The 57,671-nt window shown below is 72.3% G+C and carries 39 protein-coding genes (1 of these 39 only partly in view); 31 read left to right on the top strand and 8 right to left on the bottom strand.

Features of this window, described 5'->3' with window-relative positions; all coding sequences use genetic code 11:
* The first annotated feature begins 84 nt into the window (after positions 1 to 84).
* A complete protein-coding gene (locus tag OTB16_RS29100) occupies positions 85 to 1,968 on the top strand; it encodes an IucA/IucC family protein (protein WP_267723858.1) in 1,884 nt (627 codons plus the stop codon).
* A 52-nt stretch (positions 1,969 to 2,020) separates the two neighbouring features.
* A complete protein-coding gene (locus OTB16_RS29095; protein WP_267723856.1) occupies positions 2,021 to 3,991 on the top strand; it encodes an ATP-dependent DNA helicase in 1,971 nt (656 codons plus the stop codon).
* Positions 3,992 to 4,077: 86 nt separating this feature from the next.
* Here OTB16_RS29095 and lexA read toward each other — a convergent pair whose 3' ends face one another.
* Entirely contained in the window at positions 4,078 to 4,869 is a 792-nt protein-coding gene (lexA, locus tag OTB16_RS29090) for a transcriptional repressor LexA (protein ID WP_267723854.1), read from the bottom strand.
* A 468-nt stretch (positions 4,870 to 5,337) separates the two neighbouring features.
* Here lexA and nrdR point away from each other — a divergent pair, with 468 nt between their 5' ends.
* The 9 genes from nrdR (at position 5,338) to OTB16_RS29045 (ending at position 16,103) form a co-directional block, all read left to right on the top strand.
* Complete coding sequence (gene nrdR, locus OTB16_RS29085; RefSeq protein WP_267723852.1) at positions 5,338 to 5,850, top strand: transcriptional regulator NrdR; 513 nt, start codon at positions 5,338 to 5,340, stop codon at positions 5,848 to 5,850.
* A gap of 144 nt (positions 5,851 to 5,994) precedes the next feature.
* Positions 5,995 to 8,883 carry a vitamin B12-dependent ribonucleotide reductase gene (locus tag OTB16_RS29080; protein WP_267723850.1) on the top strand — a complete coding sequence of 963 codons (2,889 nt, stop codon included), beginning with the start codon at positions 5,995 to 5,997 and terminating at the stop codon, positions 8,881 to 8,883.
* A 217-nt stretch (positions 8,884 to 9,100) separates the two neighbouring features.
* On the top strand, positions 9,101 to 9,937 hold the full coding sequence (locus tag OTB16_RS29075) for an arylamine N-acetyltransferase family protein (RefSeq protein WP_267723849.1): 837 nt from the start codon (positions 9,101 to 9,103) through the stop codon (positions 9,935 to 9,937).
* Positions 9,938 to 9,969: 32 nt separating this feature from the next.
* Positions 9,970 to 10,575: a YdbC family protein gene (locus OTB16_RS29070; protein ID WP_267723847.1), complete on the top strand. Its 606-nt coding sequence runs from the start codon at positions 9,970 to 9,972 to the stop codon at positions 10,573 to 10,575.
* A gap of 72 nt (positions 10,576 to 10,647) precedes the next feature.
* The gene (locus OTB16_RS29065) at positions 10,648 to 11,307 is read left to right on the top strand and encodes a histidine phosphatase family protein (RefSeq protein ID WP_267723845.1); all 660 of its coding nucleotides are present in this window, start codon (positions 10,648 to 10,650) and stop codon (positions 11,305 to 11,307) included.
* 11 nt (positions 11,308 to 11,318) lie between these two features.
* On the top strand, positions 11,319 to 12,233 hold the full coding sequence (locus tag OTB16_RS29060; protein ID WP_267723843.1) for an ADP-ribosylglycohydrolase family protein: 915 nt from the start codon (positions 11,319 to 11,321) through the stop codon (positions 12,231 to 12,233).
* A 202-nt stretch (positions 12,234 to 12,435) separates the two neighbouring features.
* Positions 12,436 to 14,301, top strand: coding sequence for a DUF4153 domain-containing protein (locus tag OTB16_RS29055; protein ID WP_267723841.1), 1,866 nt, complete (start codon positions 12,436 to 12,438; stop codon positions 14,299 to 14,301).
* 384 nt (positions 14,302 to 14,685) lie between these two features.
* On the top strand, positions 14,686 to 15,396 hold the full coding sequence (locus OTB16_RS29050) for a ribonuclease HII (RefSeq protein WP_267723839.1): 711 nt from the start codon (positions 14,686 to 14,688) through the stop codon (positions 15,394 to 15,396).
* A gap of 8 nt (positions 15,397 to 15,404) precedes the next feature.
* Entirely contained in the window at positions 15,405 to 16,103 is a 699-nt protein-coding gene (locus tag OTB16_RS29045) for a hypothetical protein (RefSeq protein WP_267723837.1), read from the top strand.
* A 170-nt stretch (positions 16,104 to 16,273) separates the two neighbouring features.
* Here the strand turns inward: OTB16_RS29045 and OTB16_RS29040 are convergent, their stop codons facing one another.
* Positions 16,274 to 16,903, bottom strand: coding sequence for a hypothetical protein (locus OTB16_RS29040; protein WP_267723836.1), 630 nt, complete (start codon positions 16,901 to 16,903; stop codon positions 16,274 to 16,276).
* 372 nt (positions 16,904 to 17,275) lie between these two features.
* On the opposite strand from OTB16_RS29040, the gene OTB16_RS29035 reads away from it, so the two are divergent.
* The 8 genes from OTB16_RS29035 to OTB16_RS29000 all read left to right on the top strand — a co-directional run bounded on the left by OTB16_RS29035 (position 17,276) and on the right by OTB16_RS29000 (position 30,343).
* Entirely contained in the window at positions 17,276 to 19,435 is a 2,160-nt protein-coding gene (locus OTB16_RS29035) for a RecQ family ATP-dependent DNA helicase (protein ID WP_267723835.1), read from the top strand.
* 274 nt (positions 19,436 to 19,709) lie between these two features.
* The gene (locus OTB16_RS29030; RefSeq protein WP_267723833.1) at positions 19,710 to 20,975 is read left to right on the top strand and encodes a DUF4192 domain-containing protein; all 1,266 of its coding nucleotides are present in this window, start codon (positions 19,710 to 19,712) and stop codon (positions 20,973 to 20,975) included.
* 209 nt (positions 20,976 to 21,184) lie between these two features.
* Positions 21,185 to 23,170: a glycogen debranching N-terminal domain-containing protein gene (locus tag OTB16_RS29025; protein ID WP_267723831.1), complete on the top strand. Its 1,986-nt coding sequence runs from the start codon at positions 21,185 to 21,187 to the stop codon at positions 23,168 to 23,170.
* Positions 23,171 to 23,533: 363 nt separating this feature from the next.
* Complete coding sequence (locus OTB16_RS29020) at positions 23,534 to 24,280, top strand: NUDIX hydrolase (protein ID WP_267723829.1); 747 nt, start codon at positions 23,534 to 23,536, stop codon at positions 24,278 to 24,280.
* A gap of 131 nt (positions 24,281 to 24,411) precedes the next feature.
* Positions 24,412 to 26,196: an ATP-binding cassette domain-containing protein gene (locus tag OTB16_RS29015; protein ID WP_267723827.1), complete on the top strand. Its 1,785-nt coding sequence runs from the start codon at positions 24,412 to 24,414 to the stop codon at positions 26,194 to 26,196.
* A 191-nt stretch (positions 26,197 to 26,387) separates the two neighbouring features.
* Positions 26,388 to 27,275, top strand: a complete 888-nt coding sequence (locus OTB16_RS29010) for a FadR/GntR family transcriptional regulator (protein WP_267723826.1) — start codon at positions 26,388 to 26,390, stop codon at positions 27,273 to 27,275.
* Positions 27,276 to 27,738: 463 nt separating this feature from the next.
* Positions 27,739 to 29,310, top strand: coding sequence for an RNA polymerase sigma factor (locus OTB16_RS29005; RefSeq protein ID WP_267723824.1), 1,572 nt, complete (start codon positions 27,739 to 27,741; stop codon positions 29,308 to 29,310).
* A gap of 97 nt (positions 29,311 to 29,407) precedes the next feature.
* Positions 29,408 to 30,343 (top strand): serine protease, encoded by a 936-nt coding sequence (locus OTB16_RS29000; RefSeq protein WP_267723822.1) that lies wholly within the window; start codon positions 29,408 to 29,410, stop codon positions 30,341 to 30,343.
* Positions 30,344 to 30,555: 212 nt separating this feature from the next.
* On the opposite strand, the gene OTB16_RS28995 is transcribed toward OTB16_RS29000, so the two are convergent.
* A complete protein-coding gene (locus OTB16_RS28995; protein ID WP_267723820.1) occupies positions 30,556 to 30,792 on the bottom strand; it encodes a DUF7455 domain-containing protein in 237 nt (78 codons plus the stop codon).
* A 447-nt stretch (positions 30,793 to 31,239) separates the two neighbouring features.
* Between OTB16_RS28995 and OTB16_RS28990 the strand changes: the two genes are divergently transcribed.
* The 3 genes from OTB16_RS28990 to OTB16_RS28980 all read left to right on the top strand — a co-directional run bounded on the left by OTB16_RS28990 (position 31,240) and on the right by OTB16_RS28980 (position 35,603).
* Complete coding sequence (locus tag OTB16_RS28990; protein ID WP_267723819.1) at positions 31,240 to 33,360, top strand: DNA gyrase/topoisomerase IV subunit B; 2,121 nt, start codon at positions 31,240 to 31,242, stop codon at positions 33,358 to 33,360.
* A gap of 168 nt (positions 33,361 to 33,528) precedes the next feature.
* Positions 33,529 to 34,014 carry a DUF485 domain-containing protein gene (locus OTB16_RS28985; RefSeq protein WP_267723817.1) on the top strand — a complete coding sequence of 162 codons (486 nt, stop codon included), beginning with the start codon at positions 33,529 to 33,531 and terminating at the stop codon, positions 34,012 to 34,014.
* Positions 34,011 to 35,603, top strand: coding sequence for a solute symporter family protein (locus OTB16_RS28980; protein WP_267723815.1), 1,593 nt, complete (start codon positions 34,011 to 34,013; stop codon positions 35,601 to 35,603). The genes OTB16_RS28985 and OTB16_RS28980 overlap by 4 nt, the downstream gene beginning before the upstream one ends.
* A 106-nt stretch (positions 35,604 to 35,709) precedes the next feature.
* Here OTB16_RS28980 and OTB16_RS28975 read toward each other — a convergent pair whose 3' ends face one another.
* Entirely contained in the window at positions 35,710 to 36,417 is a 708-nt protein-coding gene (locus tag OTB16_RS28975) for a response regulator (protein ID WP_267723813.1), read from the bottom strand.
* Positions 36,414 to 38,027, bottom strand: coding sequence for a sensor histidine kinase (locus OTB16_RS28970; protein ID WP_267723812.1), 1,614 nt, complete (start codon positions 38,025 to 38,027; stop codon positions 36,414 to 36,416). Before OTB16_RS28970 ends, OTB16_RS28975 begins: the two co-directional genes overlap by 4 nt.
* 216 nt (positions 38,028 to 38,243) lie before the next feature.
* On the opposite strand from OTB16_RS28970, the gene OTB16_RS28965 reads away from it, so the two are divergent.
* The 6 genes from OTB16_RS28965 to OTB16_RS28940 all read left to right on the top strand — a co-directional run bounded on the left by OTB16_RS28965 (position 38,244) and on the right by OTB16_RS28940 (position 48,898).
* A complete protein-coding gene (locus tag OTB16_RS28965) occupies positions 38,244 to 42,530 on the top strand; it encodes a galactose-binding domain-containing protein (RefSeq protein ID WP_267723810.1) in 4,287 nt (1,428 codons plus the stop codon).
* Positions 42,531 to 42,709: 179 nt separating this feature from the next.
* Complete coding sequence (locus OTB16_RS28960) at positions 42,710 to 43,720, top strand: LacI family DNA-binding transcriptional regulator (RefSeq protein ID WP_267723808.1); 1,011 nt, start codon at positions 42,710 to 42,712, stop codon at positions 43,718 to 43,720.
* Between the two features lie 204 nt (positions 43,721 to 43,924).
* Positions 43,925 to 45,322 carry an ABC transporter substrate-binding protein gene (locus OTB16_RS28955; protein WP_267723807.1) on the top strand — a complete coding sequence of 466 codons (1,398 nt, stop codon included), beginning with the start codon at positions 43,925 to 43,927 and terminating at the stop codon, positions 45,320 to 45,322.
* Between the two features lie 98 nt (positions 45,323 to 45,420).
* On the top strand, positions 45,421 to 46,329 hold the full coding sequence (locus OTB16_RS28950; protein ID WP_267723805.1) for a carbohydrate ABC transporter permease: 909 nt from the start codon (positions 45,421 to 45,423) through the stop codon (positions 46,327 to 46,329).
* A gap of 27 nt (positions 46,330 to 46,356) precedes the next feature.
* On the top strand, positions 46,357 to 47,232 hold the full coding sequence (locus OTB16_RS28945; RefSeq protein ID WP_267723803.1) for a carbohydrate ABC transporter permease: 876 nt from the start codon (positions 46,357 to 46,359) through the stop codon (positions 47,230 to 47,232).
* Positions 47,233 to 47,290: 58 nt separating this feature from the next.
* On the top strand, positions 47,291 to 48,898 hold the full coding sequence (locus OTB16_RS28940; RefSeq protein ID WP_267723801.1) for a glycoside hydrolase family 13 protein: 1,608 nt from the start codon (positions 47,291 to 47,293) through the stop codon (positions 48,896 to 48,898).
* A 191-nt stretch (positions 48,899 to 49,089) separates the two neighbouring features.
* Here OTB16_RS28940 and OTB16_RS28935 read toward each other — a convergent pair whose 3' ends face one another.
* Positions 49,090 to 50,316 carry a citrate synthase gene (locus OTB16_RS28935; protein WP_267723800.1) on the bottom strand — a complete coding sequence of 409 codons (1,227 nt, stop codon included), beginning with the start codon at positions 50,314 to 50,316 and terminating at the stop codon, positions 49,090 to 49,092.
* 70 nt (positions 50,317 to 50,386) lie between these two features.
* On the opposite strand from OTB16_RS28935, the gene OTB16_RS28930 reads away from it, so the two are divergent.
* Together OTB16_RS28930 and OTB16_RS28925 are read left to right on the top strand one after the other, a co-directional pair.
* Positions 50,387 to 51,538, top strand: a complete 1,152-nt coding sequence (locus tag OTB16_RS28930; protein WP_267723798.1) for a citrate synthase — start codon at positions 50,387 to 50,389, stop codon at positions 51,536 to 51,538.
* A gap of 14 nt (positions 51,539 to 51,552) precedes the next feature.
* On the top strand, positions 51,553 to 52,707 hold the full coding sequence (locus tag OTB16_RS28925) for a CobW family GTP-binding protein (protein ID WP_267723796.1): 1,155 nt from the start codon (positions 51,553 to 51,555) through the stop codon (positions 52,705 to 52,707).
* Positions 52,708 to 52,836: 129 nt separating this feature from the next.
* On the opposite strand, the gene OTB16_RS28920 is transcribed toward OTB16_RS28925, so the two are convergent.
* The gene (locus tag OTB16_RS28920; RefSeq protein WP_267723794.1) at positions 52,837 to 54,918 is read right to left on the bottom strand and encodes a restriction endonuclease; all 2,082 of its coding nucleotides are present in this window, start codon (positions 54,916 to 54,918) and stop codon (positions 52,837 to 52,839) included.
* 101 nt (positions 54,919 to 55,019) lie between these two features.
* Entirely contained in the window at positions 55,020 to 57,476 is a 2,457-nt protein-coding gene (locus OTB16_RS28915) for a DNA gyrase/topoisomerase IV subunit A (protein ID WP_267723792.1), read from the bottom strand.
* 191 nt (positions 57,477 to 57,667) lie between these two features.
* Here OTB16_RS28915 and OTB16_RS28910 point away from each other — a divergent pair, with 191 nt between their 5' ends.
* Positions 57,668 to 57,671: the 5' portion of a M16 family metallopeptidase gene (locus tag OTB16_RS28910; RefSeq protein ID WP_267723790.1), read on the top strand. Its footprint extends 1,355 nt past the window's final position; the window shows 4 of its 1,359 coding nt (coding positions 1–4); it begins with the start codon at positions 57,668 to 57,670; the stop codon falls past the right edge of the window.

The following is a 57,671-nucleotide window of genomic DNA, read 5'->3' as shown; positions in this document are numbered from 1 at the left end:
CCGGTGGCCCTCACCGCTCGCTCACACCTCTCCCTTCGAAAACTCTGCGCGACGCAGCAAAGTTCCCGATCTTCGAGGAGTCCCGTGCCGAATTTCCCCGCAGCCCCCGACTCCGCGGAATCCTCCGTGCCGCCGTCTCCCCAGGACCCCCGCACACCTCCTGAGCTCACCCGCGCGACCTGGGACGCCGCCGCCCGGCGGCTGCTGGCCAAGATGCTCGCCGAGTTCGCCTACGAGGACATCGTCACCCCGGTCCCCGCCCCGGTCCCGAGTCCCGTCGCGGTCCCGGTCCCCGCCGCCGGCGCTGCTTGGACCCTGACCCTCGACGACGGCAGCACCCTCGCCTTCCGGGCCCGCCGTCGCGCGTACGGCAGCTGGCAGGTCGACCCGGACACCATCAGCCTCGCCCCGCCCCCGCCCTCCGAGCAGCCCCCGACCGCCTTCGGGGACCCGTACGCCTTCCTGATCCGCGCCCGGGTCCTCCTCCGCCTCGACGGGCCCACCCTCGGCCACCTCGTCCGCGAGCTCAGCGCCACCCTCTCCGCCGACGCGCGGATCGCGCACACCGCCCTTGACGCCGGAGCCCTCGCCGACCTCGACTACGCCGCCCTCGAAGGCCACCAGACCGGTCATCCCTGGCTCGTCCTCAACAAGGGCCGGATCGGCCTCTCCGCCTCCGACACCACCGCCTGGGCCCCCGAGGCGCGCACCCGGCAGCGCCTGCCCTGGCTCGCCGCCCACACCTCCCTCGCCGCCTACCGGGGCACCGCCGGACTCGAAGAACCCGCCCGCCTCTACGCGGCCGAACTGGATCCCGCCACCCGCGCCGCCTTCGACCAGACCCTGCGCGACCGCGGCCTCGATCCCCTCCAGTACCTCTACCTCCCCCTCCACCCCTGGCAGTGGGACGAGGTCGTCCTCCCCCTCTTCGCCCCCGCCCTCGCCTCCGGGGCCCTCGTCCCACTGCCCGCCGACCCGGACGTCCGCCTGCCCCAGCAGTCGATCCGCACCTTCCTCAACCTCACCCGCCCCGACCGTCACAGCGTCAAGCTCCCGCTGTCCGTCTTCAACACCATGGTCTGGCGGGGCCTGCCCACCGAGCTGGCCCTCGCCGCCCCCGCCGTCACCGCCTGGATCCACTCGCTGCGCGACGCCGACCCCTTCCTCCGCGACGAGTGCCGGGTGATCCTGCTCGGCGAGGTCGCCTCGGTCACCGTCCGCCACCCGGTGTACGAGCAGCTCCCCGAGGCCCCCTACCAGTACAAGGAGCTCCTCGGAGCGATCTGGCGCCAGCCCCTGACCGGCCTCCTCGCGCCGGGCCAGCGCGCCCGCACGCTCGCCTCGCTCCTCCACACCGACCCGCGCGGCCGGTCCTTCACCGCCGAACTCGTAGCCCGGTCCGGGCTGGCCCCGGACGTCTGGCTCCAGCGGCTCTTCGACGCCCTGCTGCCCCCGCTGCTCCACTTCCTGTACCGCTACGGCACCGTCTTCTCCCCGCACGGCGAGAACGCCATCGTGGTCTTCGACGAGCACGACGTCCCCGTCCGCCTCGCGGTCAAGGACTTCGTGGACGACGTCAACATCACCGCCGAACCGCTCCCCGAGCTGGACTCGCTGCCCGACGGGGTCCGGGCGGTCCTGCTCACCGAGCCCGCTGACTTCCTGCCCCAGTTCATCCACTCCGGGCTCTTCATCGGCGTCTTCCGCTACCTCGCTACGCTCTGCGACGACCAGCTGGACGTTCCGGAACACGCGTTCTGGTCCCTCGTACGGGCGGAGATCCTGCGCTACCAGTCCCGGTTCCCCGACCTCAAGGACCGCTACGAGCTCTTTGACCTGCTCGGCGAGCGCATCGGCCGCCTCTGCCTCAATCGGAACCGGCTCTACGAGGACGGCTACCGCGACCGCTCCGAGCGCCCGCACGCCGTGGTCCACGGCTCCGTGCCCAATCCCCTGCACGAGCCGTGAATCCTCATCGGTGCGGCCGCTGTCGGCGGCGCCCCTTAGGGTTGTCAGTGCTATGACGAAGCCCTTCCTCCCCGACCTGCTGCACGCCGCCGTCTCCGCCGTCGGCGGCACGGAGCGCCCCGGCCAGGTGGCCATGGCCGAAGCCGTCGCCGCGGCGATCGACGACAGCTCGCACCGGCTCATCCAGGCCGGCACCGGCACCGGAAAGTCCCTCGGCTACCTGGTACCGGCCCTCGCCCACGGCGAGCGCGTGGTCGTGGCCACCGCCACCCTCGCCCTCCAGCGCCAGCTCGTCGAGCGCGACCTGCCCCGGACGGTGGAGGCGCTGCATCCGCAGCTGCGCCGCCGCCCGCAGTTCGCCATGCTCAAGGGCCGCTCCAACTACCTGTGCCTGCACCGTCTGCACGAGGGGGCGCCGCAGGACGAGGAGGAGGGCCTTTTCGACCAGTTCGAGGCGGCCACCCCCACCAGCAAGCTCGGCAAGGACCTGCTGCGCCTGCGCGACTGGGCGGATGAGACGGAGACCGGCGACCGCGACGACCTGACCCCGGGCGTCTCGGACAAGGCCTGGGCGCAGATCTCCGTGTCCTCCCGCGAATGCCTGAGCGCGACGAAGTGCGCGTACGGCGCCGAGTGCTTCGCCGAGGCCGCCCGAGAGCGGGCCAAACTGGCGGACGTGGTCGTCACCAACCACGCCCTGCTCGCCATCGACGCCATCGAGGGCGCCCCGGTGCTGCCGCAGCACGAGGTGCTGATCGTGGACGAGGCCCACGAGCTGGTCTCCCGGGTCACCGGCGTCGCCACCGGCGAGCTGACCCCGGGCCAGGTCAACCGGGCCGTGAAGCGCGCGGCCAAGCTGGTCGACGAGAAGACCGCGGACTCCTTCCAGACGGCTTCCGAGTCCTTCGAGCGGGTCATGGAGCTGGCGCTCCCGGGCCGGCTGGAGGAGGTCCCCGAGGACCTCGGCTACGCGCTGATGGCATTGCGTGACGCCGCCCGCAGCGTGATCTCCGCGATCGGATCCACCCGCGACAAGTCCGTCCACGACGAGGACGCGGTGCGCAAGCAAGCCCTGGCCGCGGTCGAGAGCGTCCACAGCGTGGCGGAGCGGATCAGCAACGGTTCCGAGTACGACGTCGTCTGGTACGAGCGGCACGACCGGTTCGGCGCCTCCCTCCGCGTCGCGCCGCTCTCGGTGTCCGGCCTGCTGCGCGAGAAGCTGTTCGAGGACCGCTCCGTGGTCCTGACCTCGGCGACCCTCAAGCTCGGCGGCGATTTCAACGGGGTCGCGGCCTCGCTGGGGCTGTCTCCCGAGGGGGTCGAGGGCGAGGACGTGCCGCTGTGGAAGGGCCTGGACGTCGGCTCGCCCTTCGACTACCCGAAGCAGGGCATCCTCTACGTCGCCAAGCACCTGGCCACACCGGGCCGCGAGGGGACCCGGGGAGACATGATCGACGAGCTGGCGGAGCTGATCGAGGCGGCCGGCGGCCGTACGCTCGGGCTCTTCTCCTCCATGCGCGGAGCCAAGGCGGCGGCCGAGGAGCTGCGCGGCCGCATCGACAACCCGATCCTGCTCCAGGGCGAGGAGACCCTCGGCGAGTTGATCAAGGCGTTCGCGGCCGACGCGAAGACCTGCCTGTTCGGGACCCTGTCGCTCTGGCAGGGAGTGGACGTGCCCGGCCCCAGCTGCCAGCTCGTGATCATGGACCGGATCCCGTTCCCGCGCCCCGACGACCCGCTGATGAGCGCCCGGCAGAAGTCGGTCGAGGAACACGGCGGGAACGGCTTCATGGCCGTCGCCGCCACGCACGCGGCCCTGCTGATGGCCCAGGGCGCGGGCCGGCTCGTACGGGCCACCGGCGACCGGGGCGTCGTCGCGGTGCTGGACCCCCGGCTGGCGACGGCCCGGTACGGAAGCTTCCTCCGGGCGACCCTGCCGGACTTCTGGTACACCACGGACCGCAACCAGGTCCGCCGGTCCCTCGCGGCCATCGACGCGTCCGCCCAAGCGGACGGAAAGTAGCCCTCCGGACGCAGAGCGGCCCTCCGGACGCAAAGCAGCCCTGGGACCGGCGCAGTGAGTCCCAGGGCTGGATGGAGGCGGCGGAATCAGATCCGACGCAGTACGGCGACCACCTTGCCGAGGACGGTCGCCTCGTCGCCGGGAATCGGCTGGTACGCGGCATTGTGCGGCAGGAGCCACACGTGTCCGTCCTCGCGCTTGAAACGCTTGACCGTGGCCTCGCCGTCCAGCATGGCGGCCACGATGTCACCGTTCTCCGCGACCGGCTGGCGACGGATCGTGACCCAGTCGCCGTCACAGATGGCGGCCTCGATCATCGAGTCGCCGACGACCTTGAGGAGGAAGAGCTCGCCGTCGCCGACCAGCTGGCGGGGGAGCGGGAAGACGTCCTCCACCGACTCCTCTGCGAGGATCGGGCCGCCGGCCGCGATCCTGCCGACCAGGGGTACGTACGAAGCGGCGGGCTTGCCGGTGGTGTCGGTGGGCTGCGAGCTCGGCTGGTCCGAGCCGCGCACCTCGTAGGCCCTGGGGCGGTGCGGGTCGCGGCGGAGGAAGCCCTTGCGCTCCAGGGCCATCAGCTGGTGGGCGACCGACGAGGTGCTGGAGAGGCCGACCGCCTGGCCGATCTCACGCATCGACGGCGGGTAGCCGCGGCGCTGCACCGAGTCACGGATGACTTCGATGACCCTCCGCTGCCGGTCCGTGAGTCCGGAGCTGTCGGCGCGGATGCCTGGAGGTCGACCTGGCAGCGAGCGTGCGGGGCGTACGGGCTCCGCCTCCGGGTTCAGGTTTGCGTCATTCATGGCATGCACCGGCTCAAGTCGGCTCTGGGAGCGGTTCTGGGCAGTGATGGTGGCACTGTCTGCGGTGGTGGTCACGTCGGCCCCTCTCGAAATGTTCTCCCTAGCTGGACAACGGTAGTTGCTTTCGAAAGGTTGCGCCAAACACACGTTCGAGTGAAAAAACGCAGATTGCCCGGCGTGGCTATATGTAGAGGTGTATAGGCGATCGGTTTGCCGAACGTGGGTTCGGCCTGACGTCCGCCGCCTACGGTACCCTTCCGGGTCGGCTCGCCCTCGGTCGGGCCGGGCCCAGTGTGGCAGCGGAAAGCCGCGTGTCCGCCCTTCGGGCGTTGCGACACGCGGAGCCGTGAAAATCCACCACAACCCAAGATCTAGTGGTTGGATGAGCGCTGCCGCCCAGAGGTTGTGGTCCCCGGTCTCCCGCGGGTCCCGACATCGCATATGCTGGTGGCTGCTTCACGGGCCCCCGGAAGAGCCCCGTCTCTGCCGTTGAGGGGCCCCGTGGGGTGATTCCGCCGTGCCGAGAAGGAGGGTGAGGGAACCATGCACTGCCCCTTCTGCAGGCACCCCGACAGCCGCGTCGTCGACAGTCGCACCACGGACGACGGCACGTCGATCCGCCGACGCCGTCAGTGCCCCGACTGCTCCCGTCGTTTCACGACGGTGGAGACGGCCTCACTGATGGTGATCAAGCGCAGCGGGGTGACCGAGCCCTTCAGTCGTACCAAGGTCATCTCCGGCGTGCGCAAAGCGTGCCAGGGGCGGCCGGTCACCGAGGACGCCCTCGCCAAGCTCGGCCAGCGGGTCGAGGAGGCGCTGCGCGCCACCGGGAGCGCCGAGCTGACCACCCACGACGTGGGTCTGGCCATACTCGGCCCGTTGCAGGAACTCGACCTGGTCGCCTACCTCCGGTTCGCGTCCGTCTACAAGGCGTTCGACACGCTCGAAGACTTCGAGACCGCCATCGCGGAACTCCGCGTGCACCGGCCTCACCCCGGCGAGTGCGAGCCCGGTGGGACCGCCCCGGTCCCCGTGCCCGCCCCCGCCGCCGACTGACCGGACGGCCCGCGCCGGGGAGCCTTTCGCCCCGAGGTGCGGCCGGTCGGCCCGGCGAAGACACGTAGATACAAGACACAGCACCGTGCCGCGGAATAACGCGCGCACTTTAGGGCGTTTTTGCCCTCATATGGGAGGCCTGGCATGACAGAGACGGCGAGCAGCTCGGCACGTGGTTCCCGCGCCAAGGGAACCAAGGCTGCCAAGGGCGGCCTGCGGATCGAGCGCATCCACACCACCCCCGGCGTACACCCGTACGACGAGGTGAGCTGGGAGCGCCGTGACGTCGTCATGACCAACTGGCGCGACGGCTCGATCAACTTCGAGCAGCGTGGCGTCGAGTTCCCCGACTTCTGGTCGGTGAACGCGGTCAACATCGTCACCAGCAAGTACTTCCGCGGCGCGGTCGGCTCCGCGCAGCGCGAGACCGGGCTGAAGCAGCTCATCGACCGGATCGTGAAGACGTACACGAAGGCCGGCGAGGACTTCGACTACTTCTCCTCGCCCGCCGACGTGGAGATCTTCGAGCACGAGCTCACCTACGCCCTCCTGCACCAGATCTTCAGCTTCAACTCGCCGGTCTGGTTCAACGTCGGCACCCCCCAGCCGCAGCAGGTCTCCGCCTGCTTCATCCTGGCCGTCGACGACTCCATGGAGTCGATCCTCGACTGGTACAAGGAAGAGGGCATGATCTTCAAGGGCGGCTCCGGCGCCGGCCTGAACCTCTCCCGCATCCGCTCCTCCAAGGAGCTCCTCTCCTCCGGCGGCAACGCCTCCGGCCCGGTTTCCTTCATGCGCGGCGCCGACGCGTCCGCGGGAACGATCAAGTCGGGCGGCGCCACCCGCCGCGCGGCCAAGATGGTCGTCCTGGACGTGGACCACCCGGACGTCGAGGACTTCATCGCCACCAAGGTGAAGGAAGAGGAGAAGATCCGCGCCCTGCGCGACGCGGGCTTCGACATGGACCTGGGCGGCGACGACATCACGTCCGTCCAGTACCAGAACGCCAACAACTCCGTCCGCGTGAACGACGAGTTCATGACGGCCGTCGAGAACGGCACCGAATTCGGCCTGCGGGCCCGCATGACCGGCGAGATCATCGAGAAGGTCGACGCCAAGGCGCTCTTCCGCCAGCTCGCCGAGGCCGCGTGGGCCTGCGCCGACCCGGGCATCCAGTACGACGGCGTGATCAACAACTGGCACACCTGCCCCGAGTCCGGCCGCATCACCGCGTCCAACCCGTGCAGCGAGTACATGCACCTGGACAACACGTCCTGCAACCTCGCCTCGCTCAACCTGATGAAGTTCCTCAACGACGACGGCAAGGGCAACCAGTCCTTCGACGCCGAGCGCTTCGCCAAGGTCGTCGAGCTCGTCATCACCGCGATGGACATCTCCATCTGCTTCGCGGACTTCCCGACGCAGAAGATCGGCGAGAACACCCGCGCCTTCCGCCAGCTGGGCATCGGCTACGCCAACCTCGGCGCCCTGCTGATGGCCACCGGCCACGCGTACGACTCGGACGGCGGCCGCACCCTCGCCGCCTCGATCACCTCGCTGATGACCGGCACCGCGTACCGGCGCTCCGCCGAGCTGGCCGCCATCGTCGGCCCGTACGACGGCTACGCCCGCAACGCCGAGTCGCACAAGCGCGTCATGAAGCAGCACGCCGACGCCAACGCCGTCGCGCCGCGCACCGAGGACCTGGACAACACCATCTGGGCCGCGGCCACCGAGGCCTGGCAGGACGTCGTGCGCCTCGGAGAGAAGAACGGCTTCCGCAACGCGCAGGCATCCGTGCTCGCGCCGACCGGCACCATCGGCCTCGCGATGTCCTGCGACACCACCGGCGTCGAGCCGGACCTGGCCCTGGTCAAGTTCAAGAAGCTCGTCGGCGGCGGCTCGATGCAGATCGTGAACGGCACCGTTCCGCAGGCCCTGCGCCGCATGGGCTACCAGGAGGAGCAGATCGAGGCGATCGTCTCCCACATCGCCGAGCACGGCGTGGTCGTCGACGCCCCGCACCTGAAGCCCGAGCACTACTCGGTGTTCGACTGCGCCATGGGCGAGCGTTCCATCTCCGCGATGGGCCACGTCCGCATGATGGCCGCGATCCAGCCCTGGATCTCCGGCGCGATCTCGAAGACGGTCAACATGCCGGAGACGGCGACCGTCGAGGAGATCGAGGAGATCTACTTCGAGGCGTGGAAGCTGGGCGTCAAGGCGCTCGCGATCTACCGCGACAACTGCAAGGTCGGCCAGCCCCTCTCCGCCAAGAAGAAGGAAGCGGAGAAGACCGAGGTCACCGAGAAGGCCGAGGAGACCATCCGCGCGGCGGTCGAGAAGGTCATCGAGTACCGCCCGGTCCGCAAGCGCCTCCCGAAGGGCCGCCCGGGGATCACCACCTCCTTCACGGTCGGCGGCGCCGAGGGCTACATGACGGCGAACTCCTACCCGGACGACGGTCTGGGCGAGGTGTTCCTGAAGATGTCCAAGCAGGGCTCGACCCTCGCGGGCATGATGGATGCCTTCTCGATCGCCGTCTCGGTCGGTCTGCAGTACGGCGTCCCGCTGGAGACGTACGTCTCGAAGTTCACGAACATGCGCTTCGAGCCGGCCGGTATGACGGACGACCCCGACGTGCGGATGGCGCAGTCGATCGTCGACTACATCTTCCGCCGCGTGGCGCTCGACTTCCTGCCCTTCGAGACCCGCTCGGCGCTGGGCATCCACTCCGCCGAGGAGCGTCAGCGGCACCTGGAGACCGGCTCGTACGAGGCCTTCGAGGAGCAGCTGGACACCGAGGCCCTGGCCCAGTCCGCTCCGCTGGCCGCGGTGCCCTCGGTTCCGAAGCCGGTCGCGGTCGCGCCGATCCCGGCACCGAAGACGGCGCACAGCAACGCAGAACTGGTCGAGATGCAGCTCGGCGTCTCCGCCGACGCCCCGCTCTGCTTCTCCTGCGGTACGAAGATGCAGCGTGCCGGCTCCTGCTACATCTGCGAGGGCTGCGGCTCCACCAGCGGCTGCAGCTGATCCCGGGCGCGCTCGCGTCGGACGTATGTCCGGCGTAGCCCGTACGCGCAGCTGACCAGCGGCTCACGAAGGGGACCGGCCGCAGGCCGGTCCCCTTCGTCGTGCGCTGGGGGTGATCGCGGCGTTGGCCAGGTGGCGTCCCTGCCCCGATCATGGCGGGGGGCCGCGCGGCGTGCGCGCCCCGGAATGTTCGCGGTGGTGGGAGGGGGGGGGAACCATGTGGCACGGTGAAGAGCTGGACCTGGACGCGTACCTGGCACGGATCGGGTACGAAGCCGGGCCGGGAGGCGGGGAACTCCGGGCGGACCTCCCGACGTTGTACGCAGTGCACCGGGCCCACACCGCCACCATCACCTTCGAGAACCTGGACGTCGCGCTCGGCCGCCCCGTCGGGCTGGACGTCAAGGCGCTCGAGGCCAAGCTCGTGCACGCCCGCCGCGGCGGCTACTGCTACGAGCAGAACTCGCTGCTGGCCGCCGCCCTCGAGCGGATCGGCTTCGCGGTATCCGGGCGCGGTGCCCGCACCCGCACCCGCGGTGACTCCCTGCTCGCGGTGACGCACGCCGTCCTCGTCGCCACCGTCGACGGGGAACCGTGGCTGTGCGACGCGGGGTTCGGCTACCTGAGCCCCACCGAGCCCGTCCCGCTGGCGAGGACCGGCGCCGTGGTGCGCCAGGGGGCATGGAGCTTCCGTGTGCGCGAGGAGACGGGAGGCGTCCTCGTCCTGTGCGCGCTGCGCGCGGGGGCCTGGCGCGACCTGTACGCGTTCTCCCCGCAGCCCTACCACCCCGTCGACTACGTCGTGCTGAGCCACTACAGCTCGTCCCACCCCGCGTCCTCCTTCGTCGGGCGGGTCGTCGTCCAGCAGCCGGGCGGGCACGTGCGGCGGGCGCTGGTCGGGCGCCGGCTCACGTCCCTGTACCCCGACGGGCGGACCGAGGAGCGGAGCGTCGGCCCGGACGAGCTAGCCGCCGTGCTCGACCGGGAGTTCGGCCTTCGGCTGCCCGAACGGGAGACCGCGGAACTGGTGGCGATCCACGGCGCCGGGGACTGACCCGGGCCGTGCCGGGACCGTACGATGGCGCCGTGCTGGTCAAGTGGATTCGCTGCACGGTGACGGACCGACGCGGGTTCGAGCGCGGGCAGCGCAAATGGGCGGGGCTGCCGGGAGAACCGGGTTTCCGGGGACAGGGCGGCGGCTGGAGCCGGGGCCGGCAGGGGGTCGCGCACGTCTTCACGTTCTGGGAGAGCCGTTCCTTCTACGACTCCTTCATGGCACGGGCGCACGACCGGCTGGCGGCGGCCCAGAACGGCACCTACACCGACCTGCGGGCGACGCTCTTCGACCACCGCTTCGACGTGAAGACCGGCTTCGAGCCGCGGTTCACCGACGCCGACGTCGTGCGGGTCGCCCACACCCGGGTCCGGGAGGGCCGGGTCGATCACTTCGCGCTCATGCAGGAGAAGGTGTGGAATCCGGCCATGGCGGGCTCGCCGGGAATGGTCCGAGGCCTGTTCGGCGAGGCCCCGGGCCGCGAGTTCCTCGTGCTGTCGATGTGGCACGCGGCCGGCGAACACGGCAAGTACCGGCAGGAGCGGGTCGAGCGGCTCTCCCTGCGCGCCCAGATCCAGGCCGACGTGGAGGCCCTGACCGGGGACGTCGTCGACCTCGAACCCTCCTGGACGGTATGACCGTAGGACAATCGCCGCCCTGTTCGGCGTGCCCGACGGCTCGGCCCGCCAGTGGCCGAATAGGGTCGTGGGATGGTTCGACCACGGCGCATCGTCCTTGTCCGGCACGGGGAATCGGAAGGGAACGCCGACGACTCGGTGTACGAGAGGGAGCCCGATCACTCCCTGCGACTGACCCGGAACGGGCGGGAGCAGGCGGCGGAGGCGGGCGAACGCCTGCGGGAGCTGTTCGGCGACGAGACGATCAGCGCGTACGTCTCCCCCTACCGCCGGACCCTGCAGACCTTCCGGGAACTGGGGCTGGACCCGGCGCGCGTGCGGATGCGCGAGGAGCCGAGGCTGCGCGAGCAGGACTGGGGCAACTGGCAGGACCGGGACGACGTACGGCTGCAGAAGGCGTACCGGGACGCGTACGGACACTTCTTCTACCGTTTCGCACAGGGCGAGTCGGGGGCCGACGTCTACGACCGGGTCGGCTCCTTCCTGGAGAGCCTCTACCGCAGCTTCGAGGCGCCCGACCACCCGCAGAACGTACTGCTGGTGACGCACGGGCTGACGATGCGGCTGTTCTGCATGCGCTGGTTCCACTGGTCGGTGGCCGAGTTCGAGGCCCTGTCCAATCCGGGGAACGGCGAATTCAGGATGCTCCTGCCCGGTCCGGACGGCCGGTATCGGATGGACCGCCCGTTTGAGCGCTGGACCACACCCGAGCCTTATGACCTCGACGGCTAGAGTGACCCGCGATGACCTCTGACTCCTCTTCCGAAAGGCGCTACGCACGCGCCGTGGCCAGCCTCCGAGGGCTGGCCCTGGGTGACGCCCTGGGCTCCCAGTACTTCGTCCCCGTGAACTATCCGCTGCTCAAGCGGCGCGAACTGCCGGCCGACGAGACCTGGCAGTGGACCGACGACACCGAGATGGCCTGCTCGGTGGTGGCGGTGCTGGCCGAGCACGGCCGCATCGACCAGGACGCCCTCGCCTCCTCCTTCGCCCGCCACCACGACTTCGACCGCGGGTACGGACCCGCCGTCAACCGCATGCTGCGACTGGTCCGGGAGGGCCAGGACTGGCGCACGCTGGCCGCCGAGCTGTTCAACGGGCAGGGCTCGTGGGGCAACGGCGCCGCCATGCGGATCGCCCCGCTGGGCGCCTGGTACGCCGACGACCCGGAGCAGGCCACGCATCAGGCGGAGATCTCCGCCTACACCACCCACCAGCACCGCGAGGCCGTCTGCGGGGCCATGGCCGTGGCCGCGGCGGCGGCGCTCGCGGCGGCTCCGGGCGGCCCGCCGAAACCCGCCGACCTGCTGGACGGGGTGATCGCGCTGGTGCCGCGCAGCGCCGTCGGCGCCGGGGTGCGGCGGGCGCGGGACATGCTGGACTACGGCGACGCGACCACGGTCGCCGCGGTACTGGGCTGCGGGCGGCGCACGAGCGCGCACGACACCGTGCCGTTCGCCCTGTGGTCGGCGGCGCGGGCCCTCGACGACTACGAGCGGGCGTTCTGGACCACCGCCCAAGTGGGCGGGGACGTCGACACGACCTGCGCGATCGTCGGCGGGGTGCTGGGCGCGCGCGGGGAAGCGGTGCTTCCGGCGGCGTGGCTCGCGCGGACCGAGGCACTGCCCGCCTGGCTGCCGGAGTCGGCGGGGCGCTGAGGGACCGGCCCGGCCGGATCCGACCGGATCCAGCCGGGTCCGGCCGGTCGTTTCCTGCGCCGGCTCAAGCCGTTCTCATTGTCACGGTCCTGCCACAGGGCCCTGCCGGATCTGGCTGAAATCGCACGCCACGGGCCTACTCTGTCCGCTTCGCCGTACCCGTGGGAAACATCCGGGGCGGCCGGTAGGGGAGGGGAACCCGATGTCAGACCAGACCGACGGGGCGGACAGGGCCGGGCCAGGGGCCGGGGCGGCCGATGCGGCCGGGCGTGGTGCGGCGGGAGGCGCCGCAGAGGCGTCGGCCGCCGGGCCGAGTGCCGGTCCGGGTGCCGCCGGCGGTGCCAGTGCCGCTGCCGGGTCGGGCGCGGGCCCGGGTGCCGCGGCCACCGGCGGCGCGGGTGCCGCGGTCGGTGCCGGTTCCGACGCGGGGGCGCCGGCGGCCGCTGCCGGGACCGCGACCGCCGGAGTGGGCGGGGCCGTTCCGCCCCAGCCGACCCCGGGTGACGCCGCCGCCTGGCACGCCTGGCAGGAGCACCTCTTCCAGCAGCGGGCCGCCGCCGCGCGGGCCAAGGCCGCCGCGCCCGCAGACTGGACCGTACGGGTGAGGCCCGCCGAAGCCGCCCCCGTCGGTACCGCCACCCTCGCCGCGGCCCTGGTCGCGGGCCTCGCCTCCGCCCTGCTGCTGGGCAACGGCCTCGGGCTCGGCCTGCTGCTCGCGGTGGTGCCCGCCGCCGTCGCCGCGTACGCCGCCGCCCGCACGGCCCGGCGTACCGCCCGCCCCTGGAGCGTGGCCTGGGCGGTCGGCTGCCTCGGGCTCCTCGCGATACCCGCCCTGCGCGACTCCGCGTGGCCGTCCACGCTCGCGATCCTCGCCGCCGTACTGCTCGGCGCGCTGGCCCTGCACGGCAGCCGTACCTGGCCCGGCATCCTGCTCAGCCCGATCGGCTTCCTCGAGGCCGCCGTGTCCGGCGTCGGCTGGGCCTGGGCCGGGCTGCGCTCACGTAGCGGAGTCAGCCGGGACCGCTGGCTGCCGGTGGCCAAGGCGACCGCCGTAGCCGCGGCCCTGCTGCTCGTCTTCGGCGCCCTGTTCGCCTCCGCCGACGCGGCCTTCGCCGATCTGCTGGGCGACCTGACGCCCGACGTGTCCGTCGGCGACGGGCCCGTGCGCGTCGTGCTCTTCCTCGCCGGAACCGTCCTCGCGCTCGCCGCGGCCCGGGTCGCCGCGGCGCCGATGCGCTGGGACCGGCTCAAGGCGGCTCCCGGCAAGCCGCGGTCCCGTGTCGAATGGGCGCTTCCGCTCATCGTGCTCGACCTGCTCTTCGCGGGCTTCAACGCGGTGCAGCTGACCGTCCTCTTCGGTGGGTACGACAGGGTCCTGCGGAGCACCGGCCTCACGTACGCCGAGTACGCCCGCCAGGGCTTCTGGCAGCTGCTCTGCGCAACGTTGCTGACCCTCGCCGTGATCGCGCTCGCGCTGCGCTGGGCCCCGCGAGGCGGCGCGGGCGACCGGCGTTTCGTCCGCGTGGTGCTCGGGTCGCTGTGCGCCCTGACCCTGGTCGTGGTCGCCGCCGCGCTGCGTCGGATGGACCTCTACGTGGACGCGTACGGGCTGACCCGGCTGCGGGTGTCGGTGGCGGCCGTGGAGCTGTGGCTCGGGCTGGTGATCGTACTGATCATGGCTGCCGGGGTGGTCGGCGCGCGCTGGCTGCCGCGCGCCGTGGCGGGGAGCGCCGCGGTCGCCGTCCTCGCCTTCGCACTGACGTCCCCGGACGGCATGGTCGCCGAGCGGAACGCGGCCCGCTTCCAGCAGGACGGCAAGATCGACCTGGCCTACTTCCAGTCCCTGTCGGCGGACGCGGTGCCCGCCCTCGACGGCCTGCCGGAGCCCCAGCGGTCCTGCGCGCTGCGCGGGATCGCCGACGGGCTGGCCGAGGCCGGCGACGTCCCCTGGTACGCGACGAGCCTGGGCGAGTACCGGGCGCGCCAGATCCTGCGCGAGCGCCCGGTCACCGCCTCGTACGAGGTCTGCTCGCGCCTCGGCGCCTTCGGCAGCCGCGTCGCGTACTGACGCCCGTACGTCCGCGAGGGCGCGGGACGTCACGCATTCGCGCGTCGTCGGACGAACGCCGCGAGAGGTGCTTCACGAATGCGACCCGGCCGCGCCGAACGCCTTCACCACGTCATCCGGTCCGGGCCCACACCGGCCCGGGCGGAGACTGGTCGGGGAGGTCGTAGAGTCCGGAATCGCTGGGGATTTCGTGAGACCGGACGCGGTGCGTCCGTTCGTCGTGGGCGTGGTTCGGGCAGCGATGATCCACCGAGGGGGGTGTGCGGGAGCGAAGGGCGCGAGCCGGATCCCGAAGGGATGGCGGGCCGTCGGCCCCGCGGAGCCGGGGCCTCCGCGGGGCCGGGGTGTGCAGGCGGCCCGGGGCGGCGTAACCTTGCTGGCGCCATGCCGTACGAAGCACCCACCCACACCGTCGAACGCTCCCTCCGTGCAACCACCGGCGCCAAGGTCATCGCCGGGGTCGACGAAGTCGGACGAGGGGCCTGGGCCGGTCCCGTCACCGTGTGTGCGGCGGTCACCGGTCTGCGCCGGCCGCCCGCCGGACTCACCGATTCCAAACTGCTCACCCCCAAACGACGCGAGGCGCTGCTCGATGTCCTGGAGGGCTGGGTCACGGCGCACGCCCTCGGCCACGCCTCCCCGGAGGAGATCGACGAGCTCGGCATGACCGCCGCCCTGCGGCTCGCCGCGGAGCGGGCCCTGGAGGCCCTGCCCGTGCGGCCCGACGCGGTGATCCTGGACGGCAAGCACGACTACCTCGGCCCGCCCTGGCGGGTCCGGACGGTGATCAAGGGTGACCAGTCCTGCGTCGCCGTCGCCGCCGCCTCGGTCATCGCCAAGGTCCGGCGCGACCGCATGATGGCCGGGCTCGGTCAACAGGACGCCGGGATCGAGGGTTTCGCTTTTGCCGCCAACGCCGGATATCCCTCGCCGGTGCACCGCGCGGCGCTGGAGGAGCAGGGTCCGACCCCCTACCACCGGCTCTCGTGGTCGTACCTCGACGCGCTGCCCCGGTGGCGCCACCTCAAGAAGGTGCGCCGCAGCGAGGAAGCGGTGGAGCTGGAAAACGGAGGCCAACTCGGCTTCGATTTCTGATCGCACCCATGTGCCACCGACCGGTACGTTTCGTACCGGTGTCTGACAGACATCAACTCCCGCCTCTCACCCCCGCCATCGAGGAGCCTCAGATTCACGAGAGTGCCCAGGGTCCCCGCGTCACGCCGGCCGCGAGCCGCACCGCGCAGACCCCCCGTCCCGTACCTGGTCCGCGTCCCGCTGCCGTACCGCGGCCCGGACGCCCCGGTCCCGTCCGGCCCGCACCGCCCGCGCAGCGTGCGCCGCAGGCCACCCCCGGACCCGTTTCCGCAGCCGCCCCCGCTCCGGCTCCCGCCGCGCCGTCCGTCTCGGCGGCGGTGCCGCAGGTCCAGCTGATCCCGGCCTCGGCCGAGGGCGCGCTGGACGCGGCCGAAGAGGCCGTCGACCTGCTGCTCGACACCGGGCGCGCGCCCGGTGACATCCTGGTGCTCACCACCGGCGACCCGCACCCGTGGGCCGCCCACGAGCTGTCCTTCGGCGAGGCCGCGTACTGGGCCCTCCACGCCGCCGGCGACGACGTCTTCTACGCGGACGCGGCGCAGGTCCGGCGGGCCGGCGGCCGGCCGGTCGTGGTCGTCGCCGCCAACGGCGGACCGGGCGACGCGCTCGCGGCCGCACTGCCGGTCGCGCGGGCCGGTGCCGGCGCGCTGCTGATCGTGTGCGGCGAGACGGAGCTGGTCAACTCGGTTCTGGGTGCGGGCGTCTGACGCACCGCAGTCGGATCGGGAACGGGCGGCGGGCGGGGCGGGCCACGGGGCCGGCCCCGCTGACGTCCGGGGCCTGACCGCCGTACGCCCGGTTCCGCCGTGCCCGGTTCCGGGTGCGTACGCCCGTCCGCGTACGTACCCGCGCACCGGGCCCGGCGGTGGTGCGGGGGTCAGCGCGCGGCGGTCCGGCGCAGCACGTCGCTCGCGCCGCCCCCGGTGTGCAGGGCGAGCGGGGCGAACTCGGCCCCCGTGTCGCCGAGCCGCTGGGGCTTCGAGTCGGAACTCGGCCGCCGTCCGCCCCGGCCCTCGCCCAGGACCTGCCAGCCGCCGCGCGTCAGGGTGATGTACGCGCCACAGCGCAGCCCGTGCAGGGTGCAGGCGTCCCGCAGCCCCCACATCCAGGCGCCGTCCTCCTCGGTCCAGCGCTCGTCACCCTCACGGCAGTAGAGCAGCACCGCCGTCCGGACCGGGGTCCGGCGCCGCAGGTCGTGCGGGAGGACCCGGCGCAACCGCGACAACAGGGCGTTGCGGTACTCCCAGCCGTCGGCGGAGGGCGACCGCTGTACGAACGAGGCGCTCGCGACGAGCCGCTCCTCCGGGCCGAGAACGGCGATCACCGCAGTCGACGGCACGGGGCCGTGCCGGGACTGCAGCCCGCTGACGATCTCCCGCGGATTGCGCAGCAGGGGAATGCCCGCCGCCGTCCACTCCGCGGGTTCCAGTCGCCGGCCGTGCCGGCTGGCGCCGCCGCTGAGCATGGCCAGGGACGTGCTCGAGGGCTGGGCGAATCCGAAGGTCACGGTCCTCCCTTCGGGTACACGCCCGCGAGCGGGCACGGCTGGAGTGTGGGCGCGCCGCGGCCGGGCCCGGGAGGGTGCAGGGAAGCCGAGCGGGAACACTCCAATTCTCGCGTGGGCCCCGAGCATGCGGCAACGAGCAATTGCCGCAGCCGACCGGAATTCGCCGGTATGCCGTTCATATCCTTGCCCCGCCGCGCCGAAGATGACGCATTCGGGCCCGGCGGGAGCGCCCGTACCAGCGGGAACCCCGGCGCCCCGCCCCGCCCCACCCCGCCTCCGCCCGGTCGGCGGAGGGTCGGGGGGTGGCTCGTGAGCCCCGGGTCACGCTGGGTGAGTTGCGCGATTGTCCGTGCCATCGGGTTGCATGGGGGCATGGACAACCTGGAGCTCCGTTCTGAAGCCGACGCCATCCTCGCTGAGCTCGTCGGTGACCCCGGGGGTTCGGCGCGGCTGCGGGAGGACCAGTGGCAGGCGGTGGCGGCCCTGGTGGAGGACCGCCGACGGGCGCTGGTGGTGCAGCGCACCGGCTGGGGCAAGTCGGCGGTGTACTTCGTCGCCACCGCGCTGCTGCGCAGGCGCGGCTCCGGCCCGACGGTGATCATCTCGCCGCTGCTGGCACTGATGCGCAACCAGGTCGATTCGGCGGCCCGGGCGGGAATCCAGGCGCGCACCATCAACTCCGCCAACCCGGAGGAGTGGGAAACGATCTACGGGGAGGTCGAGCGCGGCGAGACGGACGTCCTCCTCGTCAGTCCGGAACGCCTCAATTCCGTCGATTTCCGCGAGCAGGTGCTGCCCAAGCTCGCGGCCACGACCGGCCTGCTGGTGGTCGACGAGGCGCACTGCATCTCGGACTGGGGCCACGACTTCCGCCCCGACTACCGCCGGCTGCGGGCGATGCTGGCCGAGCTCGCCCCGGGCGTGCCGGTGCTGGCCACGACCGCCACGGCCAACGCGCGCGTCACCGCGGACGTCGCCGAGCAGCTGGGCACCGGCGCCGGCGAGGCCCTCGTCCTGCGCGGCCCCCTGGAACGGGAGAGCCTGCGGCTCGGCGTGGTCCGGTTGCCGGACGCCGCGCACCGCCTGGCCTGGCTCGCCGAGCACCTCGATGAGCTGCAGGGCTCCGGGATCATCTACACGCTGACCGTCGCCGCCGCCGAGGAGGCCACCGCCTTCCTGCGGCAGCGCGGATTCAACGTGGCCTCCTACACGGGACGCACCGAGAACGCCGACCGGCTGCAGGCCGAGACCGACCTTCAGGAGAACCGGGTCAAGGCGCTGGTCGCCACGTCCGCGCTCGGCATGGGCTTCGACAAGCCCGACCTGGGCTTCGTGATCCACCTCGGCTCGCCGTCCTCGCCGATCGCCTACTACCAGCAGGTCGGCCGCGCCGGCCGCGGCGTCGAGCACGCCGACGTGCTGCTGCTGCCGGGCCAGGAGGACGAGGCCATCTGGCGCTACTTCGCCGATACCGCCTTCCCGCCCGAGGCCCAGGTCCGCCAGACCCTGTCAGCCCTCGCCGACGCGGGCCGGCCGCTGTCCGTACCGGCGCTGGAAGCCGCCGTGGAACTTCGCCGCACCCGCCTGGAGACCATGCTGAAGGTCCTCGACGTGGACGGGGCCGTCAAGCGCGTCAAGGGTGGCTGGGCCTCCACCGGGGCCCCGTGGACCTACGACTCCGAGCGGTACGCCTGGGTCGCCCGCCAGCGGGCCGCCGAGCAGCAGGCCATGCGCGACTACGTCGGTACGACCGGGTGCCGGATGGAGTTCCTGCGCCGGCAGCTGGACGACGAGGGGGCCACCGCGTGCGGCCGCTGCGACAACTGCGCAGGGGTCTGGGCCGATTCCTCCGTCTCGTCCGAGACGCTGACGGGGGCGGCGCAGGAACTGGACCGTCCGGGAACGGAGGTCGAGCCGCGCCGCATGTGGCCGACGGGCATGTCCGCGCTGGGCATCGACCTCAAGGGGCGCATCCCCGCCAAGGAGCAGTGCTCGACCGGGCGCGCGCTCGGCCGGCTCTCGGACATCGGCTGGGGCAACCGGCTGCGCCCGCTGCTCGCGGAGAACGCGCCCGACGGGCCGGTGCCCGACGACGTCCTGCACGCGGCGGTGGCGGTCATCGCCGACTGGGCGCGGTCCCCGGGCGGCTGGGCGCCGAACGTCCCGGACGCCTCCGCCCGGCCGGTGGGCATCGTCGCCGTACCGTCCCTGACCCGCCCGCAGCTGGTCGGTTCCCTCGCCCAGGGCATCGCGACCGTCGGACGGCTCCCGTTCCTGGGCGCCCTGACGTACACCGGGCCGGACGGCACGCACGTGGCGCGCCGCAGCAACTCCGCCCAGCGCCTCAGGGCGCTGTCCGGGGCCTTCGCCGTCTCCGAGGAGCTGGCCGCGGCCCTGGCCGCGTCGCCGGGTCCCGTCCTGCTCGTGGACGACTACACCGACTCGGGCTGGACCCTCGCCGTGGCTGCCCGCCTGCTGCGCCGGGCGGGCAGCGAACAGGTCCTCCCGCTGGTCCTCGCCGCTGCGGGCTGAGCGTCGTTCCCTCCCGGGGGCGTGCCCCGGGAGGGAACGACCCCGGGCTTCAGTCCTGGCCTCAGCCCCGGCCTCGGGGCGGCGCCGACGGAGGCCTGAGGGCGGTTTCACCTTTCGCGTAGCTCGTGATCCGGCGTGGTTCTGGAGGCGCTGCTCCGATGTAACCCGATGTGCCCGGCGGGGCGCCGGCGACGGCCTCGACCTGTGGATGTTGAAGGAAAAACAGTTATCCACAGGGGTTTTCGGATCGGATCGCACCCGGGACCTTCGGGACATGACGAACAATCACGAATCGCGCGTCCCGTCCGACCGCCACTCCTCCACTCCGGCCGAGTCCGGCACCGACCCCCGGATCACCCTGCGCAGTCCGGCCGAACTGGCCGACGCCCTGCCCTACATGCTGGGTTTCCATCCGACCGACTCCCTCGTGATGGTCGCCGTCCACGGCGAGGGCGGCCGCTTCGGCGGCCGGCTCCGCGTCGGCATTCCCACCGCCCCGGCGGAGTGGGAGGAGACCGCCCGGCAGGCCGCAGACTGCCTGATCCGCGGCAGCGAGCGGCGCGGCGGCAAGCCCGACGGCATTGTCGTCTTCCTCTGCCAGGAGCCGCGCGACGACGAGAGCGGCCAGCGGGTCATGACCCGGCTGCGACCGCTCGCCCAGCGCGTCCGCCTGGCCTGCGGAGCGCTGGACGTGCCGGTCCTGGAGGCCCTGTGCCTCTCCTCCGGGCGCCTCTGGTCCTACGTCTGCCCGGACGCCCGCTGCTGCCCCGCCGAGGGCAGCAGGCTCGCAGCGGTCGGCACCTCGGTGATGGCGGCCGCGGCCACCTTCGCCGGACTCCAGGTCAGGGGCTCACTCGGTGAGATCGAGAGCCGGCTGGCGCCACTGCGCGGAGCCGTGGCGGAGGAAATGGAGGGAGCCCTGGACCGGGCGGCCGCGGCCCTGGTGCCGAAGATCCTCGACGGGGCGACCCGGGCGGAGGTGGGCGCCGAGACCATCGCGCTGGCCAGGGCCGTCATCCGGCGCATCACCCTCACCCCGCCGGTCGAAGGGCCCCGCGGCGCCGACGACCGGGACGACGGGCTGCTGGGCCACGACGAGGCGGCCGCGCTGATCCTCGGCCTCCAGGACCGCGAGGTCCGGGACGTCGCGGCGGAGTGGATGGAGGACGAGGAGGCCGCCCCCGCCCTGCGGCTGTGGCGGGCGCTGGCACGGCGCTGCGTCGGGGCCTACGGCGAGCACGCGGCCGCCCCGCTCACCCTCGCCGGCTGGGTCTCCTGGTCCACCGGGGACGAGCCGACCGCCCGGATCGCCCTGGGCATGGCGCTGCGGGCGGACGCCGAGTACCGCTTCGCCCAACTGCTCCACCACGCCTGCAACGAAGGCATCGACCCGGAGGGCCTGAGGCAGTGCCTACGTGAGGAACGCCGCCGCCGGGAGCCCCGGCGCGGTCGCCCGCAGGCCGGCACCCGTCCTCCCGGCCGCCGCGACCGCACCACCGCCCGCCGCGCGTCCCGCCGTACCGCCGGGAGCGGGCAGTGAGTCCGCGACCCGGCCGGCGGGACAACCCCGTGCGCCGCCTGCGCAAGGCTCTCGGCGCACCCCTGCGACGTCGCTCCCGCCCCCGGCACGCGAGGCCGTCGCCCGGGCCCGTGACCCGCGCGGGGGTGAGGGCGTTCAGCTGGGGGGTGGTGGGGGCCCGGCCACGCCGCCGCCCAGCTGAACCGACCGGAGCGCAGACAAGGCGACACATGTCCCACCCCGCACCTCCCCGCCCGCCCGGTGTGCCCGCCGCCCGCAGGTCCGAGCTGCCGCCCGTGCACGACACCGTCATCTGCGTCGCCGCGCCCTGCCTGGTCATCTCGCCCGGACACGGCCAGCTGACCGGGCGGGGGATCGAGGGGATCTACCGCTCCGGCCGCCGGCTGCTCTCCCGCTGCGTCCTGCGCGTCGGAGGCCGGGAGCCCGTCGCCGTCCAGGGCCGCAGCCTCGGCGCCGACCGTGCCTCCTTCACCGCGACGGTGCGCACGGGGTCCGAGCCCGGCCCCGATCCCGACATCGGCGTGGAACGGGTGCGCCACGCGGACGGCACCGAGCGGATCACGCTGCGCAGCTACACAGGCCGCCCTGTACGTATCCCGGTGGAGGTGCTGCTCGCCACCGACCTGGCCGACCTGGCCGCGCTGGCCGCCGGCCGGGCGGGGCCCGAGATCCCCGCCGCGGTGCACGTCGCGGGCCTGCGCTGGAGCAGCGGCGAGACCCAGGCCGTCACCGCCGCCGAACCAGCTCCGGACGACGCGCTCGCCTCGACGGGACTGCTGCGCTGGCAGCTCGAACTGGGCCCGGGCGAGTCCCGCACCATCGAGCTGCGGACCACTCAGGACCGGGTGACGCGGGCGAGCGCCGGGCGGGTGGCGAACCCGCTGTCCGACGCCCGGGCCGAGGGGGACGAACCCAGGGCCGAGGCATGGTTCCGAACCAGCGTCGAGGACCTTGGCGCGCTGCTGCTGAGGGACCCGGAGGCGCCGGGTGACGCCTTCGCGGCGGCGGGTGTTCCGTGGCGGCTGGGGCTGGCCCCGGCGGAGTCGCTGTGGGCCGCGAGGATGGCGCTGCCGCTCGGCAGCGGACTCGCCGCCTCCACCCTGCGCATCCTGGCCCGTGCCCAGGCCGGCGGGTCCGGGCCCGGCGCCGGGAAGATCCCGGGGCCGCTGCGCGGGGCCGGCCACCAGCTCCCGCCCGGATGCACCGGCACGGAGGCCACGCTGGCCTTCCCCGCGGTGCTCGCCGAGGCCCGGCTGTGGGGGATGCCCGAGGGGGAGGTCGACCGGCTGCTCCCCGCGGCGGAGCGCTGCCTCGGCTGGCTGCGCGGAGCACTCGGGGAGGACGGCTTCCTGGCCGACCCCGACCCGGGACCGCGGCGCTGCGAGACCCAGGCCCACGCCCACCGGGCCGCCCTGCTCGGCGCCGACCTCCTCGCCGGGTGCGGGCGGCCCGGCGCCGCGGAGTGGCGGGAGTGGGCAGCCGAACTCCGGGAGAGGTTCCGCCTCCGCTTCTGGATCGACGGCCCGGGCGGCGGCCGGCCCGCGGCGGCCCTCCACCCCGACGGCCGGCAACTGCCCCGGCTGACCGGGGCCGCCGCCCACCTGCTCGACACCGGACTGCTCGGCGGGGGCCGGTTCGCCCCCGGACTCCTGGACCGGGCCCGCACCGAACAGCTGGCCCGGCTGCTCGCAGCTCCCGGCATGGACTCCGGATGGGGGCTGCGGAGCATGTCGGTCAGGGAACCGGGGCACAACCCGTTCGGCCACCGCTCGGGTGCCGTACGGGTCCACGAAAGCGCCGTCGCGGTGGCGGGCCTGGCCCAGGCCGGCTTCGAGAAGGAGGCCGCGGGTCTGCTCCGGGGCCTGCTCGACGCGGCGGAGAGCTTCGGGTACCGGCTGCCGGAGATGTTCGCGGCCGAGCAGAGAACCCTCGGCAGCGCCCCGCTCCCGCATCCGGCCGCCTGCCGCCCGGCAGCGGTGGCCGCGGCGGCCGGGATCCACGTACTGACCGCCTTGGCGGGCGTCCGTCCCGACGCCCCCGCGGCGACGGTCGCCCTCGCTCCGCTGCCCGGCGCCCCCCTCGGAGCCCTGCGGCTCTCCGGCCTCCGGGTAGCGGGGCAACCCTTCGCCGTCCGGGTCAGCCGGCTCGGACTCGGCATGGTGGAGGAGGCGGCCGATGTGCTCCAACTGGGCTGATAGCAGGCGTTGTTCGACTCCCCTCCGTACCGTGGTGGTGCGTGGCGCGCAGGCTCGACGTGTCGCCGGGACCGCCGGATCGCGTCCGGACCGCGGGCGCCCCTCCGGCGTGCGAGCGGACGCCCCGGACGCCGTCGGCCCCGTCCTCCGGGCGGACGGCGGGGCGTCGGCCGCGCGTGCCGGTCGGGGCCCCGCCGGGCGAGGTGATCCGGCCGGCCGGCCGGGGGTTCGCGGGCCCGGTGCCGGCACAGGCGGCCGTTCGGAAACCCCGCTGGGCCGCCGGCCGGACGGTGCTCTCCGGACGGGGGTCCTCAAGGTCACCAAAGCGCTGTTTATCGTCAGGCAGACGACTATGATCGCGGCATGTCGCCCTACGACCCGTCGGCCTTTCCGCCCTTTGCCGTCACCGTCGACCTGGTCGTGCTCACCGTGCGGCGCCACGCGCTCTGCGCGCTGGTCGTCCGGCGGGGCGAGCAGCCGTTCCAGGGCCGCTGGGCGCTGCCCGGAGGCTTCGTACGGGCAGACGAGGACCTGGCGGGCGCCGCGGCCCGTGAGCTCTCCGAGGAGACCGGGCTGTGCGCGCACGACCCCGCCGTTCCGGGCGTGGACAACGGGGCGCACCTCGAACAGCTGGCCACCTACGGCGACCCGAAGCGCGATCCGCGGATGCGTGTCGTCAGCGTGGCGCACCTGGTGCTGGCTCCTGACCTGCCGGCCCCCCGGGCCGGGGGCGACGCCAACGGCGCGCGCTGGGCCCCCGTCGACGAGCTCCTGGCCGCCGGCGACCAGGCCACCGCGGGACTCGCCTTCGACCACGCCCGGATCCTCGGCGACGGAGTGGAGCGGGCCCGCTCGAAGATCGAATACTCCTCCCTGGCCACTGCCTTCTGCCCGCCCGAGTTCACGGTGGGCGAGCTGCGCCGCGTCTACGAGGCGGTCTGGGGCGTGGCCCTCGATCCGCGGAACTTCCACCGCAAGGTCACCGGGACCCCAGGATTCCTGGTGCCGGCCGGAGGGACCACGACCCGTCAGGGTGGCCGCCCGGCACAGTTGTTCAGGGCGGGCGGGGCCACCCTGCTCAATCCGCCGATGCTGCGCCCGGAGGTGTGACGCCCCGCCGCCCCTGACGGCGATATCGGCAGTCCATCGGACCGGTTGCGCAGAAAATCGGACATATCGCGTTATCTTGCTTGCGGTACCCACGTTGCCGCAGAGCGGTCTCACCCCCCGCGAGAGAAGCGATGCTCCAGGCCATCGGACTGACCAGCACATCCCGCCCCACCGCCCCGCCCGCCGTGGACGACCTCACCTTCGAGGCCCGCCCCGGGACCGTGACCGCCCTGCTCGGTGAGCCGGGCTCGGGCAAGACCACAGCGCTGCGGCTCATGCTCGAACTCGAACCGGGCCGCGGGGTCACCTACTTCCGCGGCCGCCCCCTGCACCGGATCGCACACCCCGGTCGCGAGGTCGGCGTCCTGTTGGGCGACGTCCCCGGCAACCCCTCCAGGACCGTCCGCAACCAGCTGCGGATGCTGTGCGCCGCAGCCGGGGTGCCGACCTCCCGGGCCGACACCATGCTGGAGGTCGTCGGCATCGCCGGGCTGCGGGACCAGCGGCTCGGGTCGCTCTCCCTCGGCATGGAGCGCCGTGTCGCGCTGGCCTCGGCGCTGCTCGCGGACCCCTGCACCCTGCTCCTGGACGAGCCCGCCGCCGGACTCTCCCCCCGCGAACGCGGCTGGCTCCATGCCCTGCTGCGTGGACACGCCTCCCTCGGCGGAGCGGTGCTCTTCACCACCGACGACGCCAAGGAGGCCGCCCGCAGCGCCGACCGGGTGGTCAGCATCGAGGCCGGCCGTCTCGTCGCCGACCAGGACGCCGCCGAGTTCGCCCGGACCAGGCTCCGCCCCCGGGTGGCCGTCCGGACCCCGCACGCCGCCCGGCTCGCGGACGTACTGGGCCGCGAGGCCCGGGCCGCCCAGCGCGCGGTGGAGGTCGTAGAGGAGAGCGGCAGCCGCCTGTCGGTGTACGGGAGCAACTGCGCCGAGGTGGGCGAGGCGGCGTTCCGGCACGGTGTGCTGGTCCACCAGCTCGCGGACGAGACCGGCGACGCGGGCGCGGCCGTCTCCCCGCTCCCGCATGCCCGCGCCGAAGCCGGGGCCGGGGGCCGGCCGCCGGTTCCGCCGGCCGCCGAGCCGGAACGGAGCCGCTCCCGGCAGTCCCGCCCCCGGCGGCCGGACTCGGCTGTGCGCCGTGTCGGCGGGCCACTGCGGCCGCTGCGCTACGAGCTGCTCCGGGTCTTCGGCACGGCCACCCCCGTCCTCACCGCCGCCCTCGTCATCACCGCCTCCGTCCTCACCACCCTCGTGCTGGCCAGGGCCGGCCACACCCCCCAGAACCGGCTGCTCGCCGCCTGGCCGGAGCTGCTGCCGCTGCCGCCCGCCGCCCTCGGGGCGGGACTGCTCGGCGCACTGGCCTTCGGTGAGGAGTACCGCTACCCCGCGCTCGCCGCCGACCGCGGCACCGTGCCCCGGAGGATGGGGCTGCTCACCACCAAGCTCGGCGTCAGCGCGGCCTTGGCCCTGCTGCTCGGCGCCGCGGCCGTGACGGCCGACGCCGCCGCGCTGGCCCTGGTGTTCGACAGCGGCCCGCTGCGCACGCCCGCGGAGTGGTTCTCCCCGGCGGTGAGTTGGGCCGGGCTGCTCATCGGCTGCGCCTGGGCCGGAGTCCTGGCCTCCGGCGTCTTCCGGTCCGCCACCGCCGGGCTGGCCGCGGTCCTCGCCGTTCCGGTGATGGTGGTTCCGCTGGTGCGCCGGATCCTGGAGGGCCCGTCCGCGTACCCGGCGACCGGACTGGCGGCGCGGCTGCGCGGACTGACCTGGGGGCAGTGGCCCCCGGAGGTGGACCGCGTGCTCCTCGGAGCCCTCCGGTTGATGGCCCAACCTGTGGGAACCGCACTGGTGTTGTCGCTGACGGTCCTGCTGTGCGCCTACGGGTTCACCGGGTTGCGCAGCCGGGTCCGCTGGTGATCGTTTCCGATCCGGAGGGGGCTCCACCCGGACCGTCGCGACCCCTACCGGATGAAGCGGACCACAACTCCCCGCAATAGGCCCGGTTCTTTACGATAAGTCGTCAATTGCGTAGGTGGCACCGATCACCCTTTCGTGTGCTTTTCACCAAAGACCTCAAGGGTGATGGAGGCACGACCGACAAAGGATTCGTGAGTACCCTTGCGCACACCATGATGACCGCCGCCCGCCATGCCGACTCCGGCCTCGCCGGCCCGGGCGATCTCGACCGCTACCCCTACGCGGAGACCCCCGGGTCCGACCGTGTCGGAGCGCCACACTGGGACGGCGCCGATGTCGAGCTGAGCCGCGTGGGCCGCCGCGCGGCGGGCAGCCGCGGCCGCGGACTGCACGGCCAACTCGTCCAGCAGCTCGGCCAGATGATCGTCTCCGGCGACCTCGGCGCGGACCGTCCGCTGGTCCCGGAGGAGATCGGCCAGCGTTTCGAGGTCTCCCGGACGGTCGTCCGCGAATCCCTGCGGGTCCTGGAGGCCAAGGGCCTCGTCAGCGCCCGCCCCAACGTCGGCACCCGGGTCCGCCCGGTCGCCGACTGGAACCTGCTCGACCCCGACATCATCGAGTGGCGCGCCTTCGGACCCCAGCGCGACGAGCAGCGCCGCGAGCTGGGCGAGCTCCGCTGGACCATCGAACCGCTCGCCGCCCGCCTCGCCGCCGGCCACGGCCGCCCGGACATCCAGCAGCGGCTCGCCGACATGGTCGAGATCATGGGCCACGCCCTCGGTCAGGGCGATTCCATCACCTTCGCGCGCGCGGACAACGAGTTCCACGCGCTGCTCATCCAGGTCGCCGCGAACCGCATGCTGGAGCACCTCTCCGGCATCGTCTCCTCCGCCCTCCAGGTGTCCGGCAGTCCCATCACCGCCTGTGACCGTCCGAGCGAGACCTGCGTGGCTCACCACGCGCGGATGGTCGAGGCCCTCGCCGCCGGTGACGCGCTCGGCGCGGAGAACGCCATGCGCCAGCTCCTGACGGTGCATCCGGAGGTCGAGCGCGTGGTGCCCGCCCCGCGCGAGCACTGACGGGCGGACGCGCGGGGGCGCGGGGGTGTACGACATGTCGCCGGGCCCGGTCGGGTCCGGCGACACGGGCGTCCGGCCCCGTTCGGCCGATGCCGTCGCGGCCGTGTCCGACCCCGGCTGCCCCACCAGGTCCGCGCCGGCCCCGCCGGGCGCTCGCGTGTGAGGCCGTGCGGCGACCGGGTCGTGGCCGTGCCGGAACCGGGGCGTATGGCCGTATGACCGCGATGAGCGCATACGGGGTGTGACTCGGGCCACGAAGATTGGGCGTAACGCTCCGCGAGGTCACGCGATGACCTAAGAGGTGATGGCCGACGGAGGGAATGCAGCAGCCCTTGGGGTGCTGCGAAGCTCCCCGGCCCCTGCCCGCGCCGCCGGCCCATCCCCAGTCGGTGGTCGTCGGCTCCGGTCCAGCACCACCAGGCCCGGGGTCGGAAGCCGTTTCCATCGTTCCGAGAGGTTGTTCGTGTCGGCCAGCACATCCCGTACGCTCCCGTCGGAGATCGCCGATTCCGAGTCTGTGATGGCGCTCATCGAGCGGGGCAAGGCCGAGGGGCAGATCGCCGGCGATGACGTGCGTCGGGCCTTCGAGGCTGACCAGATTCCTGCGACCCAGTGGAAGAATGTTCTGCGCAGCCTCAACCAGATCCTCGAGGAAGAGGGTGTGACGCTGATGGTCAGTGCCGCGGAGTCGCCCAAGCGCACCACCCGCAAGAGCGTCGCAGCGAAGACTCCGGCCAAGCGGACGGCGACCAGGACCGTCGCGGCGAAGACGACGGCGGCGCAGTCCACCGCGACGGCCGCAGCACCGGCGGCCGCCACGACGGACCCGGACACCGCGGACGCGGTGGCGGAGGAGACCGGAACCGAGCCCGCCGCCAAGAAGACGGCGGCGAAGAAGGCCACGGCCAAGAAGGCCGCACCCGCCAGGAAGACCGCTGCCAAGAAGACGGCGGCGAAGAAGACCGCGTCCAAGAAGGACTCCGACGACGGCGAGGAGTCCTCGGAAGAGAATCCCGAGGCCGCCAAGGGCGAGTCCGACGAAGAGGAGGAGGGCGGGGAGAACAAGGGCTTCGTCATCTCCGACGACGAGGACGACGCCCCCGCCCAGCAGGTCGTGGTCGCCGGCGCGACGGCCGACCCGGTCAAGGACTACCTCAAGCAGATCGGCAAGGTGCCGCTCCTCAACGCCGAGCAGGAGGTGGAGCTCGCCAAGCGGATCGAGGCGGGCCTGTTCGGCGAGGACAAGCTGGCGAACTCCGACAAGCTGGCCCCCAAGCTCAAGCGCGAGCTGGAGATCATCGCCGAGGACGGCCGCCGCGCGAAGAACCACCTGCTGGAGGCCAACCTCCGCCTCGTGGTCTCCCTCGCCAAGCGCTACACCGGCCGCGGCATGCTCTTCCTGGACCTGATCCAGGAGGGAAACCTGGGTCTGATCCGCGCCGTGGAGAAGTTCGACTACACCAAGGGCTACAAGTTCTCCACGTACGCCACGTGGTGGATCCGGCAGGCGATCACCCGGGCCATGGCCGACCAGGCCCGCACCATCCGTATCCCGGTGCACATGGTCGAGGTCATCAACAAGCTCGCCCGCGTGCAGCGCCAGATGCTCCAGGACCTGGGCCGCGAGCCCACCCCGGAGGAGCTGGCCAAGGAACTCGACATGACCCCCGAGAAGGTCATCGAGGTCCAGAAGTACGGCCGCGAGCCCATCTCCCTGCACACGCCGCTCGGCGAGGACGGCGACAGCGAGTTCGGCGACCTGATCGAGGACTCCGAGGCGGTCGTCCCGGCCGACGCCGTGAGCTTCACGCTCCTGCAGGAGCAGCTGCACTCCGTGCTGGACACCCTGAGCGAGCGCGAGGCCGGTGTGGTCTCCATGCGCTTCGGCCTCACCGACGGCCAGCCCAAAACCCTCGACGAGATCGGCAAGGTCTACGGGGTCACGCGCGAGCGGATCCGCCAGATCGAGTCCAAGACGATGTCGAAGCTGCGCCACCCCTCCCGTTCCCAGGTGCTGCGCGACTACCTGGACTGAGCGGCGGGGACCGGTCGCCGGTGGCCGCGCGGGTGCGCACGGCCACCGGGCATCCCACTCTGGGTGGAGTCATGCACACTCGGAGTCAGGAGGCCTCATGCGTCGTCCCTTTGCCCGCGCTCTGGCGGGCGCGCTGACCTTGGCGGCGGGCGCGGCCGCGGCGCCGCTGGCCCAGGCACCGCGGGCGGCCGCCGACAGCGTGGTGATCGGCGGAAAGCCGGTGAAGGTCGCCGACAGCCCCTGGGTCGTGGCCCTCGCCAGCCGTGACCGGTTCGGGGGTACGCGGGGCGGGCAGTTCTGCGGGGGCGTCATCGTGGCCCCGGCGAAGGTGCTGACGGCGGCCCACTGCCTGGGCCGCGAGGTGCTGGGCGGCCCCGTCGAGTCCGTCGCGGACCTCCGGGTCGTCGCCGGGCGCACCGAGCTTCGGGCGGCCGACGGCCGCGAGATCGCGGTGCGCGGCGCCAAGGTGAACCCCGCCTACGATCCCGCCAGCAACGCCGGGGACCTCGCCGTACTGGACCTCGCCGAGGCGGTGCCGGCCCACTACGTGCTCCCGATGGCCGGAACGGGGCACCCCGCCTACGAGCCCGGCACCGAGGCGGCCGTGTACGGGTGGGGCGACACCAGCGGCTTCGGTGACTACGCGTACGGGCTCCGGGCGGCGCGGGTGACCGTACTGGCGGACGAGGTCTGCGGGCGGGCCTACCCGGGGGACGCCGACGGGCAGTACCGGGCGGAGTCCATGGTGTGCGCGGGGGACGGGCAGGGCGGCAAGGACGCCTGCCAGGGGGACAGCGGAGGCCCGCTGGTGGCCGGTGGGCGGCTCATCGGGCTGGTGTCGTGGGGGCGGGGCTGCGGGCGCGCAGACAGCCCGGGGGTGTACACGCGGATCGCGCCGCTGACCGACTTCGTGACGGGCTCGGAGAGCGGCTCGCGGCGGGCCGGTGACCGAGAGGGCGCGCGGGAGGCCGGGAGGCCCTCCGAGGGGGCTGTGGGGGTCGCACGGGGGCACGCCGCAGCGGGGGGCGAGTAGGCGGACGCCGGGGGCACCGGTCGGGCCTCCGTCCAAGACGCCCGGCGTCGCCGGCGGAGCCGGGGGACACACCGACGAGGGGCGCGCCGTCAGGCACGCCCCTCGTCCGATTCGGGGCATGAGGACGGGCGCCATCCCCGGGTCACAGGGGTGACGCCCGTCGACCGGCCTGGCCGGTCCTGGCTCGTCGGATGCGAGGTGTAGGCCTTGTGTCAGCGGTCCTCGGGTTCGGCGGCAGCCGCTGCCGGAGCGGACGTGAGCCGCTCGGTCTCATCCTGTATTTCCGCGGCGATCTTCTTGAGTTCCGGCTCGAACTTGCGACCGTGGTGGGCGCAGAAGAGCAGTTCACCGCCGCTCAGCAGGACGACGCGCAGATATGCCTGGGCGCCGCAACGGTCGCATCGGTCAGCGGCCGTCAGCGGGGTCGCGGGTGTCAGAACAGTAGTCACGTCGCCTCTTCTCTAGCTCGACGAGCTGTCGTACCAGGGTCAACATCCAACCAGGCCGAAAACGTTCCCGCTCGCGGCTTTTCCTCGAAACTTCCTTCCGAAGCTGGCCGGCTGTTGCCGGTTGGCGGCGAAGGAGCCGTATTGCGTTGCTTTACGGTTTCGCGTTGTCAGTCGTTGGCTTCTTGCAGTTCCATCCTCCCCGGCGTGAGTGCCAGGTTGTTCATGAGGACGTGCCCGAACACTAAATGGTTCATGCCTGGAAGGGAACGTGATGTTTGCTTCACCCTCACGGGGGATCGAACATCCGTGCGGATCTGCACTAGGCTGAGCGGCTCGCGAGGGTGGCGTTACATCGGCTCTACCAGGCCTCGGTACCCTTCGACCGGCAAGCAAGCCACCCCTGTGCCCGGCCGGGCCAGAAAAGAAATTCAGCGAGGAGCGAACTGCGTGACCGCCGACATGTCCGTGCCTTCCAGCGCGCTGCTGTCCGGAGCAGACCGGGACGGTTCCAACTACACCGCGCGGCACCTGCTCGTCCTCGAAGGGCTGGAGGCCGTCCGCAAGCGCCCCGGCATGTATATCGGGTCCACCGACAGCCGGGGCCTCATGCACTGCCTGTGGGAGATCATCGACAATTCCGTTGACGAGGCCCTGGGCGGCTACTGCGACCACATCGAGGTCATCCTCCACGAGGACGCCTCCGTGGAGGTCCGGGACAACGGCCGCGGCATCCCCGTGGACGTCGAGCCCAAGACGGGCCTGTCCGGCATCGAGGTCGTCATGACCAAGCTGCACGCCGGCGGCAAGTTCGGAGGCGGCTCGTACGCGGCCTCCGGCGGCCTGCACGGCGTCGGCGCCTCCGTGGTCAACGCCCTCTCCGCCCGCCTGGACGTCGAGGTCGACCGCAACAGCGCGACGCACGCCATCAGCTTCCGCCGCGGCGTCCCCGGGATGTTCACCGAGCAGGGCCCCGACAGCCCCTTCGACCCCGCCAACGGCCTGCGCAAGGCCAAGCGGGTCCCCAAGGGCCGCACCGGAACCCGGGTCCGCTACTGGGCCGACCGGCAGATCTTCCTCAAGGACGCCCGGCTCAACCTGGAGACGCTCTACCAGCGCGCCCGCCAGACCGCCTTCCTCGTCCCGGGCCTGACCCTGGTCGTGCGCGACGAGCGGGGCCTCGAGGGCTCCGGCAAGACGGAGGAGACCTTCCGCTTCGACGGGGGGATCAGCGAGTTCTGCGAGTACCTCGCCCAGGACAAGGCCGTCTGTGACGTGCTGCGCCTCACCGGCACCGGCTCCTTCAAGGAGACCGTGCCGGTCCTGGACGACCGCGGCCACATGACCCCCGCCGAGGTCACCCGCGAACTCGGGGTGGACATCGCTCTGCGCTGGGGCACGGGGTACGAGACCAACGTCAAGTCCTTCGTGAACATCATCGCCACCCCCAAGGGCGGCACCCACATGTCCGGCTTCGAGCGCTCGGTCGCCAAGACCGTGAACGAGGTGCTGCGCTCCGCGAAGCTGCTGCGCGTGGCCGAGGACGACGTGGTCAAGGACGACGCGATGGAGGGCATGACGGCCGTCGTCACCGTCCGCCTCGCCGAGCCGCAGTTCGAGGGCCAGACCAAGGAGGTGCTCGGCACCTCCGCGGCCGCCCGGATCGTCGCCGCCGTGGTGGCCAAGGAGCTCAAGGCCTTCCTGACCTCCACCAAGCGTGACGACAAGCAGCAGGCGCGCTCCGTGATGGAGAAGATCGTCGCGGCCGCCCGCACCCGGATCGCGGCCCGCCAGCACAAGGAGGCCCAGCGCCGCAAGACCGCGCTGGAGTCCTCGTCGCTCCCCGCCAAGCTGGCCGACTGCCGCAGCGACGACGTGGAGCGCAGCGAGCTCTTCATCGTCGAGGGCGACTCCGCCCTGGGCACCGCCAAACTGGCGCGGAACTCCGAGTTCCAGGCGCTCCTGCCCATCCGCGGCAAGATCCTCAACGTCCAGAAGTCGTCGGTCTCGGACATGCTCAAGAACACCGAGTGCGGGGCGATCATCCAGGTCATAGGAGCCGGCTCGGGCCGGACCTTCGACATCGACGCCGCCCGCTACGGGAAGATCGTCCTGCTCGTCGACGCCGATGTCGACGGCGCGCACATCCGCTGCCTGCTGCTCACGCTCTTCCAGCGCTACATGCGGCCGATGGTCCAGGCGGGCCGGGTCTTCGCGGCCGTGCCGCCGCTGCACCGGATCGAGCTGGTCCAGCCGAAGAAGGGCCAGGACAAGTACGTCTACACGTACTCGGACAACGAGCTGCGCCAGACCCTGCTCGAGTACCAGCGCAAGAACATCCGGTACAAGGACTCGATCCAGCGCTACAAGGGCCTCGGCGAGATGGACGCGGACCAGCTGGCGGAGACCACCATGGACCCCCGCTTCCGCACCCTGCGCCGGATCAACATCGGCGACCTGGACGGGGCCGAGCAGGTCTTCGACCTGCTCATGGGCAACGAGGTGGCCCCGCGCAAGGAGTTCATCACCAGCTCCGCGGCGACGCTGGACCGCTCGCGCATCGACGCCTGACCGGGCGCCCGGCGCCGGACACCGGCACGCGCGAAGCCACGGCACACCGGCGCTCTTCACTCCATCACCTGAAGGAGTGAAGAGCGCCGGGACACCAGTCCGGAAAGCGGCCATTGAGCACATCCTTGTGGGCACGCGGCCAATGCGGCGGCGGACAAGGAGAGTTCGGTGGACAAGCACGCAGGTCGCGATGCCGGAACGATCCGGCTGGACGACCCCTGGTACGACGCGCTGGCCGTCGGCTGGGGTGAGGGTGAGGAAACGTCCCCGCCGAGCCCGGCCCCCGGAGGCCGGCCCGCGCCCGGCGCGTCCGACATCTACCTCGAAGTGCAGCGGAGCGCCGCCTTCCAGGAAGTCCGCAGCCGCTACCGCGGGTTCGTCGTCCCCGCGACCGCCGGCTTCTTCCTCTGGTACGTGGCCTACGTGGTCGCCGCCACCGCGGCGCCCGGCCTCATGGCCCGGCCCGTGGTCGGCGCCGTCAACGTGGCCATGCTGGCGGGGCTCGGACAGTTTCTCAGCACCTTCCTGCTGACCTGGGCGTACGCCCGGCACGCGCGGCTGCGCCGGGACCGGGCCGCCCTCGACCTGCGCTGGACCGTCTTCGAGCAGGAGCGCGGCCAGGAACGGAGCCGGGCGAGGGGGAGCGGCCGGTGACCACCGAGCACCAGACCCTCGCGCTGATCCTCTTCAGCGTCTTCATCGCCGTCACCCTGGGCATCACCACCTGGGTCAGCCGGAACCGGCACGGTTCGCCGGAGGAGTTCTACGCGGGCGGGCGCCTGTTCTCGCCCATGGAGAACGGTTTCGCCATCGCGGGGGACTACATGTCCGCCGCCTCCTTCCTCGGCATCTCCGGACTGATCGCCCTCTTCGGTTACGACGGCCTGCTGTACTCGGTGGGCTTCCTCGTCGCCTGGCTGGTGGTGCTCTTCCTGGTCGCCGAACTCGTCCGCAACTGCGGCCGCTTCACCCTCGCCGACGTGGTCGCCGCCCGGATGAGCGAGCGGCCGGTGCGGATCGCGGCCGGCACCTCCTCGGTCGTCGTCTCGGTGCTCTACCTCATCGCGCAGATGGTCGGCGCGGGCAGCCTGGTCGGCCTGCTGCTCGGCAGTTCGAGCGCCGCCGCCCGCACGCTGACCGTGATCGGGGTCGGCGCGCTGATGGTCGTCTACGTGTCCTTCGGCGGGATGCGGGCCACCACCTGGATCCAGATCGTCAAGGCCGTGCTGCTGATGGGCGGGGCGATCACCCTGACCGTGCTCGTACTGCTCCGCTTCCACGGGAACTTCGACCAGCTGCTCACCAGCGCCGCCGACCGCAGCGGGCACGGGGCGCGCTTCCTGGGACCGGGCCTGAAGTACGGCGGGGACTGGACCGCCCGCATCGACTTCATGAGCCTCGGACTCGCGCTGGTCCTCGGGACCGCCGGGCTGCCGCACATCCTGTCGCGCTTCTACACCGTGCCCACGGCGCGCGCGGCCCGCCGGTCGGTGGTCTGGGCGATCGGGCTCATCGGCGGCTTCTACCTGATGACCATCGTGCTCGGCTTCGGGGCCGCCGCTCTGGTGGGCCCCGACGCGGTGCGGGCCTCCAACGCCTCCGGGAACACGGCCGTGCCGCTGCTCGCCGCCTTCCTCGGCGGGGGCGCCGGTTCCACCGGGGGCGCGGTGCTCTTCGCCTTCGTGGCCGCCATCGCCTTCGCCACCATCCTCGCCGTGGTCGCGGGGATCACCCTGGCCTCGTCGGCGTCCGTCGCCCACGACCTGTACGCATCCCTCAAGCGCCGGCACGCCCGGCAGCGCAGCGAGGTGGCCGTGGCCCGGGCCGCCGCCGTCGGGATCGGGGCGGTGGCGATCGCCCTCGGGCTGCTCGCCCAGGACCTGAACGTGGCCTTCCTGGTGGGGCTGGCCTTCGCGGTGGCCGCGTCGGCCAACCTGCCGGTGCTGCTGTACTCGCTGTTCTGGCGCGGATTCACGACGCGGGGGGCCGTCTGGTCGGTGTACGGCGGGCTCGTTCCGGCGGTCCTGCTGGTCCTGGTCTCGCCGGTGGTGTCCGGCAGCCCGGAGTCGCTCTTCCCAGGGGTGGACTTCCAGCTCTTCCCGCTCCAGAACCCCGGGATCGTCTCGATCCCCCTGGGCTTCCTGGCGGGCTGGCTGGGCACCGTCACGTCGGGCGAGGAGCCCGACGAGAGGAAGCACGCGGAGACCGAGGTCCGCTCCCTGACCGGAGCCGGGGCGGTCTGAGCGGGGCTGGTGCTCCCAGCCCGGCGGGCCGGATGCTCCGAGCTGGGCGGTAGGGGCTGAGCGCTCCGAGCTGGGCGCTCCGGGCCGGGCGGGCCGCCGGGTTTGCTCAGGCGCCCTCCGAGGGGAGCCAGGTGTAGCGGTGTTCGGGGCGGCCGGTCTCTCCGTAGCGCAGGGCCAGGGTGACCCGGCCCGCGCGGTCGAGGAGCTTCAGGTACCGCTGGGCGGTCTGGCGGCTGATGCCCGCGCGGTCGGCGATCTGCTGGGTGGACAGGGGGCCGTCGGCGGAGCGGAGCACCCGGCGGACCAGGTCCGCGGTGGTGGGGGAGTGGCCCTTGGGGAGCTCGTTGGCCGAACCGGCGGCGGCCAGGGCGCCGAAGATCCGGTCCACCTCCGACTGCTCGGCCTCGCCCCCGGTCTCCAGGGCGCGGCGCAGTGCCCCGTACGCCTCCAGCCGGCCGCGCAGGCCGGCGAAGGTGAACGGCTTGACCAGGTACTGGAGCGCGCCGAGGCGCATCGCGGCCTGGACGGTCACCAGGTCCCGGGCCGCGGTGACCATGATCACGTCGGTGCCGTGGCCGCGTTCGCGCAGGCGGCGCACCAGGTCGAGGCCGTTCTCGTCGGGGAGGTAGTGGTCGAGGAGGATCAGGTCCACCCGGTGCGAGGCGAGGAAGTCGAGGGCCTCGGCGGCGCAATGGGCTTGCGCGGCCACGCGGAAGCCGGGGACCTTCGCCACGTACGCGGCATTGATGCGGGCGACGCGCACGTCGTCGTCGACGACCAGCACGTCCAGGACGCCTCTCGTGGTCCCGTTCACCGCAGGGCCTCCGGGAGCACGACGGAGAACTCGGTCCCGCCGTCCGCCGCTTCGCCGGCCCGGGCGCTGCCGCCCTGCCGCTCCGCGAGGCGGCGTACGAGGGCGAGGCCCAGCCCGCGCTCGCGGTGGGCCTTGGGCTGCTTGGTCGACCAGCCCTCGGTGAAGATCTCCTCGCGGCGCGCGGCGGGAACGCCGGGGCCGCTGTCGCGCACCCGCAGCACGGCGGTCCGGCCCTCGGCGCGCAGCTCGACCTCGACCAGCGGCTCCGGTGAACCGGCGGCGGCGTCCAGGGCGTTGTCGACGAGGTTGCCGACGATGGTGACGAGGCCGCCCGGGTCGGCCAGCCGGTCGGGCAGGAGGGTGGCCGCGGCCAGCCGCAGGGGGACGCCGCGCTCCGCCGCCACGGTCGCCTTGCCCACCAGGAGGGCGGCCAGCAGCGGGTCGTGCACCTTCTCGGTGACTTGTTCGGCGGTGGTCCGGTGCACCCCGGCGACCTCCGTCACGAACTCCACGGCCTCCTCGTGCAGGCCCAGCTCCAGCAGGCCGAGGAGGGTGTGGAGGCGGTTGGCGTGCTCGTGGTCCTGGGCGCGCAGGGCGTCGATCAGGCCCCGGGTGGAGTCGAGCTCGCGCCCCAGGTGCTCCAGTTCGGTGCGGTCGCGCAGCGTGGCGACGGCGCCGCCGTCCTCGGTGGGCATCCGGTTGGCGACCAGGACCCGCGGACCCTGGACGGCGAGCAGGTCCCGGCCGGTGACCCGGCCGGAGAGGACGTCGGCGGTTCGGCCCGTGCCGAGCACGTCGTCGAGCGGGCGTCCGGCCAGGGAGTCGGCGGAGTCGGGGGCGAGGCCCAGCAGGCGTGCGGCCTCGTCGTTGACCAGCCTGACCCGGCCGTGCCGGTCGAGGGCGATCACACCCTCGCGGATGGAGTGCAGCATCGCCTCGCGCTCAGCGAGGAGCCCGGCGATGTCGGAGAAGGCCAGGTTCCGGGTCTGCCGGTGGATCCTGCGGGACAGCAGGAAGGCGGCGAGGGCACCCGCGGCCAGGGCGCCGCCCGCGTAGGCGAGCAGGCCGGGTATGGCGCCGAGCAGCCGGTCGCGGACGCTGTCGTAGGCGATGCCGACCGAGACGGCGCCGACGATCTCGCCGTCCGCGGCGACGAGCGGCACCTTGCCGCGGGCGGAGCGGCCCAGGGTGCCGTCGTCGATCTCCATGACCTCGCGGCCCGCCAGGGCGTCCGCGGGGTCGGTGGAGACGGGCAGCCCGATCCGCTCGGCGCTGGGGTGCGAGCGGCGGATGCCGTCCAGTCCGAGGACGACCACGTACTCGGCACCGGTCGCCCGGCGGATCCGTTCGGCGGCGGACTGCACCGGGCCGTCCGCCGACACCTCGGAGCCGAGGAGGTCGGCGGCCAGCGACGGATCGGCCGCCGCGCTCTGCGCGATGGCCAGCGCGCGCCGCATGGCCTGGTCGTCGAGCTGGGCGCTGAGCGGGGCGAGGAACAGTCCGGTGGCCAGCACGACGACCCCGCCGGCGATGGCCAGCTGGGTCAGCAGGATCTGGGAGACGGCCCGTCTGGGCAGCCCGAGGCGCCGAGCGCTGAGGAGGAACCGCATGAGGACCAACGGTAGGTCGGCTCGGGCGTAAGCGGAATTTCCATGGTGCACGCAAATCGCTTGCGTGATTTGCGCCCAGCTTGCGCAAGAGATGAAGGCATGAAAGTGCGGTCACAGCAGTAGACGAGTCAGCAAAGCTCTGCAACTCTCGCACCGCACGACGCAAATTCCTATCTCACCTGGTTCAGAAAACTCATGCCCGAGGGACGAGGACATATGAGAAGGCTCAATTGGAGATGGCGGGCCCTGGCCGCCGTCATCAGCACGGCCCTGTTGATGATGGGCTGGCCCGCCCTGACCGCCGCGGCCGCCGGCGGTCCGAGCATCGCCGCGGGCCGCCCCGCGGCCGCGAGCAGTACCAACGGCGCCTATACGGCCGCCAACGTCACCGACGGCAACCAGTCGACGTACTGGGAGAGCGCGGGCGGCACCCTTCCGCAATGGGTGCAGACCGATCTGGGCTCCACCACCCGCGTCGACCAGGTGGTGCTCCGACTGCCCGCCGCCTGGGAGAGCCGTAGCCAGACCCTGTCCGTCCAGGGCAGCGCCGACGGCACCGGCTTCAGCACCCTGGTGAACTCGGCCTCCTACACCTTCGGCCAGGGCAGCGGGAACACGGTGACCATCACCTTCCCCGGCGCCCAGACCCGCTACGTACGGATCAACATCACCGCCAACACGGGCTGGCAGGCCGCTCAGCTCTCCGAGCTGGAGGTACGCGCCCCCGGTGACTCCTCCGCGAACCTGGCCCTCGGCAAGACCCTGACCGCCAGCAGCAACACCCAGGCCTACGTAGCGGCCAACGCCAACGACGGCAACACCGACAGCTACTGGGAAAGCGTCAACAACGCCCTGCCCCAGTGGATCCAGGCCGACCTCGGGTCCTCCGTACGCGTCGACCGCGTGGTCCTGCGGCTGCCCGAAGGCTGGGGCGCCCGCACCCAGACCCTGAAGATCCAGGGCAGCGCCAACGGCTCGGACTTCACCGACCTCACCGCCGCCAAGGCCTACGACTTCGCCCCGGCCGGCGGCAACGCGGTCTCCGTCACCTTCGACGCCGCGACGACCCGGTACCTCCGCGTGCTGATCTCGCTCAACTCCGTCCAGCCCGGCGGCCAGCTCTCCGAGCTGGAGATCTACGGTCCGCAGACCGGGGACACCCAGGCCCCGACCGCGCCGTCCGGTCTCGCCCTGACCGAGCCCGCCACCGGCCAGGTCAGGCTGACCTGGCAGGCGTCCACCGACAACGTCGGCGTCACCGGCTACGAGGTGTACGCGAACAACCAGCTGCGCACGAGTGTCGCGGGCGGTGCCACCACCTTCATCGACACCCAGCCGGCGAGCGCCACCGTCACCTACTTCGTCCGAGCCAAGGACGCCGCGGGCAACCGGTCGCCGAACAGCGACAGCGTCACCCGCACCGGCGACACCGGGGACACCCAGGCCCCGACCGCGCCGTCCGGTCTCGCCCTGACCGAGCCCGCCACCGGCCAGGTCAGGCTGACCTGGCAGGCGTCCACCGACAACGTCGGCGTCACCGGCTACGAGGTGTACGCGAACAACCAGCTGCGCACGAGTGTCGCGGGCGGTGCCACCACCTTCACCGACACCCAGCCGGCGAGCGCCACCGTCACCTACTTCGTCCGAGCCAAGGACGCCGCGGGCAACCGCTCGGGGGACAGCAACCCCGTCACCCGCAACGGCTCCGGGGGCGGCGGCTCCAACCTGGCCGTCGGCAGGCCGATCGCCGGATCCTCCGTGATCCACACCTTCGCCGCGGAGAACGCCAACGACAACAGCACCGCCACCTACTGGGAGGGCGCGGCCGGCGCCTACCCGAGCACCCTGACGGTCAAGCTCGGCGCCAACGCCGACACCGACCGCGTCGTCCTCAAACTCAACCCGGACAGCTCCTGGGGCGCGCGCACCCAGAACATCCAGGTCCTCGGCCGCGAACAGAGCGCCCAGGCCGTCACGAGCCTGGTCGCCGCCAAGGACTACGCCTTCAACCCCGCGTCCGGGAACACCGTCACCATCCCGCTGACCGCCCGCGTCGCGGACGTCCAGCTGCGCTTCACCTCCAACACCGGCTCCTCCAACGGGCAGATCGCGGAGTTCCAGGTCATCGGCGTCCCGGCGCCCAATCCCGACCTGGTGGTCACCGCGCTGAGCGCGGCTCCGGCCGCTCCCGTCGAGTCGGACGCCGTCACGCTCTCCGCGACCGTCAAGAACGCCGGTCCGGCTCCGGCCGTCGCCACCGCCGTCACCTTCCAGCTCGGCGGCACGAAGGCCGGTACCGCCGCCGTTCCCGCGCTCGCCGCGGGTGCGTCGGCTACCGTCACCGCCGCCATCGGCCCGCGGGACGCCGGTACGTACCCGCTGAGCGCGGTCGTCGACGAGGCGAACACGATCGTCGAGCAGAACGACACGAACAACACCTTCACCGGGGCGCCGCTGGTGGTCCGACCGGTCGACAGCTCCGACCTGGTCGCCTCGGCCGTGACCTGGTCGCCGAGCGCCCCCTCCGCGGGCCAGCCGGTGAACTTCTCCGTCACCGTCCGCAACCAGGGCACCGTCGCGGCCGCCGCCGGGACGCACGAGGTCACCCTCACCCTGCAGGACGCGGGCGGCGCCACGATCCGTACGCTCACGGGCTCCTTCAGCGGCGCCCTCGCCGCCGGAGCCTCCACCGCCCCGATCGCGCTCGGCAGCTGGCCGGCGGCGAACGGCAAGTACACCGTGAGGACGGTCCTCGCCGCGGACGCCAACGAGCTGCCGGTCAAGCGCGGCAACAACACCTCCACCAAGCCGTTCTTCGTGGGCCGGGGGGCGAACATGCCCTTCGACATGTACGAGGCCGAGGACGGCGTCGTCGGCGGCGGAGCCGGTGTGGTCGGTCCCAACCGGACCATCGGCGACATCGCGGGTGAGGCCTCGGGCCGCAAGGCGGTCAGCCTCGACGCGACCGGCGAGTACGTGGAGTTCACCACCCGGGCCGCCACGAACACCCTGGTCACGCGGTTCTCCATCCCGGACGCGCCGGGCGGCGGGGGCATCGACTCCACGATCAACGTCTACGTCAACGGCGTCCTCAAGAAGACCCTGCCGCTGACCTCCAAGTACGCCTGGCTCTACGGGGCCGAGGCGTCCCCGGGCGACTCGCCCGGCTCCGGCGCCCCGCGTCACATCTACGACGAGGCCAACATCCTGCTGGGCGAGACCGTCCCCCAGGGCAGCAGGATCCGTCTCCAGAAGGACGCGTCCAACACCTCCGTCTACGCGATCGACTTCGTGAGCCTGGAGCAGGCCACCGCGCTCCCCAACCCGGACCCGGCGACCTACACCGTGCCGGCCGGCCTGACCCACCAGGACGTGCAGAACGCCCTGGACAGGGTCCGGATGGACACCACCGGCAAGCTCGTCGGCGTCTACCTGCCGCCCGGCGACTACCAGACGGCCAGCAAGTTCCAGGTGTACGGCAAGGCCGTGCAGGTGGCGGGCGCCGGACCGTGGTTCACCCGCTTCCACGCCCCCTCGTCCCAGGGCAACACCGACATCGGCTGGCGCGCCGAGGGCACGGCGAAGGGCTCGTCCTTCTCGGGCTTCGCCTACTTCGGAAACTACACGTCGCGCATCGACGGCCCGGGCAAGGTCTTCGACTTCGCCAACGTCTCCGACATCACCATCGACAACATCTGGAACGAGCACATGGTGTGTCTGTACTGGGGCGCCAACACCGACCGGATCACCATCAAGAACTCCCGGATCCGCAACATGTTCGCCGACGGCATCAACATGACCAACGGCAGCACGGACAACCTCGTGACCAACAACGAGGCGCGGGCCACCGGCGACGACAGCTTCGCGCTGTTCTCCGCGATCGACGCGGGCGGCGCGGACATGAAGAACAACGTCTACGAGAACCTGACCACGATCCTGACCTGGCGCGCGGCGGGCGTCGCCGTCTACGGCGGCTTCAACAACACCTTCCGCAACATCCACATCGCCGACACCCTCGTCTATTCGGGCATCACCATCAGCTCGCTGGACTTCGGGTATCCGATGAACGGGTTCGGGACGGATCCGACGACCTTCGAGAACATCTCGATCGTCCGGTCGGGCGGCCACTTCTGGGGCGGCCAGACCTTCCCCGGCATCTGGGTCTTCTCGGCCTCCAAGGTGTTCCAGGGCATCCGGATCAACAACGTCGACATCGTCGACCCGACGTACAGCGGGATCATGTTCCAGACGCAGTACGTGGGAGGACAGCCGGTCAACCCGATCAAGGACACCGTTCTGAGGGACATCACCGTCACCGGCGCGAAGAAGAGCGGTGACGCCTTCGACGCCAAGTCCGGCTTCGGCCTCTGGGCGAACGAGATGCCCGAGGCGGGGCAGGGTCCCGCGGTCGGAGAGGTCACCTTCCACAACCTGCGGATGAACGACAACGCGGTGGACGTACGGAACACCACGTCCACGTTCAGGATCAATCAGCTGCCGTAGCCGTGCGGTAGCCGTGCGGCGGGCGGGGCGCCCCTGTGGGCGCCCCGCTTCCGCTTCCGCGGCTTCTTCCGGCTTCGGCGGGTACCGGGCCCGACCCCTTCCGGGTCGGGCCCGCATGCGTCAAACTGGTCGTAATCGAACTGCAAGGAACTTGCATTCCTTGCGCTACTCTTGCGTTCATGACGCGACGACTTGCTCAAGTGGCGAAGAAGGTGGGAGTCAGCGAGGCGACGGTCAGCCGGGTGCTCAACGGCAAGCCGGGCGTTTCGGAGGCGACCCGACAGTCCGTGCTCACCGCCCTCGACGTCCTCGGCTACGAGCGCCCCACCCAGCTGCGCGGCGAGCGGGCCCGGCTGGTCGGGCTGGTCCTGCCCGAGCTGCAGAACCCCATCTTCCCGGCCTTCGCCGAGGTCATCGGCGGCGCCCTGGCCCAGCAGGGCCTGACGCCGGTGCTGTGCACCCAGACCACCGGCGGGGTGTCCGAGGCCGACTACGTCGAACTGCTGCTCCAGCAGCAGGTGTCCGGCGTCGTCTTCGCCGGAGGCCTCTTCGCGCAGGCCGACGCCCCGCACGAGCACTACCGGCTGCTGTCGGAGCGCAAGGTTCCGGTGGTGTTGATCAACGCCTCCATCGACGACCTCGGGTTCCCGTGCGTGGCCTGTGACGACGCGGTCGCGGTCGAGCAGGCCTGGCGCCACCTGGCCTCCCTCGGGCACGAGCGGATCGGCCTGGTGCTGGGGCCGCCCGATCACATGCCCTCGCTGCGCAAGCTGGTCGCCGCCCAGGCGGTGGTCGCCGCCGCCGGCGCCGAGCTGCCCGCCGCCCACGTGGAGCGGACTCTGTTCTCACTGGAGGGCGGCCACGCGGCCGCCTCCCGGCTGCTGGACCGCGGGGTCACCGGCATCATCTGCGCGAGCGACCCGCTGGCCCTGGGGGCCATACGGGCCGCCCGCCGCCGGGGGCTGGACGTGCCCCGGGAGGTCTCCGTGGTGGGGTACGACGACTCGGCGTTCATGAACTGCACCGAGCCGCCCCTGACCACCGTCCGGCAGCCCATCGAGGCCATGGGCCGGGCCGCGGTCGAACTGCTCACCGCGCAGATCCAGGGGGCCGCCGTCCAGCCCGGCGAGCTGCTCTTCGAGCCGGAGCTGGTGGTCCGCGGCTCCACCGCGCAGGCTCCGCGCGCGTAGGGCCCGTACGGCCCGCATGTGAAGCGACCAGGGCTTCGGAACGTCCATCGGACGTTCCGAAGCCCTTTTTGCGTCCGGTGTCCGACGTTCTACTGTCAATGACTTACCAAATCTGCGCGCGATATTGCGTTCATCTGTGGGTGGTGGTTGAGTGTGCCGCGCTCGCCCCCACGCCTCCTGCCCGATGCTCGAAGGGGTCCACCGATGAGAACCAACGTCCGCCGCAACGTCGCGGCCGCCCTCGCCTCCGCGCTCGCCGTCACCGCCCTCGCGGCCTGCGGTACGAGCAGCAGCGGCGACGACAAGCCCCAGGCCAGCGGGAGTTCCACCGACGCCGCCACCCCGCTCGACCCGAAGGCCAAGGTCACCATCTCCATCGACTGCATGCCGCCCGCGGCCAAGGCGGCCGAGCTCAAGGAGTGGAAGGAGGACGTGGCGGAGTTCAACAAGACCTATCCGAACGTCACCATCGAAGGCCGTTCCACTCCCGGCCAGTGCCTGGAGCCCCCGCGCTTCACCGCGATGCTCAAGGCCAAGTCCCAGCCGGACGTCTTCTACGCCTACTTCACCGACCTCCAGCAGGTGCTGGACAACGACGGTGCGCAGGACGTCTCCGCGTACGTCACGCCCGCCTCGGTCCCGGCACTCGGCGACATCGACAAGAGCGTGATGGACGTCCTCAGGCGCGACGGCAAGCTCTACGGCGTCCCCACCAGCAACTACACCATGGGCCTGCTGGTCAACCGCAAGCTCTTCCAGCAGGCGGGCCTCAACCCCGACAACCCGCCGCGCACCTGGGAGGAGGTCCGGGCGGCCGCCAAGAAGATCGCGGCCCTCGGCAACGGCGTCGCGGGCTTCGGCGAGTACAGCGTCGAGAACACCGGCGGCTGGCACTACACGGCCACCATGTACGGCCTCGGCGGCGACATCGTCGGCCCCGACGGCAAGGCGGCCTTCAACAACGCCACGGGCCGGCAGATCGTCGACAACCTCCGCGCCATGCGCTGGGAGGACGACAGCATGGGCAAGACCCAGCTGCTCAAGTGGGGCGACCTCCAGAAGCAGATGGCCTCGGACAAGCTCGGCATGTTCCTCGCCGCGCCCGACGACATCACGTACATGGTCCAGCAGCTGGGAGCCAAGTACGAGAACTTCGGCATGGGCCCCATCCCCGGCGGCGCGGCCACCCTGGCCGGCGGCAACGGCTACATGTTCAAGAAGGGCAGCTCGCCCGACCAGATCAAGGCAGCCGTCGCCTGGCTGAACTTCAAGACCCTCACGATCGGCAAGGGTCAGTTCCAGTACGACCGCAGCAAGGCCGACGGCCTGCCGGTCGGCCTGCCCCAGCCCGCCTTCTTCACCGGCGCGGGCAAGGCCAAGGACGACGAACTGAAGGCGGCGAGCGCCACCATGCCGGTCGCCAACTTCAAGCCCTTCCTGGACAACCCGGTGCCCGGCAAGCCGGAGCCGGTCAAGGCGCAGGAGGTCTACAAGGTCCTCGACAAGGTGATGTCGGGCGTCCTCACCAACAAGGACGCCGACCCCGCCCAACTCCTCGGTGAGGCCGAGAAGTCGGTCAACCAGGTACTGGGGAACCAGTAGCGGCCCGGGTGGGCCCGGCGGTGAGCCTCCCCGCCCCCCGGTCCCACCCGCCCCACCTCCCCCCCAGACGGCGACGATCCACCAAGGAGCGAGCGGCGATGTCGGCCCCCACCCTGCCCCGGGACTCCCGCGCGGAGTTCGTCCGGGCCTTCAAACGCAACCTCACGGCCCACGGCTTCCTGATCGGCGCCGTCCTTTGCTTCTCCTTCTTCTCCTGGTACCCGATGGTCCGGGAGTTCCTGCTGGCCTTCCAGAAGACCGAGGGCGGCGCCACCCGCTGGGTCGGATGGGACAACTTCCGCTACGTCTTCGCGGACCCGAACGTCTGGCAGGCCTGGCGCAACACCCTGCTCTTCACCGGGCTCGCCCTGCTCCTCGGGTTCCTGGTCCCCTTCGTGGTCTCCCTCGTGCTGAACGAGTTCCGCCACGCGCAGGGCTACTTGCGGCTGCTCGTCTACCTGCCGGTGATGATGCCGCCGGTGGCCTCGATCCTGCTCTTCAAGTACTTCTACGATCCCGGCTACGGCCTCTTCAACCGGGCGCTGGAGTTCCTGCACCTCCCGGCGCAGGACTGGCTGCAGTCCACCGACACCGCGATGCTCTCCGTCGTCATCGCCTCCACCTGGATGAACATGGGTGGTGCGACCCTGATCTACCTGGCCGCCCTCCAGGGCGTCCCGGGCGAGCTCTACGAGGCCGCCGAACTCGACGGGGCCGGACTGCTGCGCAAGATCTGGCACGTCACGATCCCGCAGACCAAGCTCATCCTCTCGCTCATGCTGCTGATGCAGCTCATCGCGACGATGCAGGTCTTCGTCGAACCCTTCCTGCTGACCGGCGGCGCCGGGCCCGAGGGCTCGACCACCACCGTCGTCGTCCTCATCTACCAGTACGCCTTCAGCTTCAACCAGTACGGCGGCGCCGCGGCCCTCGGCCTGTGCCTGCTCGTCCTGCTCGCGGGCTTCTCCGCCCTGTACGTCCGCCTCAGCCGCGACAACGAGAACTGACCAGGAACCCGCCGGGGGAGTCTTCACATGGCAGAGCGCACGCTGATATCACCGGCCCAACTCGGCCGTACCCGGGGCAAGATCCTCTACTGGACCGTGCTCGTCCTGGTCGTGGCCGGCTTCACCCTCGCCTTCCTCGGCCCCCTCTACTGGATGGTGGCGAACGGCCTCAAAAGCACGGAGGAGTTCGCCCAGGTCCCGCCGACGCTGGTGCCCGACTCCCTGCACACCGCCAACTACGAGGCCGCCTGGAAGGTCATGGACCTCGCCAAGCTGCTGTTCAACACCCTCTACTACGCCCTCGGCGCCCTCGCCTTCCAGCTCGTCCTCGACGTGGCCGCCGCCTACTCGCTGTCCCGGCTGCGGCCCGTCTTCGGCAAGGCCGTGCTCGGCATGATGCTGGCGACCCTGATGATCCCGGCGACCGTCCTCGTCGTACCGCAGTACCTCACGGTCCTGGACATGCCGATCATCGAGCGGAACCTGCTGAACACGCCGTGGGTGATCTGGCTCCCGTCCGTCACCAACGCCTTCAGCATCTTCCTGCTGAAGCGGTTCTTCGACTCCATCCCGCAGGAGATCCTCGACGCCGCCGCCATCGACGGGGCGAGCGCCCTGCGCATCCTGCGCTCCATCGTCCTGCCGATGTCGCGGCCCATCCTCGGAGTCGTGTCGATCTTCGCGATCGTCGGCGTCTGGAAGGACTTCCTCTGGCCCATGCTCACCCTTCCGGACCCCGCCCTGCAGACCCTCAACGTCGGCATCTACTCGTTGTCCACGGGGGTCCCCGAGAACCACCTCATCGCCGCGCTCGCGATGGCCTCGGCGCCCACGCTCGTCATCTTCCTGATCTTCCAGCGCAACATCATGAGCGGTCTGACGGCGGGCTCCCTCAAGGGCTGACCACCCGATCCCCAGCTCCGCCGCCGCGCCCGGCCGCCCCCTGCGAAAGGACCCCTCCGTGGCTGACTTTCCCCTGCCCCGACCCGCCGCCGACTGGTGGCGCACGGCCGCCATCTACCAGGTGTACGTACGCAGCTTCGCCGACGGCGACGGGGATGGCACCGGTGACCTCGCAGGCGTCCGGGCCCGCCTCCCCTACCTCGCCGACCTGGGCGTGGACGCCCTCTGGTTCACCCCCTGGTACCTCTCCCCGCTCGCCGACGGCGGCTACGACGTCGCCGACTACCGCACCATCGACCCCGCCTTCGGGACCCTGGCCGAGGCCGAGAAGCTCATCGCCGAGGCCCGCGAGCTGGGCATCCGCACCCTCGTCGACATCGTCCCGAACCACGTGTCCGACCGGCACGCCTGGTTCCGGGCCGCCCTCGCCGCCGGCCCCGGCAGCCCGGAGCGGGAGCTGTTCCACTTCCGCCCCGGCCGCGGCGAGCACGGCGAACTGCCGCCCGGGGACTGGCCCTCGCAGTTCAACGGCGCCGGCACCTGGACGCGGGTGCCCGACGGGGAGTGGTACCTGCACCTCTTCACCCCGCAGCAGCCCGACCTCAACTGGGACCACCCGGCCGTGCGCCGGGAGCACGAGGAGGTGCTGCGCTTCTGGTTCGAGCGCGGGGTGGCCGGCGTACGGATCGACTCCGCCGCCCTGCTCGCCAAGGACCCCGCCCTGCCCGACCTGGCGGGCCGCTCCCCGGAGCCCTGGCCGGGCGAGACCCACCCGTACATCGACCGCGACGAACTGCATGCCGTCTACCGCTCGTGGCGCGCCATCGCCGACGAGTACGGCGCGATCTTCGTCGGGGAGGTCTGGCTGCCCGACTCCGAGCGGTTCGCCCGCTACCTCCGCCCCGACGAGCTGCACACCGCGTTCAACTTCTCCTTCCTCAGCTGCCCGTGGGACGCCGGACGGCTGCGCACCTCCATCACGGAGACCCTCGCCGAGCACGCCCCGGTCGGGGCCCCGGCCACCTGGGTCCTCTGCAACCACGACGTGACCCGTACGGTCACCCGCTACGGCCGTGCCGACACCGGCTTCGACTTCGCGGCCAAGGCCTTCGGGACCCCGACCGACCTGGAACTCGGCACCCGGCGGGCGCGCGCCGCCGCCCTGCTGACGCTGGCCCTGCCCGGCGCCGTGTACGTCTACCAGGGCGAGGAGCTGGGGCTCCCCGAAGCCGACGTGCCGATCGGCCGCATCCAGGACCCGATGCACTTCCGGTCCGGCGGCACCGACCCCGGGCGGGACGGCTGCCGGGTGCCGCTGCCCTGGACCGCCGAGCCCTGGAACGAGCCGTGGCTGCCGCAGCCCGCGGACTGGCCGGCATACGCGGCCGACCGGCAGGACGGCGACCCGGACTCCATGCTCACCCTCTACCGGACCGCCCTCGGGCTGCGCCGCGCGGCGGCCGGCTTCGGCGGCGGCGCACTGGAGTGGTTGAACGCGCCGCCCGGGGTGCTGGCCTTCACCCGCCCCGACGGGCTGCTCTGCGTGGCCAACCTGTCCGGGGGGCCGGTCGCGCTGCCGGCCCACACGAGTCTCCTGCTGGGCAGCTCCGCCCTTGACGACACGGGGCTGCTCCCGCAGGACACGGCGGTCTGGCTGCGGACCTGACGCCGCGGCCGGACCGTCAGCACCACCGCCCGCACGGCCGGGTGGCCTCGCGCGCCGCGGGGGCCGCGCGGGCTTCCGCGGGACCCGCGGCGCGCGAGGCCACCCGAGATTCGCGGAACGCGTGGAACGCGTGGAACGCGCGGATTCGGCGGGCGGCGGCGCCGCGGGCGCGGGCGGGGGGCCCGCGCCCGTCAGGGCATCGGCCGGGGCGGGCGGGGTCCCTGGTACTGGCCGCTGGGGCGCATGCGCAGCGGCCGCTCCTGGTACTCCTCCAGTGCGTGCGCGATCCATCCCGCCGTTCGCGCCACCGCGAACACCGTCTCCCCGGCCTCCGCCCGCATCCCGTACGACACCGTCAGCACGGCCAGCGCCAGGTCCACGTTCGCGTGCAGCCCGCGCCTGCGGGCGGCGGTCGTGGCCACCACCTCCCGGGCGGCCGCCAGCGCGGGCCCCGCCTGCGGCAGCGCCTCCAGACGGGCGAACAGTGCGCTCGCCCGCGGGTCCTCACCCCGGTACAGCCGGTGTCCGAGACCCGGCACGCGCCGTCCCGCCCGCAGGTGGTCGGCGACGACGGGCGCGGCGCCGCCCCGCTCCAGCGCCTCGGCCAGCATCCCGTGGGCGAGCCGCCCGGCCGCCCCGTGCAACGGTCCCTCCAGGACGCCGAGCCCGGCCGACACCACCGCGTACGGATGCGCCCGCGCCGACGCGGCCACCCGTACGGCCAGGGTCGACGCGGCCAGGTCGTGGTCGATCAGCAGCCCGAGCGCCAGATCGAGCACGGCCAGCGCGTCCGGATCCGGCTCCCGCGCCGTCAGCCGCGGCCACAGCTGCCGGGCCGTGCGGCCGTCCCCGGCCCACTGCGCCCGCCCCATCACGGGCAGCGCCCCGACCAGCGTCGGAATCAGGCAGCGGGCGGAGCCCAGTACGGCCTCGGGGGAGAGGTCGAAGCGCAGCGGGTCCGTGACGGCCGCCGCCGCCGTCGCCACCCTCAGCCGGTCGACCGGCCCGCTGTGCCCGGGCAGCGCGTCCACCGCCCGCCGGGCGGCGGCCAGGGTCTCCGGGGGAGCGGTGAACCGCGCCCCGCGGGGCAGGGCGCCGGTCCAGAGCCACTCGGCGACCTCTTCGCAGGGGTGCGCCGAGGACAGCTCCACCGCGTCGACGCCCCGGTAGTAGTACCGGTCGTCCTCGATGAGGGTCAGCGCGGTCCGGACCGAGAGTTCCCCCGCCGGGACCGCCGCCTCACGCCTGCTGCGCAGGGCGAGCGCCTCCACCTCGCGCGCGTCGAAGGTGCTGCCGCGGCCCACCGGGTCCCGCCGGCTCGTGAGCTGGCCGCGGCTGACGTAGGCGTACACGGTCGCGGGCTTCACCCCGAGCAGCTCGGCCGCCTGCCGGGTGGTGAGCCGTCCCTCTTCGTCCATGCACAACACCCTATACATATTGATTTAATCAACATTGACAATGATTACGTCAATCATCGATGGTCGATCCATGAACACCACCGTCGAAGTACCCCGCGGTCTCGCGGGAGTCGTGGTCACCGAGACCGAACTGGGCGACGTCCGAGGCCGTGAAGGCTTCTACCACTACCGCCAGTACTCGGCCGTCGAGCTCGCCGGCAGCCGGAGCTTCGAGGACGTGTGGCACCTGATGTTCCGCGGCGCGCTCCCGGCGGACGCCGCCGAGAGCGCCGCGTTCGCCGCGGAGGTCGCACCGCTGCGCAGGCTGCCCGCCGCCGTCCGGGACGCCCTGCCGGGCCTCGCCCGGGCGACCGCCCTCTCCGGACCCCTCGCCGGGCTGCGGACGGCGCTCTCGCTCCTGGGCGCGTCCGCCGGCTTCCGCCCCGTCTTCGACCTCGACCCCCGCCGCCGGGCCGCCGACGCGCTGGCCGCCTGCGCCGCCGTACCGACCCTGCTCACCGCCCTGCACCGGCTGGGGCAGGGGCAGGATCCGGTGGAACCGCGCGACGACCTCCCGTACGCCGCCAATTACCTCTACATGCTGACCGGCCGCGCGCCCGACCCGGTCAGGGCCCGCGCGGTCGAGCGGTACCTCGTCTCCACCATCGACCACGGATTCAACGCCTCGACCTTCACCGCCCGCGTGATCGCCTCCACCGGCGCCGACGTCGCGGCCTGCCTGACCGGCGCCGTCGGGGCCCTCTCCGGACCGCTGCACGGCGGCGCCCCGAGCCGGGCCCTGGACACCCTGGACGCCATCGGCACCGTCGACCGCATCGAGCCGTGGATCCGCGAGCGGGTGCTCGCGGGCGACCGGATCATGGGCTTCGGGCATCCGGTCTACCGGACCGAGGACCCGCGCTCGCGCATGCTCCGCGACATCGCCCTGGGCTTCGGCGGCCCGCTGGTGGACTTCGCGGTCGAGGTCGAGCGCCAGGTCGAGCGGATCCTCGCCGAGCTCAAGCCGGGCCGTGAACTGCACACCAACGTGGAGTTCTACGCCGGCGTGGTCATGGAACTGTGCGGGCTGCCGCGCGCCATGTTCACGCCGACCTTCTGCGCGGCCCGCGTGGTCGGCTGGAGCGCGAACGTCCTCGAACAGGCCGCCGATTCGAAGATCATCCGTCCCGCCGCCCGCTACGCCGGACCTCCCGCGCCGCAACCGGTCCCGTCCCGGGGCTGACTACGATCGACCGCGTGAACAGCAGGCAGCCCGTCCCCGTCGTCGTCCTCGCCGGTTTCCTCGGCTCGGGCAAGACCACCGTGCTCAACCACCTCCTCACCCACCGCGGAGGCACCCGCATCGGCGTCGTCGTCAACGACTTCGGCTCGATCGAGGTCGATGCCATGTCGGTGGCCGGCCAGCTCGGCGACTCGATGGTCTCCCTCGGCGGCGGCTGCCTGTGCTGCGCCGTCGACGGCAGCGAGCTCGACGCGTACCTGGAGAAGCTGGCGGCGCCCGCCCACCGCATCGACGTGATCGTCATCGAGGCGAGCGGGCTGGCCGAGCCCCAGGAGATGATCCGGATGCTGATGGCCGGCGAGAACCCGGACGTCCGCTACGGCGGCATGGTGCAGGTCGTGGACGCGGCCGAGTTCGACGCGACCCGGGAGAAGCACCCGGAGACCGACCGGCACCTCGCGGTCGCCGACCTGGTGGTGCTGAACAAGACCGACCGCGTGGAGCCCGCCGAGCGGGCCCGGATCGAGGGGGTCCTCGACACGCTCTGCGCCCCGGGCACCCCACGGGTCGCCGCCGACCACGGCCGGATCGATCCGGAGCTGCTCTTCGACCGCCGGCCCTGGACCGAGACCCGCGGACAGCTGTCCTTCGAGGACCTGCTTGCGGAGGCGGACGGGCGCGGCCCCGGGCACGAACACGGCCCCGGCCCCGGCCCCGGGCACGAACACGGCCTCGGCCCCGGGCACGAACACGGCCCCGGTTGCGGGCACGGCCGCGCCTCCCATCCGCACGCGGCCTACGAGAGCGTGGAGTTCACCTCCCGCGAGGCCCTCTCCCCGCGCCGGTTCATCGACTTCCTCGACCGCCGGCCGCCCGGCCTCTACCGGATCAAGGGCTTCGTCCACTTCGGCGTACCCGGACACGGGGAGCGGTACGAGGTCCACGCGGTCGGCCGCTTCCTCCGCTTCGCCCCGGGGCCCTGGGGGCGGGGCGAGGCGCGCTTGACCCAGCTGGTCCTGATCGGCTCCGGGATCGACGCCGCCGGGCTGCTCCGCGACCTGGAGACCTGCCGCGAACCCGCGCCGCACGAGCTGGGCCCCGAGAGCATGTGGGGCGTACTGCGGTACGTGGCGCGGCACGGGCGGGAAGCCGGCCGCACCGAGGACTGACGCCGCTCGACAGCTGCGCCGTGCGCGGCGGCGCCGCGGCGCAAGCACGCCGGCGCCACGCCGCCGCGCCGCCGCACCCCAGGCACGCCGCCGCCGGGACGCCGCGGCACCCTGGGCGGCCCCGGTGTCCTAAGCGACCTCGATGCCGTACTCCCGCAGCAGGTCCTCCAGGCCGCCCCGGTAGCCCTTGCCGCCGATCACGAAGTCCCAGTCGCCGTTCGCCCGGCGCCGGAACGAGCCGAGGACCAGGGCCGTCTCGCCCGCCCTGCCGTCGGAGACCTCCAGCCGCCCGGCCTCCGCGCCCGCCGCGTCGAGGAGCCGGATGCGGGCGTCCGTGAAGCCGGCCAGATCGCCGCGCGGGTCGGCCTCCGGGTCCACGGCGGCCACCAGGACCAGGCGGTCCGCCTCCTGCGGAAGGGCGTCGAAGGACACCTCGACGGCCGCCGCGTGCGCGCGGGAGCGGACCGAACCGTCCGGGGTCCGGGGGTTGTTGAAGAAGACGAAGTGGTCCTCGCTCAGGACCCGGCCGCCCGCGCAGACGAGTGCGCACATGTCCAGCGCCACCGAGCCCGACCAGGACATGCCGAGCACGCTGTGGCCGGTCGGCGGCTCGGGCTCGGGTTCGGGCGCGCGCCGCGCCGGGACGCCCCCGGCCGCGTCCCCCAGCCGCCCCCGCAGCCCGTACTGGTGCAGCAGCTCCACGAGCGCGTCACCGGGAACCAACTCCAGCGGCTTGCCGTTGGCGAAGGTGTACGACCCCGGTCCGAAGGTCGCGGTGGTGACGAGCACCCCCTTGTTCGCCCCCTTGTCCTGGACCGTGCCGTACAGGTCCCGCACCGCCGTGGGCGGCACGGTGTTCCGGTAGCGCTTGACCTGCACCACGATCCGCCCGCCCCGGATCGGCGCCGGGTCCAGTGCCTCGACGTCCACGCCGCCGTCGCCCGACCGCTGCGTGGTCACCGCCTCCATGCCCATCGCCCGGAACAGCTCGGCGACCAGGTTCTCGAAGGCGATCGGGTCCATCGCGAACAGGTCCGGCTCGCCGTCGCCGCCACCGTCACCGCCGCCGTGGCTCACGACCCCACCGCCGACCTCCTCCGGCCGGCGGCCCGGACGTACGGCGGTCAGCTGGTCCGGCCGCGCCGACAGCTGCCCGCGCAACCCCTCCACCAGGCAGTCCACCGCGCTGACCTGCTCCAGCCGGAGCCTCGCGAAGGCGGTGCGCGGCGCGGAAACCGTGGCGAGTATCAGCCGTGCCTCCCTGCCCGTCACGGGATCGTGGTCGTCCACGAAGCCGTTGACCACCACCGAGTCCAGCGCGCCGAACTCGTCGGCCGCGTACACATCGCGCAGTACCAGCAGCACGCACTGCGCCAGCAGGTCCCGGTACAGGGCGCGGCGCTGCGCGGCCGGGCGGGCCGTCTCCTTGTCCTGGTCCGTGCTGGGCACGTAGCGCACCGACTTGGCCTCCGGCACCACCTCGTACCGGGGCAGCTCCCAGTCCAGCACCATCTGCCGCGGCCCCGGATCGTAAGCCGCGGCGACCTGCCGCGGCAGGTCCTCCGGCCAGGCCGAGGAGGCGTACAGCGCGGCCGAGAAATACTCCACGGCAGCCTCGGGGTCACCCACGCGCAGGGCCCCGGCCAGTTCGGTGAGGCCGTTGTTGTGCCGGCGGATCACCACGAGCTGTTCGGCCGTCCACCGGTCGTACTCCTGCCGGTACTCGGCCAACCGCTGCTGCCGCCGCGTCTCGGCCGCCTCCGCCTTCTGACGGGCCCGCGTGTACTGGGCCTGCGCCTCGCGTTCGGCCTGGACCCTCCGGTACGAACCCAGAGCCATGCCGCTGCTCTGCTGCTGGAACTGTTCGATACGGGGCATCGCCACCGGCTGTGCCAAGGCTCCCGGGCGGAACGGTTCCAGTTGCTCGCTCCGCACCAGCGAGCCCATGCGGAACGCCGCCGCCCGGCAGCCCGTGGCCAGGAGCGTCTGAAGAGCGGCGACCTGGGCCTCCAGGCCCTCCGTGCGACGGCGCGCCTCGACCTCTCGGTGCTGCCGGTAGGCGGCCTGCTGTTCGCGCTCGCCCCGGGCGACGTCCCGGTCCCACGCACGCCTGCGGCGCTCCGCCTCGCGCTGCTGGATCACCTGCGTCCGGTGCTGACTGCGCTGGGCCTCGGCCCGGTCCCCGATCATCCCGCCCGACCGACGGCCCATCAGTTTTCCCCCGCCCCACCACAAGCGTCAAAGGGAAAACAGTAGTCGCCGTTCAGGTGGTACGTCCCCCGTTGGCGTACCACCTGAACGGCGTCCTCGTCCTACAGCGCGGCCCCCGCCAGCGCCGCGACCACCGCGGGCAGGACCGCCCCCGAGCCGTCCCGGCGCGGGTCCGCGGGCGGGAGTGCGGCCGGTGTGCCGTTGGCCCCGGCCGCGCGGACCGGTGAACCGCCCGCCCAGGCCAGCACCAGCACGTCCTCGCCCTTCAGGAACCGCTGGCAGCGCACGCCGCCGGTGGCCCGGCCCTTGCGCGGGTACTGGTCGAAGGGCGTCAGCTTCCCGGAGGTCACCGAGTCGTCCAGCGTCCCGTGCGAGCCGGCCACGGTGAACACCACGCCGTCCCGGGCCGGGTCGACGGCCGAGAAGTGGATCACCTTGGCGCCGTCGGTGAGCTTGATGCCCGCCATGCCGCCCGCCGGGCGGCCCTGCGGGCGCACCTGGCCCGCCTGGTAGCGCAGCAGCTGGGCGTCGTCGGTGATGAAGACGAGGTCCTCCTCGCCCGTGCGCAGTTCGACCGCGCCGACGATCCGGTCGCCGTCCTTGAGGGTGATGACCTCCAGCTCGTCCTTGTTGGCCGGGTAGTCCGGCACGACGCGCTTGACCACGCCCTGCTCGGTGCCCAGCGCCAGGCCCTGCGAGGACTCGTCCAGCGTCGTCAGGCAGATCACCTTCTCGTCCGCCTCCAGCCCGGAGAGGAACTCCGAGACGGGGGCGCCGCCCGCCAGGTTCGGCGCGGCGTGGGTGTCGGGCAGCTGAGGCAGGTCGATCACCGCGAGCCGCAGCAGCCGCCCGTACGAGGTGACCGCGCCGATGTCCGCCCGGGCGGTCGCCGCGACCTGCGAGACGACCAGGTCGTGCTTGGCGCGGGCGCCGCCCTCCTCCTCCGGCAGGGGATCGCCGTTCGCCGTACGGGCCAGCAGGCCCGTCGAGGACAGCAGGACGCGGCAGGGGTCGTCCGCGACCTCCAGCGGAACCGTCGCCACCATGGTGCCCGCCGACTCCAGCAGGACCGTGCGCCGTTCGGTGCCGAACTTCTTCGCGACCGACGCCAGTTCCGTGGAGACCAGCTTGCGCAGCTCGCTGTCGGAGTCCAGGATCCCGGTCAGCTCGTCGATCTCGCCGGTCAGCCGGTCGCGCTCGGACTCGAGCTCGATCCGGTCGAACTTCGTGAGCCGGCGCAGCGGAGTGTCCAGGATGTACTGGGTCTGGATCTCGCTCAGCGAGAACCGCTCCATCAGCCGCGCCTTGGCCTGCGCGGAGTTCTCGCTGTCCCGGATGAGCCGGATGACCTCGTCGATGTCGATGAGCGCCACCAGCAGGCCCTCGACCAGGTGCAGCCGGTCGCGGCGCTTGGTGCGGCGGAACTCGCTGCGCCGCCGGACGACCTCGAAGCGGTGGTCGAGGTAGACCTCCAGGAGCTCCTTGAGGCCCAGCGTCAGCGGCTGCCCGTCCACCAGCGCCACGTTGTTGATGCCGAAGGACTCCTCCATCGGCGTCAGCTTGTACAGCTGCTCCAGTACGGCCTCGGGGTGGAAGCCGTTCTTGATCTCGATGACCAGGCGCAGGCCGTGCGAGCGGTCGGTGAGGTCCTTGACGTCGGCGATGCCCTGGAGCTTCTTCGAGCCGACCAGGTCCTTGATCTTCGCGATGACCTTCTCGGGGCCGACCGCGAAGGGCAGTTCCGTGACGACCAGGCCCTTGCGGCGCGCCGTGACGTTCTCCACGGCCACCGTCGCGCGGATCTTGAAGGTGCCGCGGCCGTTCTCGTAGGCGTCCTTGATGCCCGCCAGGCCGACGATCCGGCCGCCCGTGGGCAGGTCCGGACCCGGCACGAAGCGCATCAGCGCCTCCAGGTCCGCCCCCGGGTGGCGGATCAGGTGCCGGGCGGCGGCGATGACCTCGCCCAGGTTGTGCGGGGGCATGTTGGTGGCCATGCCGACCGCGATCCCGGACGCGCCGTTGACCAGCAGGTTCGGGTACGCGGCGGGCAGTGCGACCGGCTCCCGCTCCTGGCCGTCGTAGTTGGCGGTGAAGTCGACGGTGTCCTCGTCGATCGACTCCGTCATCAGCGACGTGGCGTCGGCCATCTTGCACTCGGTGTAACGCATGGCGGCCGGCGGGTCGTCGTTGCCGAGGGAACCGAAGTTGCCGTGGCCGTCGACCAGCGGCAGCCGCATCGAGAAGGGCTGGGCCATGCGCACGAGCGCGTCGTAGATCGACGCGTCTCCGTGCGGGTGGAGCTTGCCCATGACCTCGCCCACGACGCGGGCGCACTTGACGTACCCCCGGTCGGGGCGCAGGCCCATCTCGTTCATCTGGTAGACGATGCGCCGGTGCACCGGCTTCATGCCGTCCCGGGCGTCGGGCAGGGCGCGGGAGTAGATCACCGAGTACGCGTACTCGAGGAAGGAGCCCTGCATTTCGTCGACGACGTCGATGTCGAGGATCTTCTCCTCGAAATCCTCCGGCGGCGGGGTCTTCGTGCTGCGGCGGGCCATCGCTGCGCGGCTCCTTAACCAAGAAAGAGGTGTGCTGGGGGGTCTGACGCGGACCATTGTGGCCCGAGGCACCGACAACGCCGACTCCGACCCAGGTGTGACCCGGGAACTTCTCCGGCGGCCGACGCGCTTGCATACAGTGGCAGGTCTGACAGAAATCTCTGCATCGCGATCGAAGGGACCACATGCCCATGG

Origin of the sequence: Streptomyces antarcticus (assembly GCF_026627255.1) — a bacterium.
Classification (GTDB): Bacteria; Actinomycetota; Actinomycetes; order Streptomycetales; family Streptomycetaceae; genus Streptomyces; species Streptomyces antarcticus.
This window is presented reverse-complemented; position numbering and strand designations above follow the sequence as displayed.

Bases quoted from the DNA above. Each gene is read 5' to 3' on its own strand.
- OTB16_RS29095 (WP_267723856.1), top strand. From the start codon at position 2,021: ATGACGAAGCCCTTCCTCCCCGACCTGCTGCACGCCGCCGTCTCCGCC.
- nrdR (WP_267723852.1), top strand. From the start codon at position 5,338: ATGCACTGCCCCTTCTGCAGGCACCCCGACAGCCGCGTCGTCGACAGT.
- OTB16_RS29080 (WP_267723850.1), top strand. From the start codon at position 5,995: ATGACAGAGACGGCGAGCAGCTCGGCACGTGGTTCCCGCGCCAAGGGA.
- OTB16_RS29075 (WP_267723849.1), top strand. From the start codon at position 9,101: ATGTGGCACGGTGAAGAGCTGGACCTGGACGCGTACCTGGCACGGATC.
- OTB16_RS29065 (WP_267723845.1), top strand. From the start codon at position 10,648: ATGGTTCGACCACGGCGCATCGTCCTTGTCCGGCACGGGGAATCGGAA.
- OTB16_RS29060 (WP_267723843.1), top strand. From the start codon at position 11,319: ATGACCTCTGACTCCTCTTCCGAAAGGCGCTACGCACGCGCCGTGGCC.
- OTB16_RS29055 (WP_267723841.1), top strand. From the start codon at position 12,436: ATGTCAGACCAGACCGACGGGGCGGACAGGGCCGGGCCAGGGGCCGGG.
- OTB16_RS29050 (WP_267723839.1), top strand. From the start codon at position 14,686: ATGCCGTACGAAGCACCCACCCACACCGTCGAACGCTCCCTCCGTGCA.
- OTB16_RS29045 (WP_267723837.1), top strand. From the start codon at position 15,405: ATGTGCCACCGACCGGTACGTTTCGTACCGGTGTCTGACAGACATCAA.
- OTB16_RS29035 (WP_267723835.1), top strand. From the start codon at position 17,276: ATGGACAACCTGGAGCTCCGTTCTGAAGCCGACGCCATCCTCGCTGAG.
- OTB16_RS29030 (WP_267723833.1), top strand. From the start codon at position 19,710: ATGACGAACAATCACGAATCGCGCGTCCCGTCCGACCGCCACTCCTCC.
- OTB16_RS29025 (WP_267723831.1), top strand. From the start codon at position 21,185: ATGTCCCACCCCGCACCTCCCCGCCCGCCCGGTGTGCCCGCCGCCCGC.
- OTB16_RS29020 (WP_267723829.1), top strand. From the start codon at position 23,534: ATGTCGCCCTACGACCCGTCGGCCTTTCCGCCCTTTGCCGTCACCGTC.
- OTB16_RS29015 (WP_267723827.1), top strand. From the start codon at position 24,412: ATGCTCCAGGCCATCGGACTGACCAGCACATCCCGCCCCACCGCCCCG.
- OTB16_RS29000 (WP_267723822.1), top strand. From the start codon at position 29,408: ATGCGTCGTCCCTTTGCCCGCGCTCTGGCGGGCGCGCTGACCTTGGCG.
- OTB16_RS28970 (WP_267723812.1), bottom strand. From the start codon at position 38,027: ATGCGGTTCCTCCTCAGCGCTCGGCGCCTCGGGCTGCCCAGACGGGCC.
- OTB16_RS28965 (WP_267723810.1), top strand. From the start codon at position 38,244: ATGAGAAGGCTCAATTGGAGATGGCGGGCCCTGGCCGCCGTCATCAGC.
- OTB16_RS28960 (WP_267723808.1), top strand. From the start codon at position 42,710: ATGACGCGACGACTTGCTCAAGTGGCGAAGAAGGTGGGAGTCAGCGAG.
- OTB16_RS28955 (WP_267723807.1), top strand. From the start codon at position 43,925: ATGAGAACCAACGTCCGCCGCAACGTCGCGGCCGCCCTCGCCTCCGCG.
- OTB16_RS28950 (WP_267723805.1), top strand. From the start codon at position 45,421: ATGTCGGCCCCCACCCTGCCCCGGGACTCCCGCGCGGAGTTCGTCCGG.
- OTB16_RS28945 (WP_267723803.1), top strand. From the start codon at position 46,357: ATGGCAGAGCGCACGCTGATATCACCGGCCCAACTCGGCCGTACCCGG.
- OTB16_RS28935 (WP_267723800.1), bottom strand. From the start codon at position 50,316: ATGGACGAAGAGGGACGGCTCACCACCCGGCAGGCGGCCGAGCTGCTC.
- OTB16_RS28930 (WP_267723798.1), top strand. From the start codon at position 50,387: ATGAACACCACCGTCGAAGTACCCCGCGGTCTCGCGGGAGTCGTGGTC.
- OTB16_RS28920 (WP_267723794.1), bottom strand. From the start codon at position 54,918: ATGGGCCGTCGGTCGGGCGGGATGATCGGGGACCGGGCCGAGGCCCAG.
- OTB16_RS28915 (WP_267723792.1), bottom strand. From the start codon at position 57,476: ATGGCCCGCCGCAGCACGAAGACCCCGCCGCCGGAGGATTTCGAGGAG.